This window comes from Bathymodiolus thermophilus thioautotrophic gill symbiont, assembly GCF_003711265.1.
Taxonomy (GTDB): domain Bacteria; phylum Pseudomonadota; class Gammaproteobacteria; order PS1; family Pseudothioglobaceae; genus Thiodubiliella.
The window spans coordinates 1,153,430-1,211,100 of the sequence record NZ_CP024634.1; the positions used below are offsets into that span (position 1 = coordinate 1,153,430).

The window sequence follows — 57,671 nt, forward strand, 5'->3', positions numbered from 1 at the left end:
GCTGGGTTTAAAAAATTATCAAGCGAGTGAAACGAGGATTCTTGATGATTATTTATATTTATACAAAGGTCTCATAATGTCATTTTTATACATTAACAAACAAGCGGTTATGCACTCAATACAAGAATTAGAAACACAACAAGTTAACCTCAACATACCCACTTATTTATTAAATGACATTGATGAAATCACCGAAAAATACAAAGTTGATCGCTCCGAAGTATTGATTGAAGCAGCCAAAAGTTATGTTGCTTCGATTGTCGAGCAAGATGTCCATGAGCGTCTTTACAAAGCATTTCAAGGGGTAAGACAAATGAGAGAAGGTAAAACCCCTAAAACATCCGCCAGAAGTTTGTTAGATGAACTTTAGCGTAGAAAGAACCAAGAGATTCGCCCAATCTTTTAAACAATCTCAGCAAAAAAAAGACAAACTTATTAAAATGGCATTAAACCACCAACCAACCACAAAATAAATGCACCAACTAACCAAATTCCTAACCCAAAAATCCCTCACCATCGCCGTCGCAGAATCCTGCACAGGTGGTAATCTATCCGCACTCCTCACCAGCAAAAGCGGCTCATCCACCTACTTTGACCGAGGCTACATCACCTATTCCAACCACGCAAAAATCGACATGCTCCAAGTCAACCCCACCACCCTAGACCAATTCGGTGCCGTCAGCGAGCCAACCGCTCTAGAAATGGTACAAGGTGTCATCAACAATTCCACCGCCAACATCGCTGTCTCCATCACCGGCATCGCCGGCCCCACAAGCGACGACACCAATAAACCTGTTGGTATGGTTTGCTTTGGTTTTTGTATTAATGGCGAATATACGGTTACTACACAGAATTTTGGTAATATTGGCAGGTCTAATGTGGTGAGCAAAAGTATCGTGTTTGTTGTTGATTTTTTGGTGGAAAGTTTACAGAGTGGTTAATGCGATGTTCTTAAGTGTTGCTTGAGATAAGGGTATAGTAAAAAAGTTTGAGTGAAAAGTGTTTGGATAAAGATAAAATGTGGTTGAGTGGTATGCACTCCCAAGCGGAGTTTGAGTATGAAGGTACAAACAAGGAGGTTAGGGGAAATGAAAAAAGACAATACGGAAAACGATATTTTTGCTTGGGTTGAATGGTTTAGTGAATTAGCAAAAAATATCGGTAAAAAAAATCAGGACACTTTATCTGTATCAATCAATAAAGCAATTGAAAATAAAGGACAGAGTATTATTAAATTTGAGGCATATGACCCATTTTCATTTTTTTATTATTTGGCACAGAAAAACACTATAAATCAAAGGAAATTATTTTTTCAAGAAGTTGATAGGGTATTTAATATAAATAGCCCATTACCTGATTTTAATGATGGTGATTGCTGGATGTTTCCCACCCCACTTCCTAATGCAATTGTTTTGTATCAACTGAAAGATAAATATGATCCAGACCTATTATGGAGATTTTTTCAGCAAATAATATCGATTAAAAATTTTGATGAATTGGAAACAAAAGCAAAAGATGAAGAATTTATTAATAATTTTGAGAAGGTTTTAAATTTAACAAATGTTGGCGTGCCTAAATTAACACAAACCTTATTTTTAATAAATTCAAATATTTTCCTTCCAATTGAAAAAGTGTTAAAGCCTATTGCAAATAAATTAGAAGGCTCTAATGTGAATGCTGAGAAAAACATTAAACAATTGCAAAAAAACATCGAACAAAATGGATTTTCAGAATATTTGAAAATAATGCAAAAAATTCGTGCATTGTTTCCTGATAAAAAACTTTATGAAATTAATTACCACCTTTGGAGGCGTGAAAAAGATATGGAGCAAGAGTTCAAACAATGGTTAAGAATACAAACCACACAGAAAGGAAACCTTTTTTCTGAAGATCAAGTAAAAAACCTATGTAAGGATTTAAGGGAAACTATCCCAAGTTGGGATAATGTTAGCGATGGAAACTTATTTGGAATCGTTGATACTAAAGTTATTAATAAATTATATGTTAGATGTTCAAGCGGTGGAGATTTAAAACAATTGTGTAAAGATACTGGAAATAATAGCCCTAGTAATGCACTAAAAAGGTATGAGGAATTCTTAAGTAAAAAATCATCTAATCAAGGAAAAAAGAAAATGAGTAATGAATTAAAAGAAGAGATAAAACTATTAAAATATAAAAAACAAATCATTCTGCAAGGCTCGCCAGGCACAGGAAAAACACGACTTGCCCAAGAGATTGCATATTGTTTGATTACTGGAGATACTTTAAGTGATAATGATAATGAAAGACAGGAGCAATTAAACATTTTAATGCAATCTAATCAAAAAAGCATTAACAAAACTAATGCTATATTTGAAACATATTTGAAAAAACTTTTAGTTATATCTACCATTAGTGGAAGATCGTCTTTTACAATTACAGAAATAATGCCAGAGTATATAGGTATAAAGTTAAGAAGTGGAAGTTTACGTCGTATCGTAAAAAATAAGATTTTAGATAAGCTTAATAATAAGAAGAAGGAGAAAAAATGGAAACTAAATGGTGGTGTAAGCTCTTATGAAGTGGGGATTGCTAAACATATTTTTGACGCTCAAAGCAAAGTGAACCTATCTCCAAATTCAAAAGGAACGGAAATGACGATTCTCAAAAATCTAATTACAAATTTAGAGGAAAACAAAACGGCAACCCCCGAAAACATGCCTCTAAATTTAGAGCAATACAAACTAATCCAATTCCACCCAGCATACACTTACGAGGATTTTGTACGGGGGATTGTTGCTGAAACAGATGATAACGGTAATATTAGTTACGAAGTAAAAAACAAAATTTTGGTAGAAATGGCAGAAAATGCAATCAGTGATTCTGATAGTTCTTTTGTTTTGATTATTGATGAAATCAATCGGGCGAATTTATCCAGTGTGCTGGGCGAGTTGATTTATGCTTTGGAGTATCGGGGTAAGGCGGTGGAGAGTATGTATGAATATGAAGGTAGTCGGGAGATTACTTTGCCTGAGAATTTATATATTATCGGCACGATGAACACCGCAGATAGGAGTGTAGGGCATATTGATTATGCGATTCGGCGGCGGTTTGCGTTTGTAGATGTGAATACAGATGAGAGCGTTATTCTTGGTAGAGCCAACAAGCTATTGTTTGAAAAAGTTAAAGCCTTATTTGACAATTTGTCTGATGAGTTTGATAAAAACGATGTAATGATTGGACATAGTTATTTTTTAAAGAAGGATTTAGCGTTGGCTTTAGAATATGAAATTAAGCCAATTTTGCAGGAGTATCGTAAAGATGGCGTTTTGACTTGTAGGCAAAAGGATATTGAAGATTTGGAGTGTTGATTAAACTCAAGGAGCATCAAAGCGATAGGTTTGGCTTATCTTGTTGGCTTGATGATATTCCGAATGAGGCGAATAAAAAAAAGTATCTAGGCCTGCATTACGATGTTTGGCGAGGCAAAAAACAATTAAAAACCAAATATTTCATCGGCACATGCTGGCTGGAGGAAAACCAATTGGCTTTACAGGTTGAGCCAAAAATACAAGGTCTTGATTATTTAAGTATGTTTTTAAAGTGTTTTAAACACCCTCAGGTTAGCCGGCATTTGTCTGATATTTATGCCATTGATTTTAATCAGGCGAAAATAGCGTTAGAGGGTGATGATTTTGAAATAACGCCGTTGTTGATTGTGCATTTTTTGCAGGTGGTGAAGGCGATTGTTAAAAAAGGGCTGAAGAAAAATTATTATTTTGTTGAGGAAAATCTGAATGCCAAGGTGAAAGGTAAAATTAATTTATCCCACACTTTAAAGCATCATATTTTCAAAGGGCAAAATCATAAAACGGTGTGCCGTTATCCAGTGTTTGGTTTAGATTGTTTGGAAAATCGTTTACTTAAAAAAGCCTTGCGCTTCGTGCAATCCTATCTGTCCAAATCCCCCATTGAAACAGAAGAAAAATTGGGGCAATTGTTGTCATATTGCCTAGCATCCTTTGAATTGGTGAGTGATGATGTGGATGTTAGAAGGTTCAAAAGTTTTAAAAATAACGCTTTTTTTAAAGAATATGCACAAGGGTTAAAGCTGGCAAAAATGATTTTAAAGCGTTTTTCCTACAATCTTAAAAACACGCAAAACACCCAGAAAACCCCGCCTTTTTATATTGATATGTCGTTGTTATTTGAGCAATATGTGTATGCGTTGCTGTTGGAAAACAACGAAGTCAAATATCAAGTAAAAGGCGGTTATGGTGTAGTTGATTTTTTAATAGAAGATATGATTGTTGACACCAAATACAAACCCAAATACAAAAACAAAAAAATCAATCGAGATACAATTGAAGACATTCGCCAGCTCTCAGGCTACGCTAGGGATGAAAAAATTATCGAGTGCTTGGGAACAAATGGCACCATTGCTAAATGCCTTGTTATTTATCCTAATAAAGAAGGTGACAAAGACAGTGATTTATCTGGCTTATGGGGTGATGGTGAAGAAATACAAGGCTTTGTTAATTTTAAAAAAATAGGTGTTCGGCTTCCTGTTCACAAGCCTCGTTTATAGGTGCTTTTGGCGATAAACTTTATTGTGGGGAATGGTTTGTAATTGTTTCTTTTTTGTGAGTTTTGTTCTTATGCTGTGTATATTGGGTTTGGGGTAAGGGTATAGTAAAAAAGTTTGGGTGAAATGTTGTTGTGGGTGTAGGCATGGGGATTGTGGGGGAGGGGAGAAGGAAGGGTTACAAACCCTTCCCTACTTGTGGGAGCGAGCCTTGTTTTTGTGTGAAAAAGTTCTGTTTTCATCCTTGCTTTTGGGAGGGGAGTTTCTTTTTGCTCTTGCCTTTTTTTTGGGCTTTTTTTTATCCTTGTCTTTTGGGGGTGGTTCTTTTCATCCTCTCTTTTTTGGGGGGCTTTTCATCCTCTCTTTTTTTGTGGGGGCTTTTCATCCTCGTCTTTGAGAGGAAAACCTTTTTTTACCCTCTCCTTTGGGAGGAAAACCTCGCCGTAGGGAACGGTTTGTAACCGTTCCTCTCTTGGCATAAACTTACTATGCGTGGGAGTGCGTATTTGAGTTTGGGACAAGAATATAGCAAAAATAAGTTTGGGAAAAAGGTGTTTAAATAAAGGTGAAATGTTGCTGGTGCATATAAATAGAGTTTGTGGGGGAGGGGAGAAGGAAGGGTTACAAACCCTTCCCTACTTGTGGGAGCGAGCCTTATTTTTGTGTGAAAAAGTTCTGTTTTTGCCCTTGCCTTTGGGAGGAAAACTTTTTTCACCCTTGCCTTTTTTTTGAGGGGCTTTTTTTTCATCCTCGCATTTGAGGGGAAAAACTCTTTTCATTCTCGCCTTTGAAAGGAAACCCTCTTTTCATCCTCGCTTTTGAAAGGAAACCTTCTTTTCATCCTCGCCTTCGGGAGGAAAACCTTGCCGTAGGGAACGGTTTGTAACCGTTCCTCTCTCTTGGCACAAACCTACTCATTACACGCTATGTGAGTGCGCATTAAACAAAGATAAAAAATTGCTGATGCATGTATAAATAGAGTTTGCGAGAGAAGGAAGGGTTGCAAACCCTTCCCTACTGATGGGCGTGTGTATAAAAAAAAGTCCTGTTTTACAGGACTTTTTCTTCACTAATTGGGTTGCTTAATGAGTAAATCGGCGTTTTCTTCTGATTAGGTAATAAGTGCTTAATGCTATTAATAAAATAAAACCTATGTCAAATCTAGCGGGCGCATTGGGGTTGTAAGTGCAACCACCGCCACCGCCACTACTGCCACTGCTACCACTGCTATCGTCACTGCCACCATCATTGTCATCATTAACAACTGTGGGCGTTGCTATTGAAATGGTGCTTGTAATAACGCCGTTGGCTTGGTTGTTATCGGTGTCGTTTTCGCCGCCGTCTTTGATGGTTAATTTAAGGCAGGTGGCGCCTGTGGTTAGTCCAGTTTGCCAGGGGCTGTCATCGGTGCAGGTGGTGCTGGTTTTGGATTGTATGTTGTTGTCATTAATGACAAATTTTTGCCAGCCGTGGGTGGGTGAGTATTGGCGTAATTCTGCTTCTGCGGGGATGGCGGTGGTGAGTTGAATGATCACTTGAGTGCTGTCGCCAGTGGCGTTTAGGCCTTCAATGACATAGTCATAGATGTCGCCGGTGGTTTGTGTGTCGCTGGTGTTGTCGGATAATTGGTTGTTTGCTCGGTATTGTTTCATTTGCTCGGGGGTTAGGTATCCGGAATCTGTGCCCATGGCGCCTAGTAATATTCTGGTGCCTGCGGGGCTGGTGATTTTTTTGTCTATTCCGGCGAGTAATTGATTGTTTTGATAGTCTGTTTCTTTACTATCAGGAATGCCGTTATTATTGGCATCTGTCCAATGGTCGGGATAATCGTCAACCAATTTAAGTGCCAAAACTCTGGTGATTGAATGACCGTCAAACATCGTTGTTAATTGAATGGTGTGCGTACCAAGATTTGCAGTGCTGGGGTCAAAGGAAAAAGTCGCCTTATCATTGCCATCAATAGCGGAAAAATCAGAGCCATCCCATTGATAAGTCCGTGCATTGGCAACAGCACGAATCGTAACAATGCCACTATTTTTAGTAATCAATCGGCCTTTATCAGTATTGCCCCCTTGGGTAACGGTGAATTGCTCAATCATTGGAATGCAATTTTCCCAGCATAGGAAAAGATTGCCAATATGCTCAGTTGCCTTTTTGTCAACAACATTACTTTCCCCCGCAGCATTTTTAATACGCACAGATAGTCTTATCGTAAGCGAAGTTTTGCCACTGGCATCAGCCGCATCAAGACTGGTAAACTCAATATTCGTATCTGCAAATCGAATCTGCATCTGTCTTGCATAACCATTCACTTGGTTGATATACACTGTATTCAAACTCGCTGATTTTTCCGCACTGCCCATATAATAGGTATCTCCAGAATAGAGTCTGACAGATATGAGCGTAAAAGCGAAGACAGAATCCAGTTTAACAGGTTGGTCAAAAGTCGCAATGGCCAATTTTTTCCCCACCCTTTCAATCTTGGTAATCTTTGGCACGCTCGCAAAGGCTTGCAAGGTGAATAAAAGGCATAAAGTGGTAAGAATAAAACGCTTAAGCATGTTCATGGTGGATCTCCTAATTGCTCATTAATGGTTATTTTTTAATGTTATTAATAGTTTGAGACTTTTGCATAAATATAAATAATCATCAAGAATCCACTTTTTACCCACTTAGTAACTTTTTAAACCCAGCCTTAGCCCTGCTAGAACAAGGTTTAAGAAAATCACCAATTGAGCAAAAATTGAATTTTGCTAATCATCCATATTTATGCAAAGGTCTCGGTTTGTTAGTTGTTTTTTTGTCCAATATCAAATACAATTAAAAAAATGTATTCAATCTAGAAATTATGCCATAAAGCAAACACCTATATTGTATTTTTTTATTTATTTAAGCAGGTTACCCCACACACAACATCACCCCATCAAAATCAAAAAAAAGACAAATTCTAAAGCCAATTGACAACAAAGCATTATAATGCAAACGCATTAACATCACTTACCAGAGAAAACACACACCCAAGACGAGCAAGAAATTTTGGCTACAGACGAGCATCCCATAAAAGATGAATTTATTAAAAGATTTAATTAACCTTATTACAAAACCTAAAAAAAATCCACCCACCCACCTGGCATTTTTTTTAAAAAAACCCCAACCGTAGGGAACGGTTTGTAACCGTTCCTTAAATACCATACAAACCCGAATTAGGAGAAATCATGGACACAGTTATTAAATATTTGACACAACTAAAAGACATTCAAAAAAACGGAATAGATTGTGTTTATCGTGGCCTATCTGATGAGAAGCACCCCGTTTGCAGCACTTATTATCGCCGTTTTAATTTGGGTAAAAATCCCCCAGAAAAACCCAGTGCTAAAGAGTTTCAGGCTTACCACGAGAAGTTATTGCTAGACGCTAAGAGTTACCATTACCACAAAAATAAAGAGTTATCACCAATAGAGTTATTGGCAGAATTACAACATTTTGGTGCAGCAACTGGCTTGATTGATTTTTCCAAGAACTTTTTAGTTGCCTTATGGTTTGCAAGTAATTCCAATCCAAAAAAAGACGGGAAAATATCTTTGTTAAATAAAGGTGATTGCGTTGAGTATGTTGAAAACAAAGATTTGTATCAAAATACACTAAATAACTTTTGCCTAGTTGATTTGAACTTTAAAAGTAACAATAGAATTTTCGCCCAAAATGGCGTTTTTATTTTTAGCAATAGAGTTTTTTATAAAAATGATTTATATGAAATTATCATAAGTAAAAAGGATAAAGAGCAAATCATTATAGAATTAAAAACTTTTTACAACATCACAGAAAGCACATTGTTTCAAGATATTTATGGTTTTGCAGAGGTAAACAATGCCCAACACCCTATTAGAAATAATAATTCTGATGATTTTAGTAGGCAAGCAAGGCATTATATGGGAATTGGTAATCTTGATAATTTAACTAAAGCGATTGAGTTGTATAACTTGGCACTAAAGAGTAGCATTCAAACTTACGGTGAATTACATTCAGAAGTCGCAAGAATAAGAAATGATTTAGCGAGTGCGCTTAGAACTAGAAACCAGTCTGGAGATCTAGCTAAAGCGATCAATTTATATAGTTTGGCACTAGAGGGTGATATTCAAACTTACGGTGAATCGCATCCAGAAGTTGCAACAACAAGAAACAATTTAGCGGGTGCACTTAAAACTAGAAGCCAGCCTAAGGATTTAACCAAAGCGATTGAGTTGTATAATTTAGCACTAAATAGCAACATTCAAACTTACGGTGAATCACATCCAGAAGTTGCAGCAAAAAGAAGTAACTTAGCAGATACGCTTAGAATTAGAAGCCAGCCTAAGGATTTAAGCAAAGCAATTGAGCTGTGCGATTTGGCGCTAAGTAGCAATATTCAAACTTATGGTGAATCACATCCAGAAGTTGCAACAACAAGAAACAATCTAGCAATTGTGTTTAGAATTAGAAACCAGCCTAGGGATTTAACCAAAGCGATTGAGTTGTATCATTTGGCACTAGAGAGTGACATTCAAACTTATGGTGAATCACATCCAAAAGTTGCAACAACAAGAAGCAATTTAGCAGATGTGCTTAGAGTTAGAAACCAGTCTGAAGATCTAATCAAAGCAATTGAGTTATGCAACTTGGCACTAAATAGCAATATTCAAACTTACGGTGAATCACATTCAGAGGTTGCAACAAGAAGAAACAATTTAGCAAATGCACTTTGGACTAGGAGTCAGCCTGGGGATTTAACCAAAGCGATTAAGTTGTATGACTTGGCACTAGAGAGTAGTATTCAAACTTACGATGAATCGCATCCAAGAGTTGCAGTAACAAGAAACGATTTAGCAAGTGCTCTTCAGGCTAGAAACCAGCCTGGGGATTTAACCAAAGCGATTGAATTATGGGAATTAGCTTTAAAAACTACACAGCAGGTGTTTGGCGTTGATCACCCGAATGCTAAAATTATTGCTGGCAATTTAAAACAAGCAAAAGCAAGGCAACATTCTTAGAATAAAAACACGCTACACGGGCTTATCACACCACAACAAGCCCTCACCACCACGAGCATGCCACATGCCTCTCCTAAGTTCCCCACCCCGCCCCAAAATTCAAGAAAAAACACCTGAACTACTGTGATATAATTGCCTTTTTTAATTTTATAGGTAGTAAAAAAAATGAGCAACACAGGTAGTAAAGATGTAAGCAATACGCACAAAGTAAACACAAAAAGCGATACACAATTACATTTCAAAAGCCGACCGTTATGCAATCAAAGATTATCACAAACTTACACAAGATAAAATCGTCAGATTTGCCGAAAAAGTTTATACAGAATTCAAACCATTACCGTGACCCCCATTAAAGTTATTGCCCAATAACAAAAATTTAACACAACAAAGTTTAAAGAGTCCTGAGTAATCAGGGCTTTTTTTTAAGCAAACAACCAAGGAAATTTTATGAAAAATTTAACCACAGCCCTAACCTCATTAATACTAGCAATCCTACTCGCAACCACTGCCATGGCAGACCCAGTTAGTGATTGTGATAAAAGTGCTGAGTGTGTCAATCTCGGGCTTAAGTACGAAATTGGCAAAGGCGTTAAACAAGATTATTTAAAAGCAGCAGCGTTTTATCGCAAGGGGTGTGGCTTGAATGACAGTTTGGGTTGTGCCAATCTCGGGCTTTTGTATCTAAAGGGCAAAGGTGTTAAACAAGATTATTCAAAAGCAGCAGAAGTTACCCAAAAAGGATGTGATTTGGATAATGGCTTGAGTTGCTCCATTCTTGGCAGTATGTATCAAAATGGCATAGGCGTGAAACCGGATAAACTTAAAGCCGTAGAGTCTTTACAAAAAGGTTGTTATTTGAATGATGGCAGAGGTTGTTCTGATTTTGGGTTTATGCATTTAAATGGCACAAGCATTAAACAAGATGATTTTAAAGCAGTAGAGTTTTTCCAAAAAGGCTGTAACCTAAATGACGGCTTAGGCTGCTCCAATCTTGCAGTGATGTATAACAATGGCACAGGCATTGAACGAGATGATTCTAAAGCAGCAGCATTTTTTAAAAAAGGCTGTTATTTAGACGATGATTTAGGCTGCTTTAACCTAGGACTTATGCAAGAAGAAGGCAAAGGCGTCAAACAAGACAACCTCAAAGCAGCAAAGTTTTACCAAAGAGGATGCGGCTTAGGCAACGCCCCCAGCTGTTCCAATCTTGGTTTTATGTATGAAAATGGCAAAGGCGTTAAAAAACACACCATCAAAGCCTTAAAATATTACGAAAAAGCCTGTAGCCTAAAATCTACAAAAGGCTGTCAAAATTATGACAAGTTAAAAAAAATAACGACAAAGAAAAATGCACTAAATGTTACTTCGTTCCCAAGTACCGTTTGGGAGTTTGCTTAAAAATCACTTTTGCTGTGAAATAAAGGTGGCGATTTAAAAGTATAAAAAATATAATATGAATTCCCACGCATGGCGTGGCAACTATAGGGGTTATATAATGACAATTAGATCTTTGTACCAAAGAGAAAAGGTAAATTACCGTGGCGTTGATTACGAAATTGATAGTCTAGACAACTCCGTCAATATCAATGGCAGAAAGTACAAAGTTATAAAAAATAAAGTTGATGTGAAAAAAATAACTGACCTTGAGGAGCGAGAGCAAAAATATTATTTTTTTGATATAGACATATCAATTTCAGATTTTTTTGTTACCTCTAAAGATATAAAAGCCCCAATTCAAGAGCAAGAAGACTTATCTTTTGTCTGTTCTATTTTTAATAGAAATGTTAGTTTGGGGGATAGGGTAATAGACTCTAAGTTAATACACAAATTGTCTTTTGGAAAAAGCGATTTTGCTCAAGAATTGTTATTTAATTTTAGTAATAAAGAAATTTCTGGCACACATACAAAACTAGAATTTATTGAATGTAATTTTGGTAAAAAATTAAAAGTTAGGAATTACGAGACTATTATTCCTAATTATTATGAAGACGATGTGCAGCCCTTGCCAGAAAAAAGTAGATATCCGTATCATCAGCAAAATAAAGCACAATTGAAAGAACTTAAAATTACTGATTGCACGGCTGATGAAGGTGCCTATTTGAGAATTGGTTTTTTAGATATTGGGAAATTTGAATTATCCAATCTACGGTTGCCACAAAATGCAGAATTAAATATTGGTGATTGCCATTTTCAATACTTTAAACTGACTAATTTTAGAAATATGGGTAAGTTTAAACTTTATAAAATTAATGTTCTGCCAAAAGAATATGACAAGAGAGAGGGTTATAACCCAAGATTTCAAATTGACAATACCTCTATAGGTGGGGCAGATTTTCAGAGTATCAATTTAGTTTCATTTGCTAGAGTAATTATGTTTGATAATATTTTTACTGAACTTGATTATACAAATATGCAGTGGGAGCATGAAATAAAAGTTGGGCAATTTGGTAAGGCTAATCCTCCCAAAGTATGGAACGATTCAAATTTAGCTAAATTTCTGTTTGATAGTTATGAATTTAATAGGGTAGAAATTGCTAAAAAACGAGATACTCATCGAACCTTAAAAAAAGTTATGATAAGAAACCACGATCAACAAGAGGCGCTAGTTTTTTATCAAAAAGAAATGGAAAATCATTGGCAAATAACTGAATGGAAAAAGGATTTTGGCAACAAGATAACGCTAGCGTTTAATAAGTATACCAATGAATTTGGTTTAAATTGGTGGAAGCCATTGTGTTTGTTATTTGGCGTTTCTCTATTATTTTATTTTTTATTATTATGTAATTTAGATATACCCATTCTCGAACTTGAACACTGGCGAAGTTATTTTGAATTCTTAAATCCGACACATAAAACAAGGTTTATAGCAAAAGAATACTGGGATTTTTGGAGTTATGCCATTGACTTTCTTTTTAGGTTGATTGAAGGCTTATTAATCTACCAAACCATTCAAGCATTTAGAAAATACAGTAGAAAATTATGAACAAATTAATCTTATCTCATGCATAAATTCTCAGTCGCCCCAATGATGGATTGGACGGATAGGCATTGTCGGTATTTTCATCGGTTGTTGTCGGTGGAGGTGCAGTTGTGGACGGAGATGGTAACGGCTAAGGCGATTTTGCATGGGGATAAGGGGCGGTTGTTGGATTTTGAGGCGGGGGAGCATCCGCTGGTGTTGCAGTTGGGAGGTGGGGATCCGGGGGAGATGGCGCAGGCGGCGAGGGTGGCGCAGGTGTGGGGGTATGATGAGGTGAATATTAATGTGGGGTGTCCGTCTGATAGGGTGCGTTCGGGGAATTTTGGGGCGTGTTTGATGCAGACGCCGGAGGTGGTGGCGCAGTGTGTGGATGCAATGCGGCAGGGGGTGGATATTCCAGTTACGGTAAAATCGAGGATTGGGGTGGATGCGAGGGACAGTTATGAGGAGTTGGTGGAATTTGTGGGCGTGGTGGCGCAGGCGGGGTGTGAGGATTTTGTCATTCATGCACGCAAGGCGTGGTTGCAGGGGTTGAGTCCTAAGGAGAATCGGAGTGTGCCGCCGTTGAATTATGAGTGGGTGTATCAGCTTAAGCGGGATTTTCCAGCGTTGGGGATTGGGATTAATGGGGGGATTATGACGGTGGAGAGTGCGAAGGGGCATTTGGCAAGTGTGGATGGGGTGATGTTGGGTCGGGCGGTGTATCATCAGCCGTATTTGTTGAGTGAGGTGGATGTGATGATTTATCAGAAAAAGACGGCGGTGGTGTCGCGTGAGCAGGTGTTGTTGCGGTTTATTGAATATATGAAAAATCAGCAGGGGCAAGGGGTGCCGATTCGTTCGATGACGAGGCATATTTTGGGGCTGTATCATGGGCAGCCGAATGCCAAAAAGTTTAGGCGTTTGTTGAGTGGGAAGACGGTGGAATTGGCGCATTTATATACATGGTTGGATTTTGTAACGGAGGAGAATTAGATGGCGGATGGAGATTATATTGCCAGTGTTGATATTGGTAGTAGCAAGGTTGTGGTGTTGATTGCAGACAGGCTGGATGATGGGTTGTTAGAAGTTGTTGGACATGCTAAGGGGGTTTCTAAGGGGGTGAGAAGGGGTGAGATTGTTGATGTTGATGCGCTGGTGTCGGTGATTAAGACGGTGGCGAATAAGGCGGGGAAGAGTTGTAATTCTGAATTTGACAGTGTTATTGTGAATATTTCAGATCCGAATCTTCGGGTGTTTAATCTGACACCAAATAAGCATGTGGACAGTGATTTGGTTAAAAAAAGTGATGTGGAAGCGTTGATGAGAACTGCTGAAGCGCAGAGATTTAAAGAAACTGAGCAACGCATTAGCAGCATAACGCATCATTACATATTAGACAAGGATTCGGATACTGAGCAAGGGGTGGTGGTTAAGCGTCCGATTGGTGAGCAGGCGGATATGTTGGAGGCCAGTGTGCATATTGTTGTGGCTGCTAAACAGCGGGTTAAGAATATTGAAAGAAGTCTTGGGCTGTGTGGTTTTCAAGCGCAGAAATTGGTGATTAATTCAATGGCGAGTAGTGAGCCTTATTTAACCCCCGTGCAGAAAGATGATGGTGTTTGTTTGGTTGATGTGGGTGCGGGGGTGGTGGATTTGTCCGTTTTTAAGCAGGGGAGGATCTTTTATAGCACGGCGATTCAGGTCGGGGCAGAGCAAGTTACTAAGGATATTGAGAATGCGTTTAATACCTCTTTTGCAGAAGCGGAGCGTTTAAAGTTGGAGCATGGGCAGGCGCAAGTTAAAACGCTGGAGAGGGATATGTTGATTGGCTTTCAGCAAAATGATGTGGCGGATTATTATTTATCGCATGAGTCGTTGATTGAGGTGATTGAAGAATCTTATAAGGCGTTGTTGTTGTCAATTAAGAAGAAAATACAAGAAGAAGATAAAAACTTGTATCGCTCTATCAAAGGCTTTGTGTTTGTGGGCGGTGGTGTGAAGATTGAAGGTTATGCTGATTTGGCATTTGATTGTTTGAAGAGGCGGGTGAAGGTTGGGCATGTTAATAGAGAGGTGATTCGCTTGAACCCTAACTCTGTTTCTTCGAATGAAAATTTGTTGGCACCAGAATATGCGTGTGCTTTGGGTTTGTTGTTGTTTAATGATGAGGAGTTAGGTTACAAGGAAGAGCAGTTGGTCAATAAGGGGGGGATAAAGAGTGCGTTTAAAAACCTTATAAGCAGTTTTTAACAGTGAGATTTTTACATAAATTATAAATAACCTTTATACTTACGCCAAGTTTTTTAATGGCGGAGAGCATGATCAAACAAAGGACAATCAAAAAATCTGTTAAAGCGCGTGGTGTGGGCATTCACAGCGGCAATGTGATCAATATGACACTGATTCCAGCCATTGCAGATCATGGTGTCGTTTTTAGGCGGATGGATGTGGGTGGTAAATTGGTCAGAGCGCACAATGCCTTTGTGAATGAAGTGATATTGTCAACCAGCATTGAAGAAAAAGGGGTGAAAATCTCAACGGTTGAGCATCTGATGAGTGCATTTTCAGCACTTGGTATTGACAATATATTGGTGGAATTAGATTCGTTTGAAGTGCCGATTATGGATGGTTCGTCCGCACCCTTTGTTTTCCTAGTGCAATCAGCAGGCATTGAAGAGCAAGAAGCGCCTAAGAAATTCTTTGTTATTAAAGACACAGTACGGGTGGAAAATAATGATTCTTGGGCGCAAGTATCGCCTTATGAAGGCTTTAAAGTCTCGCTTGAGATTGATTTTAATAACAAAAAAGTAAAAGAAAGTGGGCAAAAACTCAGCATTGATTTTGCACAAAAATCTTATCTTAAAGAAATTTCTAGAGCCAGAACTTTTGGCTATATGCGTGATATAAAAACCTTACAAGAAAAAAACCTAGCCTTAGGCGCCAGTATGAATAATGCCATTGCCCTGAGTGATAATGATGTGCTTAATGAAGACGGTATGCGTTATGAGAATGAATTTGTCAAGCATAAGATTTTAGACATTGTGGGCGACTTATATCTACTTGGTGGCAGTTTGATTGGGCATTATGAAGGGTATAAAACTGGGCATTTGTTGAATGACCAATTATTGTCAGCCATTCTTGAGCAAACAGAAACTTGGTCGATTGAAACTTTTGAAAAAGACGACTCGCCAATTGCCTTTTATTCAGAAGATTGGCAGAATACTTTATAACGCTACGACATAAGCACAAAATAATTTTGATAAAGTTTTAATGCATTGAGTGTAAAAAAAACTACCAACATTCTTATTTTATGTATAATCCTAGGGTTTTTTTCAACCAAATAAGCAATGAAGTTAAATGGCGCTCAAATACTGGTTAGTTGCCTTCAATCAGAAGGTATAGATCATATCTTTGGATATCCGGGGGGCGCCGTCTTGCATATTTACGATGCACTGGATGCCTGCACTACTATTGATCACATTTTAGTCCGCCATGAGCAAGGTGCTGTGCATGCAGCAGATGGTTATGCGCGTGTTAGCGGTAAGTGCGGCGTGGCACTTGTTACCTCTGGACCTGGATTGACCAATGCGGTAACGGGTATTGCCACGGCATATATAGATTCCATTCCACTGGTGGTAATTTCGGGTCAAGTGTCCTCTGCGGTGATTGGCAATGATGCCTTTCAAGAAGTGGATGCAGTGGGTATTACGCGTTCGTGTGTTAAGCATAATTTCCTGTTGACGGATGTGAATGAATTGGCAAATGTTGTTAAAAAAGCCTTTCACATTGCCACGACTGGCCGTCCTGGCCCTGTGTTGATTGACATTACCAAAGATACCACGATTGCTGAAATTGAATTTGGCGGTTATCCCGAGGCAATCAGTATGCGTTCGTATCAGCCTGAAATAAAGATTGAAGCCGGTCAAATTGCCAAGGCAGTTGACTTACTTTGTCACGCAAAAAAGCCAATTATTTATTCAGGTGGTGGCAGTGTGATTGGCAATGCTGACAAAGAACTGATTGCCTTCACCCGTCATACCAATTTCCCCATCACACAAACCTTAATGGGGCTAGGCGCATATCCTGCTACCGATAAGCAATCTTTGGGTATGTTGGGTATGCACGGCACTTACGAAGCCAATATGGCAATGCATGATTCAGATTGCATTATCGCTGTAGGCGCGCGTTTTGATGACCGTATTACAGGTAATTTAGAGCGATTTTGTCCTTATGCAAAAATCATCCACATTGACATTGACCCTTCTTCGGTAGGCAAAACAGTGGGCGTTGATGTGGCTATTATCGGGCAAGTGAACGAGGCCTTAACTGCGTTAATGAAAGCATTAGAGGGCAAAACATTAGGCAATATTGATGCTTGGTGGCAAGAAATTAAAGACTGGCGTGCGGTTGATTCTTTGGCTTATAAAACCAAAGCGGGCGTGATTAAGCCACAAAGCGTGATTGAAGCATTGTATGAAGTGACCAAAGGCGAAGCGATTGTTACCAGTGATGTTGGGCAGCACCAAATGTGGGCGGCACAATATTATCCATTTGACAAACCGCGTCGTTGGATTAACTCTGGTGGCTTAGGCACAATGGGTTTTGGTTTGCCGGCAGCAATGGGGGCAAAGTTAGCCATGCCTGAGAGAGATGTCGCTTGCGTAACGGGCGAAGGCAGTATTCAGATGATGTTGCAAGAATTATCAACCATGTTGCAATACAACACACCTGTTAAAATCATTAATTTGAACAATGGTTACCTAGGTATGGTGCGCCAGTGGCAAGAGTTTTTTTATGACAAACGCTATGCAATGTCGTATATGGATGCATTGCCAGACTTTGTTAAATTGGCAGAAAGTTATGGTCATTTAGGTATTAAAGTTGAAAAAGAGGCGGACTTAAAGCCTGCTTTAATAGAGGCATTTAAACAAAAAGACCGCACGGTATTCTTAGACATTCTGACCGACCCTACAGAAAATGTATTCCCCATGATTCCCTCAGGGGCAGGGCATCATGAAATGTTATTGGCAGGGCGTGATGAAATGGCATCTACAAATGACGAAGGATTAAATTTAGTATGAAACACATTATTTCCTTACAATTAGAAAATGAATCGGGTGCCTTATCAAGAGTCGCAGGCTTATTTTCCGCACGCGGATTTAACATTGAATCACTAACAGTAGCCCCCACGAATGATGAAACTTTATCACGAATGACCATTGTTAGCGTAGGCGACGAAGGTATTATTGAGCAAATCGTCAAACAACTGGATAAGTTGATTGATGTGGTTCAGGTAACCAATTTAACCGCTGCCGAGCATATTGAGCGAGAGTTGGTGCTGGTTAAAATTGATGTTAATTCGAGTTCTCAGGCTCAGATAGACAAGCACATTGAGGAATATGCTGGCAAAATAGTGGATGTGAGCAAGGATACTTATACGGTTGAAGTGGTAGGAAAAAGTCAAAAAGTGAGTGATTTTTTAGCGTCAATTGATGCCAATAAAATTTTGGAAGTTTCTAGAACAGGCGTTACAGGCGTTTGTCGGGAATAAGAATATTAAAATTAAAATAACAAGGAAGAGAAAATGAACAGATATTACGATAAAGACGCAGATTTAAACATTATTAAAAATATGAAAGTGGCAGTTGTGGGTTATGGCTCTCAAGGTTATGCGCATGCAAATAACTTAAAAGATTCAGGTGTAGATGTTGTGGTTGCCTTAAGAGCGGGTTCAGCCTCAGCAACAAAAGCGGCTGAAGCAGGCTTAAATGTGAAATCAGTTGAAGAAGCAACCGCATGGGCGGATTTGGTTATGGTATTAGCACCGGATGAATTTCAAGCAAAGATTTATACTGACAACATCGAACCAAACCTACAACAAGGCGCTACACTCGCATTTGCACACGGTTTAAACATTCATTTTGAAATGATTAAACCTAGAGTCGACCTGAATGTCATTATGATTGCTCCAAAAGCGCCGGGTCATACTGTGCGCAGTGAGTTTGTTAAAGGTGGTGGTATTCCTGATTTGATTGCGGTACAGCAAGATGTATCTGGCACAGCAAAAGACATTGCATTGTCTTATGCATCAGCCATTGGTGGCGGTCGCACGGGTATTTTAGAGACCAGTTTTAGAGAAGAAACAGAAACCGATTTGTTCGGTGAGCAAGCCGTATTATGTGGTGGTACAACCGCTTTAGTTCAAGCAGGTTTTGAAACTTTGGTTGAGGCTGGTTATGAGCCTGAAATGGCGTATTTTGAATGTATGCACGAACTTAAATTGATTGTTGATTTGATGTATGAAGGTGGTATTGCAAATATGCGTTATTCCATTTCCAACACGGCTGAATATGGCGATGTAACGCGTGGCCCTCGTATTATTACGGCGGAAACCAAATTGGAAATGAAAAAAATCTTGAGTGAAATTCAAGACGGTTCATTTGCCAAAGAATTTGTGGACAATGTGGGTGATTTGCCTGCGCGTCGTGAAGTGCAACGGGCTCATCAAATCGAGCAAGTTGGCGAATCATTGCGTTCAATGATGCCGTGGATTGCTAAGAATAAAATTATCGATCAAAGCAAAAATTAAAAAACAGCATTAAGCGCCCAACTTAGTTGGGCGTTTTTATTTATAGCAGGTGAATATGGTAGAGAAAAAAATAAAAAGAGGCGTTTACTTACTCCCCAATATACTGACAACATTTGGGCTGTTCGCTGGGTTCTTTTCCATTATTTTAGCCACCAAAGGGCAATATGCAGAAGCGGCTGTTGCCATTTTTGTGGCAATGGTATGGGATGGCCTAGATGGGCGTGTGGCACGATTGACGAATACTCAAAGTGCATTTGGTGAGCAATACGATTCTATGGCGGATTTGGTTTCATTTGGCGTGGCACCTGCTTTGTTGATATATTTTTGGCAATTTTCAGAAATGGGGCAGATTGGTTGGATTGGGGCGTTTATTTATACGGCTGCTGGTGCGTTGCGTTTGGCTCGTTTTAACACGCAAATTGGTGCAGAAGATAAGCGTTATTTTCAAGGCTTGCCTTCGCCAGCGGCGGCGGCACTTGTTGCGGGGTTGGTGTTGGCTAAGGATTTTATTGGCGTTACGGATTACGATCAATATTTTGCGATGGTGAGTTGGGGTATTTTGGTAGGAGCAGGCGTGCTAATGGTAAGCAATATTCGTTATCATAGTTTTAAAGAAATCAACCTTAAAGGTAGGTCGTCGTTTAAATTATTGTTGATTGTTGTTTTGGTTATTGTGGTTGTTACTTTGTCGCCACGCGTTATTCTGTTTATGTTTTTCTTGATTTATACTTTGTCTGGTTTGATCATGACAACGATTGATGTGCGTAAAAAACGCACTTTCAAGAAAAAAAGTAAAAAATCAAGCAAACTTTAATTTATAATGCTCTCCCATGAAATGTCAAATTAAAACTTCTTCATTTAAACCAAATAATACTTTCCTAGTTTTGTTACGATTATTACCGTAAGGTAATCTATCATCTTGCTCGGCTGAAAGGCCAGCACCCATACACAGTAACAAAACAAAAAAACACAACAAAATACAGGAGAGAGAAATGTCCAACAAACTAATTATTTTTGACACAACCCTAAGAGATGGTGAGCAATCACCCGGTGCATCAATGACCAAAGACGAAAAAGTACGCATTGCCAAAGTGCTAGAAAAAATGCGTGTTGATGTTATTGAGGCAGGCTTTGCCATTGCCTCACAAGGAGACTTTGAAGCCGTTCAAGCAGTTGCCAATACCATCAAAGACGCCACTATTTGTTCACTCGCAAGAGCGCTGGACAAAGATATTGACCGTGCTGGCGAAGCGCTCAAAGGTGCCAATTCATCCCGCATTCATACCTTTATTGCCACCAGCGATATTCACATGCAAATGAAGTTGAAGATGACACCTGATCAGGTGATGGAACAAGCGGTTCGTGCAGTTCAACGCGCTAGAAATTGGACGGATGATGTTGAGTTTTCACCCGAAGATGCAGGGCGTAGTGATGAAGATTTTCTTTGTCGCATTATTGAGGCAGCAATTGATGCAGGTGCGACCACTATTAATATCCCTGATACTGTGGGCTACAATATGCCACACCAATTTGGCGCAACCATTAAATCGTTGATTGAACGCATTCCAAATTCTGACAAAGCAATTTTTTCAGCCCATTGTCATAATGATTTGGGTCTGGCAGTGGCCAATTCTCTATCAGCAGTGCTAAATGGCGCTCGTCAAGTTGAATGCACCATTAACGGCTTGGGTGAGCGTGCAGGCAATAGTTCGCTTGAAGAAGTGGTTATGGCAGTGCGCACTCGTCAAGATGTTTTTGATTGTGATACCAATATTGATACCACGCAAATTCTCTCAGCTTCTCGTCTAGTTTCTAGTGTAACGGGTTTTATCGTGCAACCCAATAAAGCCATTGTTGGTGCTAATGCCTTTGCCCATGAAGCAGGTATTCATCAAGATGGTGTGCTAAAACACCGTGAGACTTACGAAATCATGCGGGCAGAAGACATTGGCTGGAATGCCAACAAACTGGTTATGGGCAAACACTCAGGTCGCAATGCTTTTAAAGTTAAAATGCAAGAACTTGGTGTTGAGTTTGAAAATGACGATATGCTGAATGCTACTTTTAAGAGTTTTAAAGAATTGGCAGATAAGAAGCATGAAATTTTTGACGAAGACCTGCAAGCATTGGTTTCGGAATCTCAAAGTGAAGAATATGAAAGCATTCAATTGGTGTCACTTAAAGTTTCCAGCGAAACAGACAAACAAAAATCAGCACACATCACACTGATTATTAACGGACAAGAAGTATCAGCCACCGCCAACACATCGGGCGCAGTAGATGCCACCTTTAGTGCCATTAATTCACTGGTAGGTGTGGCGGTGAATTTGCAACTGTATTCGGTATCGAATGTAACGCATGGCACCGATGCACTGGGTGAAGTTAATGTGCGTCTTGAGAGTGATGGGCGTATTGTCAATGGACAAGGGGCAGATACCGATATTATTATTGCCAGTGCCAAGGCCTATGTTCATGGTTTGAATAAAATTCTAGTAGCAGTCGATAAGGCGCATCCACAGGTATGAATCAATTAGAACGCATTAATTATTTAGAGGCATTTGATGTGCCAGCGTTTTTATACGCTGAGCGTGCTGATGCAATAACAGCCAGTGTGCAAAAAATTCGTGTGCAATGTTTGGTGATTGAAGTGCCAAATGCACAGTCTTTTTGTCAAGCCGGCAAGACTCAAGATTTTTTATTAAAAATGTTGGGTGCTATTGGGTTGCAAAAATCGGATATTAAATGCATTAGCGTTGAGAATAATAACTTAACCCATACGCTGGGACAGTATGACGCTAAAGTGGTGTTATCGATGAGCAAGGGTTTGGCGTTAAATGCAAATAATCATTTTACTACTCACCACCCAAGTGATATTTTAACTAATGACACACTCAAACGAGAAGCATGGGAAGTGTTAAAAAAAGTGCAAGTATGTCTCAAATAGATTACAGTTTATCAGGCTATGAACGCCCCAAATTGCAAACACCGAATGGTGAAACCAAGTTACTTATGCATTCTTGTTGCGCACCTTGTGCGGGTGAAATTATGGAGGCTTTGGCAGCGTCAGAAATTGACACCACTGTCTTTTTTTACAACCCAAATATTCATCCACAAGAAGAATATGAATTGCGTAAAGAAGAAAATATTCGCTTTGCCGAAAAACTTGGTATGCCATTTATTGATGCTGATTACAACAAAGACGATTGGTTTACAAGAATCAAAGGGCAGGAAGATGAGCCAGAGCGTGGCGCACGCTGTACCACTTGCTTTGATATGCGCTTTGAAGTTACGGCAGCGTATGCCAAAGCACATGGTTTTGATTTAATTTCTTCCACCTTAGGTATTTCTCGCTGGAAAGATATGAGCCAAATTAATGGTTGTGGTATGCGTGCTGCTGATGTATTTGACGGCATTACTTATTGGGATTTTAATTGGCGTAAGCAAGGTGGATCTGCTAGAATGCTGGAACTTTCAAAACAAGAAGAATTTTACCAACAAGAATATTGTGGTTGCGTTTATTCATTACGCGATACCAATAAATGGCGTGTCTCTCGGGGGCGAGAAAAAGTTGAAAGAGGGGTTAAGTTTTATGCCGAAGCAATGCAAAGTTTAAGCAACACCTCCAATAAATAATTATATTAAATAGAGGTTTTTCCATGGCAACAAAAAATATTTCATTAGAATCAGCATTATCTGGATTTCCCGATGCCATTCAAACAGAACTGCGTGATGCTTTATTAAAAGGGGGTGTTATTCCCTCGGAGTTAGCATTCAGTTGGCTCAATACATTAAACATTGATATTGGCGCCCTTATGATTAAATTGTTGCCTGTTGCAAAAGCATACGCTCGTGCACCCATTTCAAAATTCTATGTTGGAGCGGTGGCTCTAGGTATGCCTCCTTCTGGCTCAATTATTGGCCCAGGTAATCTTTATTTGGGATCAAATATGGAGTTTCCGAATGAATCACTGAGTCTGTGTGTTCATGGGGAACAATCAGCCGTCAATCATGCGTTGATTCAAGGTGAAACCGGTTTACAATCACTCGCTATTAATGCCGCCCCTTGTGGTTATTGTCGACAATTTCTATATGAAATAACAACTGCAAAAACGCTCAATATCTTACTCAAAAAAGACCAAGATCAAGAAAGTTGTTCATACACAGAAAAACCTTTAAGTTATTACCTCCCAGATGCTTTTGAGTTTCAGAACTCCGATCAAAAAGAAAAAGGATTAATGGAAACAGAGTCCCATCATTTATCTATAACAAGCAAAGAAGCACTTGCTCAGGCAGCATTAAGCGGTGCAAATGCGAGTTATGCCCCTTATACAAAAGATTATTGTGGTGTTGCTCTAATGGGGGAAAACAATCAAATTTATACTGGGCGTTATGCAGAGAATGTGGCGTATAATCCAAGTATGTCCCCAATGGAATCTGCATTGGCATATATGAATATGAATTTACCCGCTCAAGCAAATTTAAAAATTACCGCCGCTTCCCTTGTTGAGGTATCAAATTCTATTAGCCAAAAAGATGTTACTGAAGCAGTTTTGTCTTCGGTAGCACCCTCAGTCAATCTTGATTATATTTTGGCCAAATAGTCAATGTTTGAAAATGGTATTATTTATGGGTCTGGGCAGTATAAGAATAAGTTAACAAAAAGTATTTATACAAAGGCCTCTAGTATAAAGTTTAACTTACTCGTCTTTTTTATTCGGAGTATATGATGTTCGATGTTTTGAAATATTTGTTAGTGGTAGTCGTTTTGCTGTTGCAATCTTGTGGCAACGAGTCATCGCCAAAGACACTAGATGCACCAAAAAACCTTGTAGCCATCAAAGGCGATGCTATGGTTACCTTGACTTGGTATAAAGTTAACGAGGCAACAAAATACCGAGTGTATTACGCCAAGCAAAGTTTTAGTAGCATTGGTAACGACTTGTCTAATTATGCCACTTTAGATGGTGGCTCCTTATTGCAAAATATCACAGACAACAATAAAATCATTATCGGCTTAACCAATGGCATAACATATTATTTTGTTGTTACAGCAATAAAAGACGACATTGAAGGCCCTCCAAGTGCCATGGCGGGTGCCACCCCTGTGAGCAAGCCAGTACTTGAGAACTTGCCAGCCAAACATTTAACGCTTGGTAATGACATCGAAGCCTTTATATTTCGCAACACAGAGAGCGCTGCTAGCAGTTGTAGCAGTGTGCCCCAACTTCCAAGTGGTTTAACGATGGCACTTGTTGGTGGCAGTTGTCAAATCTCTGGCATACCAAACGCCCTTCAAGATGCCACGATTTATACTGTTAAAGCCCTAAATTTGGTAGGTAATAGCACAGCTACGGTAAGCATTGACATTGCCTTGGGTAAGCCAAGAGATTTTACGGCAACCAAAGGTGATACTTCTGTTACTTTGGCTTGGCGTGCAGTTAGTGGCGCAACAGGATATAAAATATATTATGCCCAAAATGCAATTAGCGCATCCAACCTAGGTAGTGCCTCGTTAGCGCAAGTATCTAATGTTGGTGGAATTATTGACAACTTAATCAATGACACAACATATTATTTTGCTGTTACAGCAGTAAAAGGGGGTACCGAAAGTTCTCTAAGTGCCGTGATAAGTGCCATCCCTATTTTAAGCAAACCATCAATTGCCAATTTATCAACCAAACAGTTAATTTTTAATGTCAATATTGAAGTCTTTGCGTTCACAAACACAGGTGGACTGGTTCGTAACTGCAGTAGCGAACCCAGCCTTCCAAGTGGCTTAATAATGACACTTGTTGATGGCAGTTGTCAAATCTCTGGCACACCAACCACCCTTCAAAATACCACGACTTACACTATTACAGCCACCAATGTAGTAGGCAATGACACTGCCACGATAAGCATTAGCGTTAATTTAGATACGCCAAAAAATCTCACAGCAACCAAAGGCAATGCCTCTGTTGGTTTAACTTGGGACGCAGTTAGTAGTGCAACAGAGTATCAGGTGTATTATGCTAAGCAAAGTTTTAACGGTATCAGCGATCTCTCTAACTATGCCTCTTTAGATGGTGGCTTGTTATTGGAAAATATCACCAGTAACAGTAAAACTATTACTGGTTTAGCCTATAACACAGAATATTATTTTGTTGTTACTGCTGTTAAAAACACCTTTGAAAGTGGCGGATCTAACGAAATAATAGCCACCCCTAAAGGGATGTTGCTTAACGACACAGGCATGACTTGGGGTGGGGATTATCCATTAGGTAATAATACCAACTGCACAGGTGCGGTCATATTAGAACAAGATTGTTCGCATGGACGAGATGCCAAGGCAATCGCTGGAACTTTGAGAAAATTTGGTGGTGGCAAAGCAGGATTTGATTTCACTAAACTTGGTAGCACAGGCAATGTGTTAAGCATTCAAAATGCAACATGGATAATAGGTGGCACTGGCACAGAAAGTGCTGGCACTAAATGGTCTTGTGTAGAAGACAACCACACGGGATTGATTTGGGAAGTAAAAACAGACAGTGGCAGTAAAGACAGTAATACTCTCGATCAAGTCCATACCAATATTCATCACAAAGATAATCGTTATCGCTGGGGCGGAAAAACTGCACTTGGCAGGGATTCTGATAATAAGGAAGGTGCTTATGATAATAATTGGACGGGATTGGTTGATGGTACAAATGCTGAAAATCTCTGTGGCGACAACAATTGGCGTGTGCCAACCTTAGAAGAGTTACACTCAATTGCTGATTTATCAGTTGTGTCGCCAATTATTGATAATCATTATTTTCCAAATACTGTTAGCCTTAGCTTTTGGTCGTCTCTGCCCAGTCTTTACAATTCAGGCCTTGCATGGCTACTGGATTTCTCCAGTGGCAATAGCGGTAATTATAGTCGCCGCAATAAATTTTATGTTCGTTTGGTGCGTTCCAAACGGTAATTTTTTATTTTAAAATTATGAATTATCAAAACACATTCTTTATTTATCACAATGCAATGTGTTTAGTCATTGAAACAGAAGGAGTTGTTAAAGGTTTTCCTTGTTATTACAAATATATTTTAGGCAGTGAAATGCGTATCATTGCCTACGATTTATTAAAGGTTATCGGTGAAATCAACTTAAACAAACTTCGTTTATTGTTCCACCTACAACTAAGGATATAATATGAAAAAAACAATTTTATTTTTAACAATTAACTTTATATTTTTAGCTACCCACTATTTATTGGCTCAAGTTTGCAAAGATTATGTTCCCAACGAGTGGAGAGATAACAGATACACCGATTATGGTAATGGCACGGTTATAGACAATAAAACCACTCTAATGTGGAAAAAATGTATCCAAGGCTTAAGTGGCAATAATTGTGAAGGCACAAGCATTAAGTACAATTGGGAAGAGGCGTTACAATTGGCAAACAATCACAGTTTTGCATCTCATGACGATTGGCGCTTACCAAATATAAAAGAACTGGGTTCTTTGGCTTCACATCACTGCTATGAACCTAGTATTAACGAAAGTATTTTTCCCAATACACCTAGTGACTACTTTTGGTCATCTTCACCTGACAGTTTGAGTTTGAATTCGCGGTTTAGCAATTCGAGTTTGAATTCGCAGGTTAACAATTCGAGTGTGAATTTGCAGCTTAACAATTCGAGTGTGAATTCGCAGGTTAACAATTCGAGTTTGAATTCGCAGCCTAACAATTCGAGTTTGAATTCGCAACCTAACAATTCGAGCTATTCGTGGTTACTGAGATTTTACAGTGGATCTATTAGTAGCTACGATCGCTCCAAAGACTATTATGTCCGTTTAGTGCGCTCTGGACAGTGATTTTTTTATTTTTTTCTCTTATTTTTTATTAAGATTTAGTATGTGCCAATGCTGTCCTCGTGACAAGATAAGACCTCTGCATTAGAATGGATGTTGAATAAATTTTTCCCTTTGGTTAATCTTTAATCTAATACAGAGGTCTTTAGTATAACGCAACTCAGTCGCTTTTTTTATTTGACAATAAAGTGAGACCTTTGCATAAATATAAATAATCATCAAGAATCCTCGTTTCACCCACTTGGTAATTTTTTAAACCCAGCCTTAGCCCTGCTAGGACAAGGTTTAAGAAAATCACCAAGTGGATAAAAATTGAATTTTGCTAATCATTCATATTTATGCAAAGGTCTCAAAGTGATATATTCTTTTATTATCTGGAGTGCATGGTGTTTAACTTGTTAAAGTATTTGTTGGTTATGTTGGTCTTGGTATTGCAATCTTGTGGCGGTGGTAGTGAGTCATCGCCAAAGACCTCTTCTGGTTTCTTGTCCGCTGCGCCAATTAATGATGCAAATTGTGCTATTTATAAAATCACTTCAGAAGGTGTAAAAGGTGATAAATTAACCTCTACGATTAGCAACAAGGGTACCGTTGTGTTTAGTAATGTTGGCTATTCTGGTAAGGCTTTAATTGAATGTTCTGCTGGTGGAAAATATATTGATGAAACAACAGGCAATGAAAAACTATCGCCAATATTACGAGTAACACTTAATTTTATCGAAGGTGAAAAATTTGCCATCACGCCACTAACCGAAATTGCCACACAGATTGACAGCAATCTTAATAATGTTATTAATATTCATAATGACACAGTCGCCAATGCTTTTGGCTTGTCAGGAAAAAACATCACCTCCATCCTCCCTGCAGATGTTGATAAAATGGATTTAATTAATGATGATGCTGGAAATTATGCAATGATTTTAGCAATGCTTTCAAAACTTGAAAGCCAAAACACAAGTGAGGGTAGCAACCTTAGCGAAATTATAAATTCACTCAAAGCCGATTTAATTGATGGCACACTAGATCAAACAACTGCAGGAAAATTATCAACCGCATTTAGTGCCTTAGATTCCAAATTTAAAAATACTAATTTTACCAATATTAAAGGCAGTGTTATTAGTAATGCAATCAACACCTCTTTTGTTGGTGCAAAGTTGGTTTCTGCTTCCTCGGGCTCAGTAGATAAAATATCGCTAGATTGGATGGAAGCCTCAGGTGATGACATTGAATACGAAGTACATATTTCAACCACAAAAGATTTTGAGCCTTCTGCAAGCACCCTGAAACTTACTACCAAAGAATTATCAGCATCTATTGACGCAACCCTAACGGCTGATACCTTATATTACGCAACTATAGTGGCTAAAAATACCGAATCCAGCCGACCTTCAAACCAACTATCTGTTAAAACTTCCAGAGTGGCTGCCACGCAAAAGACAGGCTTGAAAATCAGCACTGAAAAATTAGTTGCCTCTGATGATGGCATTATTACCACTCAAGCAACCGTGGTAAAAGATGAAATTATCTTTTCCACTATTGATAATAGCGCTCAACTAAAACAAGTTGTTAGCGTTACCACAAATGCAACAGGCGAAACAGTTGCCGAAACCAAAAGCATAAACTTACGAGATGTTTATCAAAATTTGTCTTTTTCCAGTTCTATTAAATTAGAAGAAGTAGCCGATACTGCCAATACAACAGTTGTGCAGTCTCAAAGTATTGGCGCTTACCAAAATCAAAGTTTTTTATCTCAAGCGTTTGGACAAACTCAAAACGCAAATATCAAAACCACTAAGCAATATAAACGCCAATGGAAATCAGGCTTAGTTATGGGTTCAACTCATTATGCTAAAGCCAATCAACTTAGTGTAAATAGTGCAGCATTGCATGCTGTTAGCACATACAGTGCATTTTCCAATAGTGCTAGTAGTGAAGTTGCTTCTGACAGTCAAGGTGATTTTAAAGGCTCAATCCCAAAGGTGCTAATTACCAAGGTGGGGGAAAGCCTTAATCAGTTAATTACATTAACAAGTTTGCAGGAAAAACAAGATTTTAACTTTCCCAATATAGACAAAACTGATGCAGATTTTGAAAGCAAACTAGAAGCACAAAAAACAGTGTGTAGAGATGCGAATGGCGCATTTGAAAAAAATAATATAAATTTTTGGGTTGATAATTATTGTAGTGATGCATCTGTGAAAATATGTCGTTTGACAACTTCCATAGAAACAACAAAACCAGAAAATGTCAACAGTAGTAATCTTCCTATTATTGAAGTGAATAACAACCAGCCTTATTTAAAATGGAGTCCAAGAATAGAAAATGTTGATCAAGAAGCGGGCGAGCCCTATTTGTTAGATATTGATATTGACACCATTCAAGGCGTTGCCTGTGGCACAGACTATGAAAAAACGAATGGCGAAGACACCATCGATTTAAACAATGTTAAACTATATGCTAACAACCCCCTACCAACTGAAAATGGGGGCGTCAAACTTGCAGATGCAGAAAAAACAATATTGTTTGAAAATAGTAATTTTTCCATTAACAACAAATTTAAAGCAAATTTCTCCCCAGAAATTAAAGTTAATTTTGATATTCAATTAGGAAGTATCAAAAAAGCCGAAGCAGGCGTTAAAGCCGTATTAGAATTTGGCAATTTATTTACCATTAAAGCCCAAGGCAGTGGCTCACATATATTCACACCAAAACCCATTAAGACCCACAGATTTTTAAAAATAGTCCAAGCTGGCGTTGTTCCAGTCGTTTTGATTGGTGATTTACGCTTTATGGCAATCGCTGAAATAGAAGCAAGTGGTAAATTAGATGCTGTGGTAGAGAGTGAAGCCAAACTAACGATGAGCATTAATATGGTTTACAACACCAGTACCAAAAAATGGGAAATCAGCAAAGACAAAGAATTCGCCTATAAGTTTAAAGCAGGCGGCAAAGCCAATGCGGAAGCAACCGTTATTGTGCGTATTATTCCAACTCTAGAAGTGAGCCTGTATGAAGCCGCTGCTTTTCACGCCTCATTGGAGCCGTATTTATATTCCACAGTTGGGGTTAACGGTGAAATTAACCTAACATTAAGCAACGAACAAAGCGTGTTGACAGACTCTGCCGTACAATTTACCAAATTAGAGGCGGGGATTGGCATGGATATACGAGTTTATGCAGGCCCCGCTTGGAACGCCACTGATCAATTTTTACTAAACAATCTTATTTACCCTGAAGGAGCCGTATATGCACCTACTAAATTAGGGTCCAAGAGGCTCAGAAGTGTTAATTTTATGAACAGCAGTTCTGAATACCACCGAAGGCTAACCAGAGCCTATTACCAAACTATTCGTGATGACTATAAAACCTTTGAAGTTCTTGCCAAAAATAAAATTTTAGGCATCCCAAGGTTAAGTTATACCATTAATACCAGTGACAAGCCACCAAGCGACATTAACTCCAGAGCCATCAAACTTATACCAAGTTGCACAGCCGTGGACAATATATTTTATACTTCACTGGGTTTGGGCAAAAAGAACTACATAAAATGCGCCAATTGGAGCATAGAAAAAATCAGCAATAATTTTGACATCACACTTGACAGAGGCGGTGAATTCTACTGGCTTACCCCTAATGATATTAGTAGCAATATTTTGCGCTTAGTCAATAACTCTTCCCTCGGCTGGGCAAGGCAATATATTCGCATCGAAAACACATATCTGGCTGTTGATGCCAATTCAATACCTGATTATTTTAAAAATCGTTATGGTTTAACCGATACCAATCAAGACCAAGACAACGATGGCTTTAGTAATTTAGCAGAGTTTAAGGCAGGCACAGATCCAAGTAACCAACTTAGTCGTCCACTTACAGCCCTAAACCAACCCACTAACTTTAATGTTATTGCTGGTAATGAATTGGTAAATCTGCGTTGGGACAGAGTACCAGGTGCTGATGGTTATACTGTTTATCGTTCGACCAGTAACATTACCAATCTATCTGGCTTGAGTAAAATAAACACCAATACTCTGGCTCAAACCATTTCAAACTTAACCAACAACACAACCTATTATTTTGTCATTACCGCAGTAAAAGAGGGCGTTGAAAGCACGCCAAGTGTTGTGGTTAGTGCCACTCCTGTTGCCACATTGAGTAAACCACTAATCGCCAATTTACCAGCCAAACATTTAATTCTTAATAATAGCATTACAGCCTTTGCATTTAATAACATGGGTGGCATTGCTGATAGTTGCAGCGTTCTTAGCCTTCCAAGTGGTTTATCAGTAACACCTACCAGTGGCAGTTGCCAAATCTCTGGCACACCAACCACACTTCAAGATGCCACGACCTACACCATTAAAGTTGCTAATACAGCAGGCGATGACACAGCCACGATCAGTATCAGTGTTGGTTTGGATATGCCAAAAAATCTTACAGCAACCAAAGGCAATGCTACCGTTGCCTTAACTTGGGATGTAGTTAGTGGGGCAATAGGGTATCAAGTGTATTATGCCAAACAAAGTTTTAGCAGTATTGGTAGTAATTTATCCAACTACGCTTCTTTGAACGGTGGTTCATTATTGCAAAACATCACAGGCAATAGCAAAACGATTGCCAACTTAACCAATGACACAAAATATTATTTTGTCATTATAGCCGTTAAAGACACCTTTGAAAGTGGCGGATCTAACGAAGCAACAACCACTCCTCAAGCGCAAGTAGGCGCAACATTAACTGAAACGCTTAATGACACAGGCATAACTTGGGGTGGATATGACCTAACAGGTAACAATGTCACTTGCACAGGTATGGTTATATCAGCACAAGACTGTTCACACGGACGAGATGCTAGGGCAGCCGCTGGGACTTTAACAAAAGTGGGTGATGGTAGAGCGGGATTTGATTTCACCAAACTCGGTAGTACAGGTAATGTGCTAACCATTCAAAACGCAACCTGGACAACAGGCGGCACTGGCACAGAAAGTGCTGGCACTAAATGGTCTTGCGTGAAAGACAATCACACGGGATTGGTTTGGGAAGTAAAAACAGACGACGGCAGTAAAGACAATAATACTACCGACAATACCCATACCAATATTCACCATAAAGACAATCGTTATCGCTGGGGTGGAAAAACGGCACTTGGTAGAATCCATACTGAGAAGGAAGGCACTTATCATAATGATTGGACGGGTTTAGTTGATGGTACAAATACTGCAAATTTCTGTGGTGGCAATAATTGGCGTGTACCAACCCTAGGAGAATTACGATCGATTGCTGATTTATCAACTATATCGCCAGCTATTGATAGTCATTATTTTCCAAACACTACTGCCAACGACTTTTGGTCGTCCTCGCCCTATACTGGCAATTCTAGCGGTGCATGGCGGCTGGATTTCGACGACGGCTATGATTACACCTACAATCGCAACTACAACTATTATGTTCGTTTGGTGCGTTCCGAACAGTGACTTTTTTATTTAAAATTATGAATTATCAAGGAAAATTCCCTATTTATCGCAATGCAACACGCTTAGTCGTTGAAACAGAAAGCGCTGTTAAAGATTTTCCTCGTTATAAAAAATATATACGCTAGGCAGTGAAATGCGTACTTTTGTCTATGATTTATTAACAGTAATGCTCTATACCATTAACAATAAAAACGATAGAAAACAATTAATTAAAAAAGCACACCAATTTAGCAAAGTGCTAAAAATTCAAATTGCCAAACAGATTAGCGATCTTAGTTTTAAAGTTTTTGAAACACTTGCTAGCCTTGTTATTAATCTCTCCAAACAATGCAAAACAAGTTGCAACACCAGCATCAGTATCAAACAATCTAACGCGCATATTTACCCCAAGTTTATTTATTTTATTTTTGAAAAATGGTGTAAGCTTGAGATTTTAAGTGTTAATCAAATAAAGCAACAACACCCTCTGCGTATGTAAGCGATTTTCAGCCTCATCCCATACTTTGGCTACCGTTAATAACACTGGCAGATGCTTCTTCTCCACGATGGGCAGTGGTCAAGTAAACTTCTTTCTGTAAATTCGCATTTATTCTATCAAGCTCATTCTTATCAACCCATTTAAAAAGTGTTTGCATTTAATTTTTCAAAAAAAAGTTTATTTGATTGCATAGTACTTTATAATGTTATATTTTCGAAATAATATTGAAAGACCATTGTGTAAAAAAAGACCATTGTGTAAAGTATGAGCAATCACTAGGACAAGGTCTAAAAAAAATTCCAATTTTTCTATTTATAGCCTCATAAAGTGGTTATTTTTTTGTTGCCTGGAGTGCATAATGTTTAACTTTCTAAAGTATTTTTTAATTGTGTTGACCTTGGTGTTACAATCTTGTGGCAGTAGTGGTGGTGGTAATAGTGGTAGCGGACTAACCCAGCCTACCAATCTTAATGCTGTTGCTGGTGATAAATTGGTAAATCTTAGTTGGAATAAAGTCTCGGGTGTTGACAGTTATAATGTTTATCATTCAACCAGTAACATCACCAGTTTATCTGATTTGAGTAAAATAAACACCAATACCTTGGCTAAAACCATTTTAAACTTAACCAACAACACAAAATATTATTTTGTCGTTACCGCAGTAAAAGGAGATACTGAAAGCGCCCCAAGTGCTGTAGTTGATGCTACTCCTATTGTTGTATTGCACAAACCACTGATTACCAATTTACCAGCCAAACATTTAATCCTTAATAGTGCCATTACAGCCTTTGCATTTAATAACACGGGCGGCACTGCTACTAGTTGTAATGCCCTTAGTAGCCTTCCAAATGGTTTATCGGTAACGCTTGCTAACGGCAGTTGTCAAATCTCTGGCACACCAACCACCCTTCGAAATACCACGACTTACACGATTGCAGCCGTCAATGCAATAGGCGATGACACTGCCACGATAAGCATCAGCGTTGATTTAGACACGCCAAAAAATCTCATAGCAACCGAAGACAATGCCTCTGTTGGTTTAACTTGGGATGCAGTTAGTGGTGCAACAGGGTATCAGGTGTATTATGCAAAGCAAAGTTTTGATGGCATTAGTAATGATAATTTATCCAGCCACGCTTCTTCAAATGGTGGTGCGTTATTGCAAAATATCACAAACAATAACAAAACCGTTACCAACTTAATCAACAACACAAAGTATTATTTTGTCGTTACCGCAGTAAAAGGAGATACTGAAGGCGCCCCAAGTGCTGTAGTTGATGCTACTCCTATTGTCGTATTGCACAAACCACTGATCGCCAATTTACCAGCCAAACATTTAATCCTTAATAGTAGCATTACAGCCTTTGCATTTAATAACACGGGCGGCACTGCTACTAGTTGTAATGCCCTTAGTAGCCTTCCAAATGGTTTATCAGTAACGCTTGCTAACGGCAGTTGTCAAATCTCTGGCACACCAACCACCCTTCAAAATACCACGACTTACACGATTACAGCCGTCAATGCAATAGGCAATGACACTGCCACGATAAGCATCAGCGTTGATTTAGACACGCCAAAAAATCTCACAGCAACCGAAGGCAATGCCTCTGTTGATTTAACTTGGGATGCAGTTAGTGGTGCAACAGGGTATCAGGTGTATTATGCAAAGCAAAGTTTTGATGGCATTAGTAATGATAATTTATCCAGCCACGCTTCTTCAAATGGTGGTTCGTTATTGCAAAATATCACAGACAACAACAAAACCGTTACCAACTTAACCAACAACACAAAGTATTATTTTGTCGTTACCGCAGTAAAAGGAGATACTGAAGGCGCCCCAAGTGCTGTAGTTGATGCTACTCCTATTGTCGTATTGCACAAACCACTGATTGCCAATTTACCAGCCAAACATTTAATCCTTAATAGTAGCATTACAGCCTTTGCATTTAATAACACGGGCGGTACTGCTACTAGTTGCAATGTCTTTGGCAGCCTTCCAAATGGTTTATCAGTAACGCTTGCTAACGGCAGTTGTCAAATCTCTGGCACACCAACCACCCTTCAAAATACCACGACTTACACGATTAAAGCCATCAATGCGGCAGGCGATGACATTGCCACGGTAAGCATCAGCGTTGATTTAGACACGCCAAAAAATCTCACAGCAACCGAAGACAATGCCTCTGTTGGTTTAACTTGGGATGCAGTTAGTGGTGCAACAGGGTATCAGGTGTATTATGCAAAGCAAAGTTTTGATGGCATTAGTAATGATAATTTATCCAGCCACGCTTCTTCAAATGGTGGTTCGTTATTGCAAAATATCACAGACAACAACAAAACCGTTACCAACTTAACCAACAACACAAGGTATTATTTTGTCGTTACCGCAGTAAAAGGAGATACTGAAGGCGCCCCAAGTGCTGTAGTTGATGCTACTCCTATTGTCGTATTGCACAAACCACTGATCGCCAATTTACCAGCCAAACATTTAATCCTTAATAGTAGCATTACAGCCTTTGCATTTAATAACACGGGCGGTACTGCTACTAGTTGCAATGTCTTTGGCAGCCTTCCAAATGGTTTATCAGTAACGCTTGCTAACGGCAGTTGTCAAATCTCTGGCACACCAACCACCCTTCGAAATACCACGACTTACACGATTGCAGCCGTCAATGCAATAGGCGATGACACTGCCACGATAAGCATCAGCGTTGATTTAGACATGCCAAAAAATCTCATAGCAACCAAAGGTAATATCTCTGTTAATTTAACTTGGGACGCAGTTAGTGGTGCAATAGGGTATCAGGTGTATTATGCTAAGCAAAGTTTTAGCGGTATTAGTGATAATTTATCCAATTACGCCTCTTTAAATGGTGGTTCGTTATTGCAAAATATCACAGACAATAACAAAACCATTGCCAACTTAACCAATGGCACAAAATATTATTTTGTCGTTACAGCCACTAAAAACACTTTTGAAAGCAGTGGATCTGACGAAGTAACAGCCACCCCTCAAATACCAATTAAAATGCTAAATGACACAGGTATAACCTTGGGCGGGGATTATCCATCGAGTAATAATTCTACCTGCACAGGTGTAGAAATATCAGCACAAGATTGCTCACACGGACGAGATGCTAGAGCAGCCGCTGGGACTTTAACAAAAGTGGGTGGTGGCAAAGCAGGATTTGATTTCACCAAACTCGGTAGCACAGGCAATGTGTTAGCCATTCAAAATGTAACCTGGGCAGCAGGTGGTGCTGGCACAGAAAGTGCCGGCACTAAATGGTCTTGCGTGAAAGACAATTACACGGGATTGGTTTGGGAAGTAAAAACAGACGACGGCAGTAAAGATGATGATACTACCGACAATACCCATACCAATATTCATCATAAAGGCAATCATTATCGCTGGGGTGGAAAAACGGCATCTGGTAGAAACCATGCTGACAAGAGAGGCACTTATTACAACGATTGGACGGGCTTAGTCGATGGCACAAACACTGAAAATCTCTGTGGTGGCAATAATTGGCGTGTACCAACCCTAGAAGAATTACACTCAATTGCTGATTTATCAACTGTCAAGCCAGCTATTGACACTCATTATTTTCCAAATTTTCTAAGCACCGCTACTTACTACTTTTGGTCGACCTCTCCTATTGTTAACAATCCTGGCTATGCGTGGCGACTGGACCACGATGGCTCTGATGACGACGGCGGTCGAGACCGCAACAATTATGTTCGTTTGGTGCGCTCTGAATAGTAACTTTTTTATTTTAAAATGATGAATTATCAAAACAAATTCCCTATTTATCGTGATGCAACACGCTTAGTCGTTGAAATAGAAAGTGCTGTCAAAGATTTTCCTCGTTATCAAAAATATACGCTAGGCAGCGAAATGCACACCCTTGCCTACGATTTATTAACGGTAATGCCTTATATCATTAACAATAAAAATGACAGAAAGCAATTAATTAAAAAAGCACATCAATTTAGCGAAGTTCTAACAATTCAAATTGCCAAACAGATTGTCAATCTTAGTTTTAAAGTTTTTGAAACACTTGTCAGCCTTACCATTAATCTTTCCAAGCAATGTAAAGCCTGGCAAAATAAGTTGCAACACCAGCGCCAGCATGAGTCGAATTATGTTGAATAAAGATAATTTTCCTCAGTGTGCATTTATCACTGTGCCTCTTACTCGCCAATTGGCAACAACGGATCTTTTAAAGCAAGCAAATTACCTAAGAATGTTCAGGATGTTTGTGCGTGCGTTAAGTAGCAAGAAAACTACCAACAATTTTTGGTTGTCCTCGCCTAACGCTAACAATTCTAGCAATGCGTGGCGGCTGAGTTTCAGTTATGGCAATGATAGCGGCCACCAATTACCCCTTATATTTTTGTTAGCGAGCAAGGTTATCGGCACAATCGACTTAAAAATCACAAACTTCGTTTATTATTTCATCTATAACTAAAGGACACAATATGAAAAAAATAATTTTATTTTTAACAATCAACCTTATATTTTTAGCCAACAACTATTTATTAGCTCAAACTTGTGAAAACTATGTTCCTAACAAGTGGCCAAATAGCAGATACACCGATCATAGTAATGGTACAGTTACTGACAATCAAACCAAATTAATGTGGAAAAAATGCGCAGAAGGTTTAAGTGGTAATGATTGTAATGAAGGTACAGGTAGCACATACAATTGGACACAGGCGTTACAATCAGTAAACAATCACAGTTTTGCATCTCATGACGATTGGCGTTTACCAAATATAAAGGAACTAAGTTCTTTGGCTGCGCGTCACTGCTATGACCCTAGTATTAATTTGAGTTTTTTCCCAAATACACCTGCCAACTACTTTTGGTCGTCCTCGCCTAGCGTTAGCGCACCCTTTAATAATTTCTCTCTTCATGAATGGGCGTGGCGGCTGAATTTCGAATTTGGATCTGCTTACTACGATGAACGCAATATCAGCAACTATTATGTTCGTTTGGTGCGTTCCGTAGAGTAATTTTTTTATTTTTTATTTTATTTTTTCAGGCGCTTGTCTTTATTCCTTACGGCACTTAGTGGAAAATATAGGGGCGAGAGTAAAAAGAGTGCAGGTGAGACCTTTGCATAATATAGGAATAATCATCAAGAATCCTCGTTTTACTCACTGGGTAATTTTTTAAACCCAGCCTTAGTTCTGCTAGGACAAAGTTTAAGAAAATTACCCAGTGGGCAAAAATTGAATTTTGCTAATCATCTATATTTATGCAAAGGCCTCAGGTGAGTTTTTTATTGCTTTTTTTAGTTGATAGAAGCGATAGAGTTTGAGATTTTTTTTGGTTTAAACCTGAAACTTTAAGGGTACCTCCAAAAACTCCAGTGCGATTTAGGGGGATTAGAAAATAGTGCATTTTTTAGCCAAAAATGAGGAGAATAGCCCGCTATTTGATGAATTTTTGGATGAAAAAAGTGCTATTTTATACTTCTCATAAATTATATTGGGGTTTTTGGAAGTGCTCTTAGGTGTTGATTAAATAAAGCAACAATGCCTTCTGCGCATGTAAACGATTTTCAGCCTCATCCCACACCAAACTTTGGCTACCATCAATAACACTGGCAGATACTTCTTCTCCACGATGGGCAGGTAGGCAGTGCATAAAGGCAACATCAGATTTTGCATGGGCAAGGAGTTTGTCATTTACTTGGAAATCTTTAAAGGCAATTTCACGCATATTTTGCTCGGATTCTTGTCCCATACTTGCCCACACATCAGTTACTACCAGGTCAACTGCCTGGCAAGCATCTTGTGCATTGGTGAATAAGTGGATGTAATGGGCATACTTTTCAACAAAAACTGGGTCTGGTTGGTAGTTTTTTGGGGTGGCAATATTAAGCTTAAAGCCAAATGCTTTTGCAGCTTGCATATAAGTGTGGCACATATTGTTGCCATCGCCAATCCATGCTACGGTTTTGCCTTGAATGTCGCCTTTATGTTCTTTGTAGGTCATCATATCTGCTAATAATTGGCAAGGATGAGATTCATCGGATAGGGCGTTGATAATGGGTGCATTGGCGTTTTGTGAAAAAGTATCGATGCTTTCGTGTGAAGACACACGCATTACAATAGCATCAACCATTGAACCAATAACAATGGCACTGTCAACGATTGGTTCACCGCGTCCAAGTTGAATATCTCTGTCCGATAAAAACAATGCGTGCCCGCCTAACTGCGCCATGCCTGCTTCAAAAGAAACTCGGGTGCGGGTGGATGATTTGTCAAAAATCATTGCCAGTGTTTTATTTTCTAGTGTGTTGTTGATTGCCCCTGATTTGTGCTGTTTTTTTAAGGCAATTGCTTGGTCAATAATTTGAGTTAAATCATTGTTTGACAGGTCGTCTAGATTGATAAAATGTTTCATGTAACTCTCCTGCGCTTATAGAGCGCTTAGTAGTTCGTTAATAGTATTGATAATAATATCTGCTTCGGCTTGACTGATGATGAGTGGCGGTAGTAGGCGAATAGAGCGTCCGGTAATATTAATGAGTAGTTTTTTTTGTAATGCAGCGTTTAGTAATTCGGTGCAATCTTGGTTAAGTTGAATGGCAATCATTAGGCCTTTTGAGCGGATTTCAGTTACTTTGTCGGTTGCTATTGATTGCAAACCAGAGACCAAGTATTTATTCATTTGTATGACATGCTCAAGAATATTGTCTTGTTCAATGGTGTCAAGCACACTGAGTGCGGTTTTGCAAACCAGTGGATTGCCACCAAAAGTAGAGCCGTGCGTACCAGGTGTAAGCAAAGTTGCTGCCTTGCCTTTGGCCAAACATGCGCCGATTGGCACGCCGTTGCCCAGACCTTTTGCTAAGGTAAGGACATCGGGGGTAATGTGGTTATACTGATGGGCGAATAATTTTCCTGTGCGACCAATGCCTGTTTGCACTTCGTCTAAAATAAGTAGCCAATTATTGGCTTGACAAATGGATTGCACTTGGTTTAAATAATCATCTTTTGGCACATGTACGCCGCTTTCGCCTTGGATGGGTTCCAGCATCACAGCAACAATGTTGTGATTGTTAGTGTGTGCTTGAATGGCGCTTACATCATTAAAGTCAATGTAAATAAACTCACTCACTAAGGGGGAAAATCCAGCTTGCACCTTGGCATTACCTGTGGCAGAAAGTGTTGCCATGGTGCGCCCATGGAAACTTTGATTGGCGGTTAAAATGACTGGATTGGCAATCTGATTGGCATGCCCATGTAGGCGGGCAATTTTAATTGCCGCTTCGTTTGCTTCGGCACCCGAGTTGGCAAAAAAGACATTGTCCATATCGGCTAATTTACAAAGTCTCTCGGCGAGCGTTTCTTGATGGGCAATGTGATACCAATTACTTGTGTGCAATAATTCTGCTGCTTGCATTTGTATGGCAGCGGTAATGTTGGGGTGGCAATGACCTAAACCTACCACACCAACACCTGACAGTGCATCTAAGTATTTCTCACCTTGCGTGTCTGTTAAGTAGCAGCCTTTACCTTTAACAAAGGTAACTTTAAGTGGCGCATAATTTGACATTAAATAAGACATTATTAATTTGCTTTAAAAAAGTAAAAAGCCCCAAAAAGGGGCTTTTTGTTAGCAATCAGAGTGTGAATTATGATTGGTACTGTAAAGGTGGCGCCATTTGGTTATTGATTTCATCTAACTCTTTCTTGTAGCCTTCGTAAAAATGACCTGCTGGTGGATTTACCCATTCTTCATAAGAAAAACCATTGGCTTCGTTAAATTCTTTAAAAGTGTTTTGTAGTGCGATTCTTTTTGCGCTTAACTCATTACTTTCTTTGCTTACTGCGTCCATATTAATCTCCTTATAGTTCTAGTAAATATATGTAAAAAGAGTCATTATAATCTAAAATTAACCTTGGTGGAAATTTTTATTTATTAAAAAATGTAATAAATACTTTATAATTTACTTGGTTTTATGGCACAATTAAACCTAATTATTCAACCTAACGAGGAGCATTTATGCAACTAAGTATTTCAGGTCATCATCTTGACATTACCGAGGCAATTAGACAGCATTCAGAAGAAAAGCTGGCTAAAATTAAAAATCATTTTGATCATTTAATTAACATTAATATGATTTTAGAAGTTGAAAAAGATGTGAAAAAAGCTGAGGCAACTATTCATATTAGTGGCGCAGATTTATTCGCAAAAGCCGAAAGTGACGATATGTATGTTTCAATTGATAAAATGGTTAACAAACTGGACGCACAAGTTAGAAAACACAAAGAGAAACTTAATAATCATAGAAAATAAGGTTAAATAGGGCAATGCCCTAAAATTATAGTAAATGTCAGAAGCTAAAAATACTTCTTTCGAGGAATGCCTGCAGAAACTAATAGTGTCTCTGGAGGCTTCTTTGTATGAGGAAGCCACTACGCAACTTGCCAATTTACATTCGGCTGAAATCGCCCGCTTATTAGAAGCCATCCCCCCTAAGGATAGAGCGCAACTGTGGCTTAATATTGACACTGGCACACAAGGCGATATTCTTAAAGATTTAAGTGAGGAAGTGCGCACACAATTGCTCAGTAAAATGGAAGTTGATTCCATTGTTGAGGCCACCGAAAGTTTAGACATGGATGATTTGGCAGATATTGTGCCTAATTTACCTGAGTCGGCATTACACAATTTACTGCTAACTTTGGATCACAAGCATCGAAATCATTTAAAGCGTGTGTTGTCTTACCCTGAAGATTCTGCTGGCGGTTTGATGAATATTGACATTATTACCGTTCGTGACGATGTTACTGTGCGCACGGTAATTCGCTATTTGCGTTTATTAAAGGAAATGCCGATTGATACCGATCAGGTATTTGTCGTTGACCGTGCTTATAAATATTTGGGGTCAATTCATATTTCTACGCTATTAACTAACGAGGCAGAGCAAAATATTGCTCCTTTAATTAACAAAAATTTTCATCCGATTGTTGCCGATATGCCTGAACACGAAGTGGCGAATTTGTTTGAACGGCGTGATTTGATTTCCGCTCCTGTGGTTGATAAAAACAATCAATTAATTGGTCGCATTACCATTGATGATGTGGTAGATGTTATTCGTGATCAGGCTGAACACTCGGTAATGTCCATGGCGGGACTGAGCGAGGAAGAGGATGTTTTTGCTCCTGTCTTGCAAAGTTCTAAACGCCGTAGTATTTGGCTAGGTGTTAATTTGGTTACTGTGTTTGTTGCTGTATTTTTCATCAGTCTTTTTGAAGCTACTTTACAAGAGAAAATCGCCCTTGCTATTCTGATGCCAGTGGTCGCTTCCATGGGGGGGATTGCTGGCACCCAAACACTTATTCTTGTTACTCGTGGCATTGCCACTGGTAGGATTACAACCTCTAATCTTAAAGTCTTAATGAACAAAGAGGTTGCCATTGGCGTTCTTAACGGTATCGTTTGGTCTTTGGTCATTAGTGCAGCAACTTACATTTGGTTTGCAGATTTAATGCTCAGTTTGGTTATTGCACTTGCTATCATCGTTAATCTAATCTTTGCTGCTTTTTCAGGTGCTTTTCTACCCTTGTTGCTGATTAGATTTAAAATAGATCCTGCGCTTGCTGGTGGTGTTATTCTTACCACTATAACCGATGTTATTGGCTTTGTTGCTTTTTTAGGGTTGGCGACTTTGGTTCTTTAAAGTCCCGATGAAATTTTTTGCTAATCATCCATATTTATGCAAAGGTCTCTATAAAGTATTTTTTAAAAGTCGGTAGCAATGTCGTTATTGGCTAGCCAAACTTTGAATTTTTCCTGAATGGCACCTAAGGTTTTTTCGTCATCCGCTTCAAAGCGCAACACGAGGCAGGGGGTGGTGTTAGAAGGGCGAACCAATCCCCAGCCGTTATCGTAATCTACACGCACGCCGTCGATGGTGGTGATATCGGCATTAGGAAAGTGGATGTTTTTGGACAATCTGTCCATGGCATCGAATTGCTGTCCTTGTTGCTCAAAGGGGATGTTGATTTCTGGTGTGTTAAAACTGTCGGGCAAATCAGCAAAGATTTGTGCGCAAGTCTGGTCAGTTTTTGATAGAATTTCCAGTAATCTGGCACCTGCGTAGAGAGCATCATCAAAGCCATACCAGCGTTCTTTGAAGAAAATGTGTCCACTCATTTCACCACCAAGTGCCGCACCTGTTTCTTTTAATTTGGCTTTGATAAAACTGTGCCCTGTGCGTGACATAATGGCTTTGCCACCATGCTCAATAATGTCTTTGGGGAGGCGTGATGAGCATTTAACATCAAAGACGATTTTGGCGCCTTGGTTGCGGTTAAGAATGTCTCTTGCGTATAAAATCATTTGCCTATCTGCCCAAATGACGGTGCCTTTATTGTCAATCAAACCCAGTCTATCGCCATCGCCATCAAAGGCAAAGCCCATATCTGCATTGGTGTTTTTAACCTCTTCAATTAGGTCTTTGAGATTGTCAAGTTTGGCAGGGTCGGGATGATGATTGGGGAAATTGCCATCAACTAGGCAGAATAATTTTGTTACTTTTACCCCCAGTTGTTCATACAGTTTTGGGGCGATATTGCCTGCAATACCGTTGCCTGCATCAACAACAATATGAAGGGGCTTGTCCAAAGTAAGGTCATGAGTGATGCGTTCAATATAGTCTTGTTCAATATCTACTTTGGTCGAAGTGCCATGACCTGTGGAAAAATCGTTGTCTTGAATGCGTTGGTAAAGCGCTTGAATGCGTTCGCCTGAGAGGGTTTCACCTGCAATCATAATCTTGAAGCCGTTGTATTGGGGTGGATTGTGCGAGCCGGTAATCATAACCCCAGAGGTGGCTGCTGTTGTGTGAGCGGCGTAATAGACTAACGGTGTTGGCACCATGCCGATATCAACCACATGACAGCCACTTTGTTTGAGCCCTGCTTTTAGGGCATCCATTAATTCAATACCACTTAGGCGACCGTCACGACCGACGACGACACCACGCTCACCTTTGGCAATGGATTCGCTACCAATGGCTAAACCGATGAGTTTAACGACTTCAGGGGTTAATTCTTGCTCAACAATGCCACGAATGTCGTAGGCTTGAAAGATTGATTTTGAGATGAACATACTGATAAAATATTAAAAAAAACAAGGCTTATTTTAATGAAAGAACAGTTTGAAGTGATTGAAATTGAAAATCAAACGATGAAACTCAAGGTGAATCGTTCGTCAGGCTGCCACAGTTGCGAAGCACGAAGTGGCTGTGGTACAGGGATATTGGCAAATTATTTTGAACAATACACACTGTTTAACAAACCCTTGCAAAGTGGGGCGACAGTCGGTGATTTCATTACTCTGGAAATTTCATCAAATGAATTGTTTTATCGGGCGTTTCAACTTTATATGTTGCCACTTTTAGCCTTGTTTGCAGGCGGAATACTGGGTAATATACTATATCCTGCGTTAGAGGGGGTGCAAATTTTGTTGGCTTTTGTGGGATTTTTTGCGTCACTTTTATTGACAAAATATTTTGTAAAGTAAACCTTTAAAGCTTCCTAAATTTGGGATAATTAGCCCATTCTTTATAAATACATTTCTTTTAAATTATGTCAACTCAAGATATCGATCCTTTAGAGACCCAAGAATGGCTAGAAGCCTTTAAATCTGTTGCCCGTGTTGAGGGTGATGACCGTGCTAAATTTTTATTAAATAAATTGATGGATATGGCACATCAAGAAGGGATGGATTTGCCAACGGGTGTTAATACCGCTTATCTTAATAGTATCGCCAAAGACAGGGAAGTGGTTACGGATATTGATGCGGATATTGAGGAGAAAATTTCAGCAATTGTTCGTTGGAATGCCATGGTGATGGTGGTAAAGGCTAACCAATTGCCGTATGATTTGGGTGGACATATTGCTTCTTTTGCCTCTAGTGCCACTTTGTATGAAGTGGGTTTTAATCATTTTTATCGAGGTCCTGATGCAGAACAGGGTGCAGATTTAATCTTTTTCCAAGGGCATATTTCACCAGGTATTTATTCTCGTGCTTTTTTAGAGGGGCGCATTACCGAGGCGCAAATGTTGTTATTCCGTCAAGAGGCGGGCAAAGACGGGTTAAGTTCGTATCCACATCCATGGTTAATGCCTGATTTTTGGCAATTTCCAACTGTTTCCATGGGGCTGGGCCCAATTATGGCGATTTATCAGGCACGGTTTATGAAATATTTGCATCACCGTGATATTCAGCCGACTGATCAACGCACAGTTTGGGCGTATTTGGGTGATGGCGAAATGGACGAGCCTGAATCGCTGGGTGCAATTTCCTTGGCAGGTCGTGAAAAATTAGACAACTTAATTTTTGTGATTAATTGTAATTTACAGCGCCTAGATGGCCCCGTGCGTGGCAATGGCAAAATTATTCAAGAATTGGAAGGCATGTTCCGAGGTGCAGGCTGGAATGTGCTTAAAGTAATTTGGGGTGGCGAGTGGGATAAATTGCTTGCTAAGGACAATACTGGGTTACTTAAAAAGCGTATGGAAGAAGTGGTGGATGGCGAGTATCAGGCTTATAAAGCCAAAGATGGTGCTTATGTGCGCAAACATTTCTTTGGTAAGTATCCAGAATTATTGGCAATGGTTGAAGACCTTAGTGATGACGATATTTATGCACTTAATCGTGGTGGACACGACCCTTTTAAAGTCTTTCAAGCCTATCATGCTGCCAAAGCCTGTAGTGACAAACCAACGGTTATTTTAGCCAAAACGGTTAAAGGTTACGGCATGGGTGAAGCGGGCGAAGGTCAGAATACCACGCATTCGCAGAAAAAACTTGGACTTGAACAAGTTGAAAAATTTGCCAAACGCTTTGACATACCTGTTACCGAAGAAGATGCCAAGCAGCTAAATTTTTACAAACCAGTCGATGACAGCGAAGAAATGACTTATATGAATGCCCAACGCCAAAAGTTAGGTGGCTCATTGCCCGCTCGCTCGTTTGAATTGGAAACATTGCCCACGCCAGAATTGAGTGTTTTTGAGGCGTTGTTAAAATCCAGCGGTGATCGTGAACTTTCAACCACAATGGCACTTAATCGCATTATGGCACTGCTGGTTCGTGATAAACAACTGGGTGCTAAAATTGTGCCTATTATTCCTGATGAAGCACGCACTTTTGGCATGGAAGGATTGTTCAGACAGCTTGGCATTTATTCCGCCTCAGGGCAGCTTTATCAACCTGAAGACTCTGATAAAGTAATGTGGTATAAGGAAGACAAAAAAGGCCAAGTGTTACAAGAAGGCATTAACGAAGCCGGTGCAGTTTCCGATTGGATTGCCGCTGCTACAGCCTATGCCACACACAATACTACCATGATTCCGTTTTATATTTATTATTCTAAATTTGGCTTCCAACGCGTAGGTGATTTGATTTGGGCAGCAGGTGATATGCAAGCCAAAGGTTTCCTAATTGGTGGCACAGCAGGGCGCACAACGCTAAATGGCGAAGGACTACAGCACGAAGATGGAGATTCACACATTGTTGCTAACACCATCCCAAATTGCGTGTCATACGACCCAACTTATGGCTATGAATTGGCAGTCATTGTTCGTAGCGGATTATATCGAATGTATGAAAAACACGACAATATTTTTTACTATATTACCGTTATGAATGAACTTTATACCCATCCAGAAATGCCAGCAGGCGCAGAAGATGGGATCATTAAAGGCATTTACCAATTGCATAGCGATGCTGATGCACAAGTGCAATTACTTGGCAGCGGCACCATTCTCAGAGAAGTCGAAAAAGCCGCACAAATGCTAGCAGACGATTGGGGTATAAAATCTAATATTTGGTCAGTAACCAGTTTCAATGAATTAACCCGTGAAGCACAGGCGATTGACCGAGAAAACAGATTTAGCGCCGACACCCCCAAAGTGCCTTATATCACCCAATGTTTAGCAGATGCAAAAGGCCCTGTAATTGCCACCACCGACTATATGCGCAATTACGCCGAGCAAGTGCGCAAATACATTCCTAATCGTTATGAAGTCCTTGGCACAGATGGTTTTGGTCGCTCAGATTCACGGGCTGCTCTTAGAGATTTCTTTGAAGTTGATGCTAATTATGTGACAATTGCCACCCTTAAAGCCTTAGTTGACGAAGGGAAAATGGACGCATCTAGCGTTGCCGCTGCAATTAAAAAATACGGTGTTGATATAGAAAAACCAAATCCAATGACGGTATAAAAAGGGTAAGAAAATGACACAAGAAGCGTATTTAAAAGAACTTAGGTCAGGCGTAAAAATGCAATTTAAAGATTTAATGGCATTGGTTGATGATAATTTTAACCACACTCCTGCATCATTTACCAATGGTACTCTTGACAATTCTGAGGATGAAAACCAAGGGAGTGCAAAATTATTTGGCTTTGCTGCCATTCATCAATTAACCCCATTAGAAACGCTGCACTGTTTTGGTGAACACTACCAAGATGTTTTAAACGACCCTCAAGGCATTGCACATCAAAATATCCGCAATTTTATTATTTATGGCTGGGAAGGGGTGAAATTCAATTCGCCCGTATTAATACCATTTTCAAAATGAGGTTTTTGCAAAAAAAAAGCCTTATTTTATTTGCTCTTTTCCCCATATTCATAATACCCCAAACCTGCTAATACAAGAACAGTGCCACCAATTTGCATCAGCGTTAGGGTTTCGTTGTTAAATAACGACCCCAGTAACAAAGCAAAAACAGGGGTCATTAGTGGCACAATACTCACCACCCTTACACTCGCATGCTTGATTAAATGATAATAAGAGATAAAGCCAAGAACTGAGCCGAATGTAGATAAATAAGCTATGGACAGCGCCCCTTTAAGGGTAATTTCAGGGATTGTTCCTTCGCTAAAAAACCACACAACAATAAACAAAGGAGCGCTAAACAACAAGGCACCTGTGGTGGTTTCTAATGCTGAAATCTGGGCGTTGATTTGTTTGAGTTTGACCGATATAAACGCTTGAAAAACCACACCAAAGGCAATTGCCAAAAGCCCATGAACAAGGTCTCTTGATTCCGTTAAAGAATGAGAAAAAATAACAAGCAACCCGCTTAATCCCAGCAGCAAGCCAACCATTTTATTAAAACCAAAAAACTTATCCTTTAATAATATCAGCGCAAACACGCCAGTTATAATGGGCGTCAAACCAAATACTATAGAGATAACGCCAGAGGCTAGATTTTGTGAAGCATAATAAATCAAACCCAAGGTGACAAACACCCCCAAGCCAGCATACCAATAGTTCAGTAAACTTGAGGGTGTTAAAGTGAGTTTCTGCTTTTTTATTAGCAATAGCAACAAACAAATACTCAATCCAAGCGTCATTCTGACAGCAACGCCAAAATGATGACTGGTACCAAGGGTTGACCAAACAATCGCAAGCGGGGTGGTTGACCAAATGACAACCACAGATAAAAAAACCAGTGTTATTGGCATCGCTATATTAAAAAGATTAGATTTTGCTCAAACAGTTGTTTGGCAAGTTCTAGGCAATGTAATGATTCAACACGCCGTTTGTTGCAAAAATCCACCAAATCTCCCGCATCAATCCCCTTAAACTCAACTTCTTCCCCATTCGCAAACACCCGAACAATATTGTTTTCTCGCAAATAAGCAATCTTACACACAGAATAAAGCTGGTAACGACCACACACATCAAAGCCTTCATCTTGATTTTCATACTCAAACAATTGCAAAGTCTGCACATCCATCACATCCAACTTTGTGACAAATTGAGCAAACTGCACACCGCTAATATCCAGCAAAATTTGCGCCTGTTGAACGGCGCTATCAGAAATTAATGCAGGTTGTCCAATATCACACCACTGCGGATCCTGATAATAAGTACCTTTCATCCCATCAGGACAGGGCTTATCCATAAACTCATACAACTCCTGCGCTCCATAAGCCCGATACCCAAAAGACAGTGTTGTGCATTCCTCATCCAAACTCACCCCATGATGTGCGACTTTTGGTGGCACATAAAGCACATCCCCCGGCTCAACAACAAACACTTGCTCCGCTTCAAATTTATCCATAATCCTCAACGGCACATCCTCTAAATAATTTTCCATTTCACAATTTTTTGTACTCAAATGCCAACGCCTCTTCCCCGTTCCTTGTAATAAAAATACATCGTAATAATCAAAATGTGGCCCCACACTTCCACCCGTGGCAGCATAAGAAATCATCACATCATCAAAACGCCACCGAGGAATAAAATCAAATTTCGACACCAAATCACCCACTTCATCAACATACCTATCCACCCCTTGAACCAATAGCGTCCAATCTTGCGCTGGCATATCCAAAAAATCCTGCTCCGTAAAAACCCCATTACGCAACGACCACGACGCCCCCACACGACCCGTAATCAATCGAGATTCAAACACATCTTCAAGCGCTAATCCAGCCAATTCATCAGGCACAATTGGTGAAATAAAATCAGGTACAGCCTGCTTAATCAGCAACGGCTTCTTCTGCCAATACACTTGTAAGAATTGCTCCAAAGATATTTTTCCAAAATGTATCATTTAGCAATAAGCAAAAAAAAGCAGATTTTAACACAGACATATTGAGGCCTTTGCATAAATATGAATGATTAGAAAAATTCAATTTTTGCCCACTTGGTAATTTCTTAAACCTTGTCCTAACAGGGATAAGGCTGGGTTTAAAAAATTACCAAGTGGGTGAAAGGCAGATTCTTGATGATTGTTTATATTTATGCAAAGGTCTCATTTTAAGTAAAAAAACCAATAAACCCAATAAAAACCCACAAACATTACAATAGTAATTTTTTTTAAAATAGGATTTAAAGAAAGTATTACATGGCAACTCTCTAGGAAGGAAAAAATTGAATTTTCCAATTTTTTATTTATACAAAATTCCTGCTTTATAATATTGTAGATTACAACATGGTTAACATATTAAATGACATCCTTGGAGTCTTACCATCAAGCCTATACCTACGACACAGGCAACAACCTGACCCATCTATCACACCAAGCACAAAGCAACACTTGGCAACAAACCGTCACCCTGCACCCAAACAGCAACCGTGGCACTGAAAACAACAACCCAAACAACTTTGATGCCAACGGCAATTTATCAAACCTAGACAATATCGGCAATCTAAATTGGCACTACAACAACACCCTAAGTAAACTTACCAAACAAAATAAAACCACAGAATACTATGTGTATGACCATCAAGGCAACCGAGTCCGCACCGTTATTGAAGCCAATAACCAAATACAAAGCCAAAGAAACTACCTTCCTTCACTAGATATTTCAACCAACCAAACCAATACCCTGCATATCGGCACCCACATCCTCAGCGAGCAAACCAAAGACAGCACACAAACCCGCTACCAACTCTCTAACCACCTACAAACCAATACTTTAGAACTTAACGACCAAGCCCAAATCATCAGTTACGAACATTGCTACCCCTATGGCGGCACCGCCATCATCGCTGGCAAAGACAAAACCCAAGTCCAACAAAAACGCTACCGCTACACAGGCAAAGAAAGAGACGACAGCAGTGGTCTATACTATTATGGCGCCAGATACCTAGCCCCTTGGTTGGCAAGGTGGATAAGTCCAGATTCAGCAGGCAGTGTTGATGGCTTGAATTTGTATGTTTATGTTGGCAACAACCCACTTAAATATATTGACCCAACAGGGCATATTTTCACCATATCTTGGGATCATTTTATCCCAGTGATTAACACACATATGCAGACTAACTTGTTAAATCTTTGGGTTGGAGAAAATCATGAAGAACTCAAAGGAAAGCAATTGTTTTTTGATTTAAATCACGCCATTATTCATGAAAGAGATATGGTATTTGAAGACACCTCTCCAGGAATCAAGAAGGTTCCCTCTTGGAGAGAAGGAGTCCCTGGGGTTTTTGAAGAGCACATTGGGCTTAGTGACATCCAAACCCAAAAATTAAAAAAAGTGTGGGATTCTGTGTATAGACTAACAGAACATCGTGCTTGTTATACGATTGGCGAAAGAGATTGGAAAGATGTGGCTAGTGATGAAAAAATATTGAAACAAGGGGGTCTAAAAAGTGGTGCAGATTTTTTAGTAGGTGCCGCTCATTTGCTGGATCATGGGTTAGACGACTTTGCAAAATCCCAAGGATATTGTACAAAGTCCCATCCTGTTTACTGGCATTTTGAACCTGATATTAGCATTGCTTTAATTCCAAAAGAAGTTATCGACCTGGATTCTGAGGATCGTTCCAGAAACACCAGAACAGCAGATGAATATGGTTTGTGGGTTAAAGGTATCGATGGTTCAGTAGAAGGCGCCTTTTTGGTTCTTGGTCAAAAGCATGTTATGAAAAATATCTTTGGTAATTTGGCAAAAAAAATCCCGGAAAATTTAAACACCTTAAGCCCCTCCGAATAAAAGGCATGTCAATCTATCTAATGAGTCCTTAAAGTCCATCATTAAGCGCAAGTAATATTTACACCCCTTAAACACACAAAAATTAAATTTTGTCCATTCTTTTTATTTCTATACAAAGGTCTCATTTATAATGCCATAAAAGTAAATTATCAATGTATTAAATGACATCTTTAGAACGCTATCATCAAACTTACACCTACGACATAGGCAACAACCTGACCCATCTATCACACCAAGCACAAAGCAACACTTGGCAACAAACCGTCACCCTGCACCCAAACAGCAACCGTGGCACTGAAAACAACAACCCAAACAACTTTGATGCCAACGGCAATTTATCAAACCTAGACAATATCGGTAGTCTAAATTGGCACTACAACAACACCCTAAGTAAACTTACCAAACAAAATAAAACCACAGAATACTATGTGTATGACCACCAAGGCAATCGAGTCCGAACCGTTATTGAAACCAATGACCAAATACAAAGCCAAAGAAACTACCTTCCTTCGCTAGATATTTCAACTAACCAAGTCAACACCCTGCACATTGGCACCCACATCCTCGTCGAACAAACCAAAGACAATACCCAAACCCACTACCAACTCTCCAACCACCTACAAACCAACACCTTGGAACTCAACGACCAAGCCCAAGTTATTAGTTACGAACACTACTACCCCTATGGTGGCACCGCCATCATCGCCGGCAAAGACAAAACCCAAGTCCAACAAAAACGCTACCGCTACACAGGCAAAGAAAGAGACGACAGCAACGGTCTATACTATTACGGCGCCAGATACCTAGCCCCTTGGTTGGCAAGGTGGATAAGCCCAGATTCAGCAGGCAGTGTTGATGGCTTGAATTTGTATGTTTATGTTGACAACAACCCACTTAAATATATTGACCCAACAGGGCATATTTTCACCATATCTTGGGATGATTTTTCGCTTATAATCAACATACGCTTGGACGCTAAACGATTAAATATTTGGGTTGGAGAAGAACATGAAAGACCAGAAGGAAAGCAATTGTTTTTTGATTTAAATCACGCCATTATTAATAAAAGAGATATGGTATTTGAGGACGCCTCTCCAGGAATCAAGAAGGTTTCCCCTTGGAGAGAAGGAAGCCCTGGAGTTTTTAATGTACACAGGAGGCTTAGTGGCGTCCAAGCCCAAAAATTAAAAGAAGCGGGGGATTCTGTGTATAAACTAACAAAATATCGTGCTTGTTATACGATTGGCGAAAGATCCTGGAAAAATGTGGCTAGTGATGAAAAAATATTAAAACAACAGGGTCTAAAAAGCGGTGCAGATTTTTTAGTAGGTGCCGCTCATTTGCTGGGTCATGAGTTAGGCGACTTGACAAAACTCCTAGGGTGTTGTGCAGAATCCTATCCTGTTTACTGGAATTTTGAACCTGATATTAGCATTGCTTTGATTCCAAAAAAAGTTGTTGATCTGCCTTCGATAAATTACCCCAGAGAGACTAGAACAGCAGATGAATATGGCTTGTGGGTTAAAGGCGCTGATAACTCAATAGAAAACGCCTTTTTAGTTTTGGGTCAAAAACATGTAATGAAAGACCTTTTTAGCGATTTAGCAACAAAAATACCAAAGGATTTACATCTCTTAGCTGCCCCTTCAAGTTTAACAGCCAACTTATCAAGGAGATCAAGACGCTGTGTTATTTTATGATACCATTTTCAAAAAATCAAATTTTTCCAATCATCCATATTTATACAAAGGTCTCATTTATAATGTCATAAATGTAAAACTATTAAAACTATTAAATGGTATCTTTAGAACTTTATCATCAAACTTATACTTACGACACAGGCAACAACCTGACCCGTCTATCACACCAAGCACAAAGTAACACTTGGCAACAAACCATCACCCTGCACCCAAACAGCAACCGTGGCACTGAAAACAACAACCCAAACAACTTTGATGCCAACGGCAATTTATCAAACCTAGACAATATCGGCAGTCTAAATTGGCACTACAACAACACCCTAAGTAAACTTACCAAACAAAATAAAACCACAGAATACTATGTGTATGACCATCAAGGCAACCGAGTCCGCACCGTTATTGAAACCAATAACCAAATACAAAGCCAAAGAAACTACCTTCCTTCACTAGATATTTCAACCAACCAAACCAACACTCTACATATTGGCACCCACATCCTCAGCGAACAAACCAAAGACAGCGCTCAAACCCGCTACCAACTCTCCAGCCACCTACAAACCAATGCCTTGGAACTCAACGACCAAGCTCAAGTCATTAGTTACGAACACTATTACCCCTATGGCGGCACCGCCATCATCGCCAGCAAAGACAAAACCCAAGCCCAACAAAAACGCTACCGCTACACAGGCAAAGAAAGAGACGACAGCAGTGGTCTATACTATTACGGCGCCAGATACCTGGCCCCTTGGCTAACAAGGTGGATAAGCCCAGATTCAGCAGGCAGTGTTGATGGCTTGAATTTGTATGTTTATGTTGGCAACAACCCACTTAAATATATTGACCCAACAGGGCATATTTTCACCATATCTTGGGATGATTTTGTGTTTATACTTAACAAACACTTGTCCACTAAAAAATTGAATCTTTGGGTTGGGGAAAATCATGATGAAGTAGAAGGGGGTAAAATAATTCTTGATTTAAATGGCAGTTTTTGGGAGGATAGAAACCTGATATTCGAAGAAACTGATCACACCAAAGCTGAGCCACTCTCCTCTTGGAGTAGTGGCGCACCTTATTTACGATTCACAACATTAAACTCTCAAAAATTAAGAGAAATGGTAAGATCTGTGCACGAGCTATCAAAGCGTCGAAAAAGTTACGCCTTTGCTGCAAATGATTGGAAAGATCTCGCTCTTGATTATGTAGAATTAAAAAGACAAGGTCTAACGGGAGAGTCAGATTTCTTACTAGGTGCGGCTCATTTATTATTTCACAAATTACACACTTATGCAAAACAGTCTGGAATGGATGAAAAATCTTTTCCTGCTTATTGGAATTTTGAACCCGATACCAGCATTGCCTTAATTTCAAAACAAACGCTTGATAATTTTCCTATGAGTCTTTCTAAAGATTTAAGGGGAAAAGAGGAATATGGCTTGTGGGTTCACAACAAGGATGGCTTAGTAAAAAATTCCATTTTAATTCTTGGTCAGAAGCATGTCATAAAAGGCATCTTTGGCGATTTAGCAACAAAAATACCAAGAGATTTGCACCTCTTAACTCCCCCCTCAAGATCAACAGCCAGCTTACCAGTGAGAACAAAACGCTGTGTTATTTTATGATACCATTGTCAAAAATCAAATTTTTCCAACCCTCCCATTTATACAAAGTTCTCATTTATAATGCCACAAAAGTAAAATTATTAATGCATTGAATGATATCCTTGGAACTTTATCAACAAACTTACACCTACGACACAGGTAGCAATCTGACTCGCCTATCACACCAAGCACAAAGCAACACTTGGCAACAAGCCATCACCCTGCACCCAAACAGCAACCGTGGTACTGAAAATAACAACCCAAACAACTTTGATGCCAACGGCAATTTATCAAACCTAGACAATATCGGCAGTCTAAATTGGCACTACAACAACACCCTAAGTAAATTTACCAAACAAAATAAAACCACAGAATACCATGTATATGACCACCAAGGCAACCGAGTCCGCACCGTTATTGAAGCCAATAACCAAATACAAAGCCAAAGAAACTACCTTCCTTCACTAGATATTTCAACTAACCAAGCCAACATCCTACATATTGGCACCCACATCTTTGCCGAACAAACCAAAGGCAACATCCAAACCCACTACCAACTCTCCAACCACCTACAAACCAACACCTTGGAACTCAATGACCAAGCCCAAGTTATTAGTTACGAACACTACTACCCCTATGGCGGCACCGCCATCATCGCTGGCAAAGACAAAGCCCAAGTCCAACAAAAACGCTACCGCTACACAGGCAAAGAAAGAGACGACAGCAGTGGACTATATTATTACGGTGCCAGATACTTAGCCCCTTGGCTAATAAGGTGGATAAGTCCAGATTCAGCAGGCAGTGTTAATGGTTTGAATTTGTATGTTTATGTTGACAACAACCCGCTTAAATATATTGACCCAACAGGGCATATTTTCACCATATCTTGGGATGATTTTTCGTCCATAATTAACAAACACTTGGAAACTAAACGATTAAATATTTGGGTTGGAGAAAATCATGCGAAACCAGAAGGAAAGCAATTGTTTTTTGATTTAAATCACGCCATTATTCATAAAAGAGATATGGTGCTTGAAGACGCCTCTCCAGGAATCAGGAGGCTTCCTCCTTGGAGAGGAGGAAGCCCTGAATATTTTGATGTGTATAGAAGGTTTAGTGGCGTCCAAGCCCAAAAATTAAAAGAAGCGGGGGATTCTGTGCATAAACTAACAGAACATCGTGCCTGTTATACGATTGGCGAAATATCCTGGAAAGATGTGGCTAGTGATGAAAAAATATTAAAACAACTGGGTCTAAAAAGCGGTGCAGATTTTTTAGTAGGTTCCTCTCATTTGCTGAATCATGGGTTGAGCAACTCTGCAATATTCCTAGGACATTGTACAAACTCCTATCCTGTTTACTGGCATTTTGAACCTGATATTAGCATTGCTTTGATTCCAAAAGAAGCTACCAACCTGAATTTTTCGGAGTATTCCAGAAACACCGGAACAGCGGATGAATATGGCTTGTGGGTTAAAGGCGCTGATAACTCAATAGAAAACGCCTTTTTAGTTTTGGGTCAACAACATGTGATGAAAGACCTTTTTGGCGATTTAGCAACAAAAATACCAAAGGATTTACATCTCCTAGCTGCCCCTTCAAGCTTAACAGTCAACTTATCAGGGAGATCAAGACGCTGTGTTATTTTATGATATCATTTTCAAAAAATCAAATTTTTCCAATCATCCATATTTATACAAAGGTCTCATTTATAATGTCATAAATGTAAAACTATTAAAACTTTAAATGGTATCTTTAGAGCTCTATCATCAAACTTATACCTACGACACAGGCAACAACCTGACCCGTCTATCACACCAAGCACAAAGCAACACTTGGCAACAAACCATCACCCTGCACCCAAACAGCAACCGTGGCACTGAAAACAACAACCCAAACAACTTTGATGCCAACGGCAATCTATCAAACCTAGACAATATCGGTAGTCTAAATTGGCACTACAACAACACCCTAAGTAAACTTACCAAACAAAATAAAACCACAGAATACTATGTGTATGACCACCAAGGCAACCGAGTCCGCACCGTTATTGAGGTCAATAACCAAATACAAAGCCAAAGAAACTACCTTCCTTCACTAGATATTTCAACCAACCAAACCAACACTCTACATATTGGCACCCACATCCTCGTCGAACAAACCAAAGACAATACCCAAACCCACTACCAACTCTCCAACCACCTGCAAACCAACACCTTGGAACTCAACGACCAAGCCCAAGTTATTAGTTACGAACACTACTATCCCTATGGCGGCACCGCCATCATCGCTGGCAAAGACAAAACCCAAGTCCAACAAAAGCGTTACCGCTACACAGGCAAAGAAAGAGACGACAGCAGTGGCCTATACTATTATGGCGCCAGATACTTAGCCCCTTGGCTAGCAAGATGGATAAGTCCAGATTCAGCAGGCAGTATTGATGGTTTGAATTTGTATGTTTATGTTGACAACAACCCGCTTAAATATATTGACCCAACAGGGCATATTTTCACCATATCTTGGGATGATTTTTCGTCCATAATTAACAAACACTTGGAAACCAAACGATTAAATATTTGGGTTGGAGAAAGTCATACCGAACTAGAAGGAAAGGTATTGATGCTTAATTTGGACAGTGATATTCTGCAAAAAAGAAACATAATATTCGAAGCATGTAACAAAAGAGCCGGTACAGTTATCCCTTGGAGCAAGGATTCGCCACACCTTTCTTTAGGGTATATATTGAGTGATGCAGCCAAATCCCAAAAATTAAAAGATACATCAAGCTCTGTATATAAACTAACGCAACACCGAAAAGGCTACAGCATTGCTTCAGATGATTGGAGCAATGTTGTTTCTGACAAAGCAGAATTAAAAAGACAAGGGCTAACAGGAGGGTCGGATTTTTTAGTAGGTGCTGCTCATTTGATGTTTCACGCAGTAGATGGCCATG

44 protein-coding genes and 1 pseudogene (1 of these 45 cut by a window edge) are annotated in these 57,671 nt (G+C 39.5%); 37 read left to right on the plus strand and 8 right to left on the minus strand.

Annotation, left to right across the window (positions count from 1 at the left end; translation table 11 throughout):
- Positions 1 to 76 precede the first annotated feature (76 nt).
- From MS2017_RS04330 to MS2017_RS04345, 4 genes are all read left to right on the plus strand, one after another.
- Positions 77 to 370 (plus strand): hypothetical protein, encoded by a 294-nt coding sequence (locus MS2017_RS04330; protein ID WP_122951381.1) that lies wholly within the window; start codon positions 77 to 79, stop codon positions 368 to 370.
- A gap of 103 nt (positions 371 to 473) precedes the next feature.
- The gene (locus MS2017_RS04335; RefSeq protein WP_122951382.1) at positions 474 to 941 is read left to right on the plus strand and encodes a CinA family protein; all 468 of its coding nucleotides are present in this window, start codon (positions 474 to 476) and stop codon (positions 939 to 941) included.
- Between the two features lie 117 nt (positions 942 to 1,058).
- Positions 1,059 to 3,350 (plus strand): AAA family ATPase, encoded by a 2,292-nt coding sequence (locus MS2017_RS11670; protein WP_241156961.1) that lies wholly within the window; start codon positions 1,059 to 1,061, stop codon positions 3,348 to 3,350.
- Positions 3,347 to 4,567 (plus strand): McrC family protein, encoded by a 1,221-nt coding sequence (locus tag MS2017_RS04345; RefSeq protein ID WP_164707604.1) that lies wholly within the window; start codon positions 3,347 to 3,349, stop codon positions 4,565 to 4,567. The genes MS2017_RS11670 and MS2017_RS04345 overlap by 4 nt, the downstream gene beginning before the upstream one ends.
- A gap of 1,079 nt (positions 4,568 to 5,646) precedes the next feature.
- Here MS2017_RS04345 and MS2017_RS04350 read toward each other — a convergent pair.
- Positions 5,647 to 7,131, minus strand: a complete 1,485-nt coding sequence (locus MS2017_RS04350) for a JDVT-CTERM domain-containing protein (RefSeq protein WP_122951384.1) — start codon at positions 7,129 to 7,131, stop codon at positions 5,647 to 5,649.
- A 648-nt stretch (positions 7,132 to 7,779) separates the two neighbouring features.
- Between MS2017_RS04350 and MS2017_RS04355 the strand changes: the two genes are divergently transcribed.
- From MS2017_RS04355 to MS2017_RS04445, 19 genes are all read left to right on the plus strand, one after another.
- Positions 7,780 to 9,591: a tetratricopeptide repeat protein gene (locus MS2017_RS04355; RefSeq protein ID WP_122951385.1), complete on the plus strand. Its 1,812-nt coding sequence runs from the start codon at positions 7,780 to 7,782 to the stop codon at positions 9,589 to 9,591.
- 447 nt (positions 9,592 to 10,038) lie between these two features.
- Positions 10,039 to 10,989 (plus strand): tetratricopeptide repeat protein, encoded by a 951-nt coding sequence (locus MS2017_RS04360; RefSeq protein WP_122951386.1) that lies wholly within the window; start codon positions 10,039 to 10,041, stop codon positions 10,987 to 10,989.
- Positions 10,990 to 11,086: 97 nt separating this feature from the next.
- Positions 11,087 to 12,574, plus strand: a complete 1,488-nt coding sequence (locus tag MS2017_RS04365) for a hypothetical protein (RefSeq protein WP_122951387.1) — start codon at positions 11,087 to 11,089, stop codon at positions 12,572 to 12,574.
- Between the two features lie 18 nt (positions 12,575 to 12,592).
- Positions 12,593 to 13,546, plus strand: a complete 954-nt coding sequence (gene dusA, locus MS2017_RS04370; protein WP_122951388.1) for a tRNA dihydrouridine(20/20a) synthase DusA — start codon at positions 12,593 to 12,595, stop codon at positions 13,544 to 13,546.
- The gene (gene ftsA, locus MS2017_RS04375) at positions 13,547 to 14,803 is read left to right on the plus strand and encodes a cell division protein FtsA (RefSeq protein WP_122951389.1); all 1,257 of its coding nucleotides are present in this window, start codon (positions 13,547 to 13,549) and stop codon (positions 14,801 to 14,803) included.
- 68 nt (positions 14,804 to 14,871) lie between these two features.
- On the plus strand, positions 14,872 to 15,783 hold the full coding sequence (lpxC, locus tag MS2017_RS04380; protein WP_071564997.1) for a UDP-3-O-acyl-N-acetylglucosamine deacetylase: 912 nt from the start codon (positions 14,872 to 14,874) through the stop codon (positions 15,781 to 15,783).
- A 117-nt stretch (positions 15,784 to 15,900) separates the two neighbouring features.
- Positions 15,901 to 17,634, plus strand: a complete 1,734-nt coding sequence (ilvB, locus tag MS2017_RS04385; RefSeq protein ID WP_122951390.1) for a biosynthetic-type acetolactate synthase large subunit — start codon at positions 15,901 to 15,903, stop codon at positions 17,632 to 17,634.
- The gene (ilvN, locus tag MS2017_RS04390) at positions 17,631 to 18,104 is read left to right on the plus strand and encodes an acetolactate synthase small subunit (RefSeq protein WP_071564995.1); all 474 of its coding nucleotides are present in this window, start codon (positions 17,631 to 17,633) and stop codon (positions 18,102 to 18,104) included. The genes ilvB and ilvN overlap by 4 nt, the downstream gene beginning before the upstream one ends.
- Positions 18,105 to 18,137: 33 nt before the next feature.
- Complete coding sequence (gene ilvC, locus MS2017_RS04395) at positions 18,138 to 19,142, plus strand: ketol-acid reductoisomerase (RefSeq protein WP_122951391.1); 1,005 nt, start codon at positions 18,138 to 18,140, stop codon at positions 19,140 to 19,142.
- Positions 19,143 to 19,197: 55 nt separating this feature from the next.
- Positions 19,198 to 19,956 carry a CDP-diacylglycerol--serine O-phosphatidyltransferase gene (gene pssA, locus MS2017_RS04400; protein WP_122951392.1) on the plus strand — a complete coding sequence of 253 codons (759 nt, stop codon included), beginning with the start codon at positions 19,198 to 19,200 and terminating at the stop codon, positions 19,954 to 19,956.
- A gap of 178 nt (positions 19,957 to 20,134) precedes the next feature.
- Entirely contained in the window at positions 20,135 to 21,667 is a 1,533-nt protein-coding gene (locus tag MS2017_RS04405; RefSeq protein ID WP_122951393.1) for a 2-isopropylmalate synthase, read from the plus strand.
- A complete protein-coding gene (locus MS2017_RS04410; protein ID WP_122951394.1) occupies positions 21,664 to 22,086 on the plus strand; it encodes a uracil-DNA glycosylase family protein in 423 nt (140 codons plus the stop codon). Before MS2017_RS04405 ends, MS2017_RS04410 begins: the two co-directional genes overlap by 4 nt.
- Positions 22,074 to 22,775 carry an epoxyqueuosine reductase QueH gene (locus MS2017_RS04415; RefSeq protein WP_122952223.1) on the plus strand — a complete coding sequence of 234 codons (702 nt, stop codon included), beginning with the start codon at positions 22,074 to 22,076 and terminating at the stop codon, positions 22,773 to 22,775. The genes MS2017_RS04410 and MS2017_RS04415 overlap by 13 nt, the downstream gene beginning before the upstream one ends.
- Positions 22,776 to 22,798: 23 nt before the next feature.
- Positions 22,799 to 23,743 carry a cytidine deaminase gene (gene cdd, locus MS2017_RS04420; protein ID WP_122951395.1) on the plus strand — a complete coding sequence of 315 codons (945 nt, stop codon included), beginning with the start codon at positions 22,799 to 22,801 and terminating at the stop codon, positions 23,741 to 23,743.
- A gap of 122 nt (positions 23,744 to 23,865) precedes the next feature.
- Positions 23,866 to 26,088 (plus strand): Lcl domain-containing protein, encoded by a 2,223-nt coding sequence (locus tag MS2017_RS04425; protein ID WP_122951396.1) that lies wholly within the window; start codon positions 23,866 to 23,868, stop codon positions 26,086 to 26,088.
- A 17-nt stretch (positions 26,089 to 26,105) separates the two neighbouring features.
- Positions 26,106 to 26,312 (plus strand): four helix bundle protein, encoded by a 207-nt coding sequence (locus tag MS2017_RS04430; RefSeq protein WP_122951397.1) that lies wholly within the window; start codon positions 26,106 to 26,108, stop codon positions 26,310 to 26,312.
- A 1-nt stretch (position 26,313) separates the two neighbouring features.
- Positions 26,314 to 26,979 (plus strand): Lcl C-terminal domain-containing protein, encoded by a 666-nt coding sequence (locus tag MS2017_RS04435; protein WP_122951398.1) that lies wholly within the window; start codon positions 26,314 to 26,316, stop codon positions 26,977 to 26,979.
- 380 nt (positions 26,980 to 27,359) lie between these two features.
- A complete protein-coding gene (locus MS2017_RS04440) occupies positions 27,360 to 32,447 on the plus strand; it encodes an Lcl domain-containing protein (protein ID WP_164707605.1) in 5,088 nt (1,695 codons plus the stop codon).
- A 133-nt stretch (positions 32,448 to 32,580) separates the two neighbouring features.
- Positions 32,581 to 32,925 carry a hypothetical protein gene (locus MS2017_RS04445; RefSeq protein WP_122951400.1) on the plus strand — a complete coding sequence of 115 codons (345 nt, stop codon included), beginning with the start codon at positions 32,581 to 32,583 and terminating at the stop codon, positions 32,923 to 32,925.
- Here the strand turns inward: MS2017_RS04445 and MS2017_RS04450 are convergent.
- A pseudogene (locus MS2017_RS04450) lies at positions 32,881 to 32,998 on the minus strand (ornithine carbamoyltransferase); the annotation flags it as partial. The gene MS2017_RS04445 and the pseudogene MS2017_RS04450 overlap by 45 nt on opposite strands.
- Positions 32,999 to 33,283: 285 nt before the next feature.
- Here MS2017_RS04450 and MS2017_RS04455 point away from each other — a divergent pair.
- Genes MS2017_RS04455 through MS2017_RS04470 form a run of 4 tightly spaced genes read left to right on the plus strand, consistent with a single transcriptional unit; the run spans position 33,284 to position 37,944 of the window.
- The gene (locus MS2017_RS04455) at positions 33,284 to 36,688 is read left to right on the plus strand and encodes a fibronectin type III domain-containing protein (protein WP_122951401.1); all 3,405 of its coding nucleotides are present in this window, start codon (positions 33,284 to 33,286) and stop codon (positions 36,686 to 36,688) included.
- 18 nt (positions 36,689 to 36,706) lie between these two features.
- The gene (locus MS2017_RS04460) at positions 36,707 to 37,081 is read left to right on the plus strand and encodes a four helix bundle protein (RefSeq protein ID WP_139458856.1); all 375 of its coding nucleotides are present in this window, start codon (positions 36,707 to 36,709) and stop codon (positions 37,079 to 37,081) included.
- The gene (locus MS2017_RS04465; RefSeq protein ID WP_122951402.1) at positions 37,071 to 37,397 is read left to right on the plus strand and encodes a hypothetical protein; all 327 of its coding nucleotides are present in this window, start codon (positions 37,071 to 37,073) and stop codon (positions 37,395 to 37,397) included. Before MS2017_RS04460 ends, MS2017_RS04465 begins: the two co-directional genes overlap by 11 nt.
- Before the next feature lie 10 nt (positions 37,398 to 37,407).
- Positions 37,408 to 37,944, plus strand: coding sequence for an Lcl C-terminal domain-containing protein (locus MS2017_RS04470; RefSeq protein ID WP_071564262.1), 537 nt, complete (start codon positions 37,408 to 37,410; stop codon positions 37,942 to 37,944).
- A gap of 499 nt (positions 37,945 to 38,443) precedes the next feature.
- Here MS2017_RS04470 and argF read toward each other — a convergent pair whose 3' ends face one another.
- The 3 genes from argF to MS2017_RS04485 all read right to left on the minus strand — a co-directional run bounded on the left by argF (position 38,444) and on the right by MS2017_RS04485 (position 40,781).
- Positions 38,444 to 39,343 carry an ornithine carbamoyltransferase gene (gene argF, locus MS2017_RS04475; RefSeq protein WP_071564260.1) on the minus strand — a complete coding sequence of 300 codons (900 nt, stop codon included), beginning with the start codon at positions 39,341 to 39,343 and terminating at the stop codon, positions 38,444 to 38,446.
- A gap of 15 nt (positions 39,344 to 39,358) precedes the next feature.
- Entirely contained in the window at positions 39,359 to 40,510 is a 1,152-nt protein-coding gene (locus tag MS2017_RS04480) for an aspartate aminotransferase family protein (protein ID WP_122951403.1), read from the minus strand.
- A 67-nt stretch (positions 40,511 to 40,577) separates the two neighbouring features.
- Entirely contained in the window at positions 40,578 to 40,781 is a 204-nt protein-coding gene (locus MS2017_RS04485; protein ID WP_071564256.1) for a hypothetical protein, read from the minus strand.
- Between the two features lie 167 nt (positions 40,782 to 40,948).
- On the opposite strand from MS2017_RS04485, the gene hpf reads away from it, so the two are divergent.
- Both hpf and mgtE read left to right on the plus strand, forming a co-directional pair.
- Positions 40,949 to 41,242: a ribosome hibernation-promoting factor, HPF/YfiA family gene (gene hpf, locus MS2017_RS04490; protein WP_071564254.1), complete on the plus strand. Its 294-nt coding sequence runs from the start codon at positions 40,949 to 40,951 to the stop codon at positions 41,240 to 41,242.
- Positions 41,243 to 41,276: 34 nt separating this feature from the next.
- Positions 41,277 to 42,629, plus strand: coding sequence for a magnesium transporter (gene mgtE, locus MS2017_RS04495; protein WP_071564252.1), 1,353 nt, complete (start codon positions 41,277 to 41,279; stop codon positions 42,627 to 42,629).
- A gap of 62 nt (positions 42,630 to 42,691) precedes the next feature.
- Here the strand turns inward: mgtE and MS2017_RS04500 are convergent, their stop codons facing one another.
- The gene (locus MS2017_RS04500; protein ID WP_122951404.1) at positions 42,692 to 44,062 is read right to left on the minus strand and encodes a phosphomannomutase/phosphoglucomutase; all 1,371 of its coding nucleotides are present in this window, start codon (positions 44,060 to 44,062) and stop codon (positions 42,692 to 42,694) included.
- Positions 44,063 to 44,098: 36 nt separating this feature from the next.
- On the opposite strand from MS2017_RS04500, the gene MS2017_RS04505 reads away from it, so the two are divergent.
- The 3 genes from MS2017_RS04505 (at position 44,099) to MS2017_RS04515 (ending at position 47,542) form a co-directional block, all read left to right on the plus strand.
- Complete coding sequence (locus MS2017_RS04505; RefSeq protein WP_122951405.1) at positions 44,099 to 44,476, plus strand: SoxR reducing system RseC family protein; 378 nt, start codon at positions 44,099 to 44,101, stop codon at positions 44,474 to 44,476.
- Between the two features lie 65 nt (positions 44,477 to 44,541).
- Positions 44,542 to 47,184, plus strand: a complete 2,643-nt coding sequence (aceE, locus tag MS2017_RS04510) for a pyruvate dehydrogenase (acetyl-transferring), homodimeric type (protein WP_122951406.1) — start codon at positions 44,542 to 44,544, stop codon at positions 47,182 to 47,184.
- Between the two features lie 13 nt (positions 47,185 to 47,197).
- The gene (locus MS2017_RS04515) at positions 47,198 to 47,542 is read left to right on the plus strand and encodes a HopJ type III effector protein (RefSeq protein WP_122951407.1); all 345 of its coding nucleotides are present in this window, start codon (positions 47,198 to 47,200) and stop codon (positions 47,540 to 47,542) included.
- Positions 47,543 to 47,568: 26 nt separating this feature from the next.
- Here MS2017_RS04515 and MS2017_RS04520 read toward each other — a convergent pair whose 3' ends face one another.
- Positions 47,569 to 48,432 carry a DMT family transporter gene (locus MS2017_RS04520; RefSeq protein ID WP_071564242.1) on the minus strand — a complete coding sequence of 288 codons (864 nt, stop codon included), beginning with the start codon at positions 48,430 to 48,432 and terminating at the stop codon, positions 47,569 to 47,571.
- A gap of 2 nt (positions 48,433 to 48,434) precedes the next feature.
- Entirely contained in the window at positions 48,435 to 49,505 is a 1,071-nt protein-coding gene (locus MS2017_RS04525; protein ID WP_164707606.1) for a cupin domain-containing protein, read from the minus strand.
- Positions 49,506 to 49,926: 421 nt separating this feature from the next.
- Here MS2017_RS04525 and MS2017_RS04530 point away from each other — a divergent pair, with 421 nt between their 5' ends.
- The 5 genes from MS2017_RS04530 to MS2017_RS04550 all read left to right on the plus strand — a co-directional run.
- On the plus strand, positions 49,927 to 51,417 hold the full coding sequence (locus MS2017_RS04530; RefSeq protein WP_122951409.1) for an RHS repeat domain-containing protein: 1,491 nt from the start codon (positions 49,927 to 49,929) through the stop codon (positions 51,415 to 51,417).
- Positions 51,418 to 51,578: 161 nt separating this feature from the next.
- Positions 51,579 to 53,117: an RHS repeat domain-containing protein gene (locus MS2017_RS04535; protein ID WP_122951410.1), complete on the plus strand. Its 1,539-nt coding sequence runs from the start codon at positions 51,579 to 51,581 to the stop codon at positions 53,115 to 53,117.
- A gap of 95 nt (positions 53,118 to 53,212) precedes the next feature.
- Positions 53,213 to 54,739, plus strand: coding sequence for an RHS repeat domain-containing protein (locus tag MS2017_RS04540; RefSeq protein WP_122951411.1), 1,527 nt, complete (start codon positions 53,213 to 53,215; stop codon positions 54,737 to 54,739).
- A 92-nt stretch (positions 54,740 to 54,831) separates the two neighbouring features.
- Positions 54,832 to 56,370 carry an RHS repeat domain-containing protein gene (locus MS2017_RS04545; RefSeq protein ID WP_122951412.1) on the plus strand — a complete coding sequence of 513 codons (1,539 nt, stop codon included), beginning with the start codon at positions 54,832 to 54,834 and terminating at the stop codon, positions 56,368 to 56,370.
- A 94-nt stretch (positions 56,371 to 56,464) separates the two neighbouring features.
- Positions 56,465 to 57,671 carry the 5' portion of an RHS repeat domain-containing protein gene (locus tag MS2017_RS04550; RefSeq protein WP_122951413.1) on the plus strand. The gene runs 332 nt beyond the window's last position, so only the first 1,207 of its 1,539 coding nucleotides appear in the window; its start codon is at positions 56,465 to 56,467; its stop codon lies off the right edge, out of view.

Excerpts from the sequence above, each read along its gene's own strand:
- MS2017_RS04330 (WP_122951381.1), top strand. The coding sequence starts at position 77 with ATGTCATTTTTATACATTAACAAACAAGCGGTTATGCACTCAATACAA.
- MS2017_RS04335 (WP_122951382.1), top strand. The coding sequence starts at position 474 with ATGCACCAACTAACCAAATTCCTAACCCAAAAATCCCTCACCATCGCC.
- MS2017_RS11670 (WP_241156961.1), top strand. The coding sequence starts at position 1,059 with ATGAAGGTACAAACAAGGAGGTTAGGGGAAATGAAAAAAGACAATACG.
- MS2017_RS04350 (WP_122951384.1), bottom strand. The coding sequence starts at position 7,131 with ATGAACATGCTTAAGCGTTTTATTCTTACCACTTTATGCCTTTTATTC.
- MS2017_RS04355 (WP_122951385.1), top strand. The coding sequence starts at position 7,780 with ATGGACACAGTTATTAAATATTTGACACAACTAAAAGACATTCAAAAA.
- MS2017_RS04360 (WP_122951386.1), top strand. The coding sequence starts at position 10,039 with ATGAAAAATTTAACCACAGCCCTAACCTCATTAATACTAGCAATCCTA.
- MS2017_RS04365 (WP_122951387.1), top strand. The coding sequence starts at position 11,087 with ATGACAATTAGATCTTTGTACCAAAGAGAAAAGGTAAATTACCGTGGC.
- dusA (WP_122951388.1), top strand. The coding sequence starts at position 12,593 with ATGCATAAATTCTCAGTCGCCCCAATGATGGATTGGACGGATAGGCAT.
- ftsA (WP_122951389.1), top strand. The coding sequence starts at position 13,547 with ATGGCGGATGGAGATTATATTGCCAGTGTTGATATTGGTAGTAGCAAG.
- lpxC (WP_071564997.1), top strand. The coding sequence starts at position 14,872 with ATGATCAAACAAAGGACAATCAAAAAATCTGTTAAAGCGCGTGGTGTG.
- ilvB (WP_122951390.1), top strand. The coding sequence starts at position 15,901 with ATGAAGTTAAATGGCGCTCAAATACTGGTTAGTTGCCTTCAATCAGAA.
- ilvN (WP_071564995.1), top strand. The coding sequence starts at position 17,631 with ATGAAACACATTATTTCCTTACAATTAGAAAATGAATCGGGTGCCTTA.
- ilvC (WP_122951391.1), top strand. The coding sequence starts at position 18,138 with ATGAACAGATATTACGATAAAGACGCAGATTTAAACATTATTAAAAAT.
- pssA (WP_122951392.1), top strand. The coding sequence starts at position 19,198 with ATGGTAGAGAAAAAAATAAAAAGAGGCGTTTACTTACTCCCCAATATA.
- MS2017_RS04405 (WP_122951393.1), top strand. The coding sequence starts at position 20,135 with ATGTCCAACAAACTAATTATTTTTGACACAACCCTAAGAGATGGTGAG.
- MS2017_RS04410 (WP_122951394.1), top strand. The coding sequence starts at position 21,664 with ATGAATCAATTAGAACGCATTAATTATTTAGAGGCATTTGATGTGCCA.
- MS2017_RS04415 (WP_122952223.1), top strand. The coding sequence starts at position 22,074 with ATGTCTCAAATAGATTACAGTTTATCAGGCTATGAACGCCCCAAATTG.
- cdd (WP_122951395.1), top strand. The coding sequence starts at position 22,799 with ATGGCAACAAAAAATATTTCATTAGAATCAGCATTATCTGGATTTCCC.
- MS2017_RS04425 (WP_122951396.1), top strand. The coding sequence starts at position 23,866 with ATGATGTTCGATGTTTTGAAATATTTGTTAGTGGTAGTCGTTTTGCTG.
- MS2017_RS04430 (WP_122951397.1), top strand. The coding sequence starts at position 26,106 with ATGAATTATCAAAACACATTCTTTATTTATCACAATGCAATGTGTTTA.
- MS2017_RS04435 (WP_122951398.1), top strand. The coding sequence starts at position 26,314 with ATGAAAAAAACAATTTTATTTTTAACAATTAACTTTATATTTTTAGCT.
- MS2017_RS04440 (WP_164707605.1), top strand. The coding sequence starts at position 27,360 with ATGGTGTTTAACTTGTTAAAGTATTTGTTGGTTATGTTGGTCTTGGTA.
- MS2017_RS04445 (WP_122951400.1), top strand. The coding sequence starts at position 32,581 with ATGCGTACTTTTGTCTATGATTTATTAACAGTAATGCTCTATACCATT.
- MS2017_RS04455 (WP_122951401.1), top strand. The coding sequence starts at position 33,284 with ATGTTTAACTTTCTAAAGTATTTTTTAATTGTGTTGACCTTGGTGTTA.
- MS2017_RS04460 (WP_139458856.1), top strand. The coding sequence starts at position 36,707 with ATGATGAATTATCAAAACAAATTCCCTATTTATCGTGATGCAACACGC.
- MS2017_RS04465 (WP_122951402.1), top strand. The coding sequence starts at position 37,071 with ATGTTGAATAAAGATAATTTTCCTCAGTGTGCATTTATCACTGTGCCT.
- MS2017_RS04470 (WP_071564262.1), top strand. The coding sequence starts at position 37,408 with ATGAAAAAAATAATTTTATTTTTAACAATCAACCTTATATTTTTAGCC.
- argF (WP_071564260.1), bottom strand. The coding sequence starts at position 39,343 with ATGAAACATTTTATCAATCTAGACGACCTGTCAAACAATGATTTAACT.
- MS2017_RS04480 (WP_122951403.1), bottom strand. The coding sequence starts at position 40,510 with ATGTCTTATTTAATGTCAAATTATGCGCCACTTAAAGTTACCTTTGTT.
- MS2017_RS04485 (WP_071564256.1), bottom strand. The coding sequence starts at position 40,781 with ATGGACGCAGTAAGCAAAGAAAGTAATGAGTTAAGCGCAAAAAGAATC.
- hpf (WP_071564254.1), top strand. The coding sequence starts at position 40,949 with ATGCAACTAAGTATTTCAGGTCATCATCTTGACATTACCGAGGCAATT.
- mgtE (WP_071564252.1), top strand. The coding sequence starts at position 41,277 with ATGTCAGAAGCTAAAAATACTTCTTTCGAGGAATGCCTGCAGAAACTA.
- MS2017_RS04500 (WP_122951404.1), bottom strand. The coding sequence starts at position 44,062 with ATGTTCATCTCAAAATCAATCTTTCAAGCCTACGACATTCGTGGCATT.
- MS2017_RS04505 (WP_122951405.1), top strand. The coding sequence starts at position 44,099 with ATGAAAGAACAGTTTGAAGTGATTGAAATTGAAAATCAAACGATGAAA.
- aceE (WP_122951406.1), top strand. The coding sequence starts at position 44,542 with ATGTCAACTCAAGATATCGATCCTTTAGAGACCCAAGAATGGCTAGAA.
- MS2017_RS04515 (WP_122951407.1), top strand. The coding sequence starts at position 47,198 with ATGACACAAGAAGCGTATTTAAAAGAACTTAGGTCAGGCGTAAAAATG.
- MS2017_RS04520 (WP_071564242.1), bottom strand. The coding sequence starts at position 48,432 with ATGCCAATAACACTGGTTTTTTTATCTGTGGTTGTCATTTGGTCAACC.
- MS2017_RS04530 (WP_122951409.1), top strand. The coding sequence starts at position 49,927 with ATGACATCCTTGGAGTCTTACCATCAAGCCTATACCTACGACACAGGC.
- MS2017_RS04535 (WP_122951410.1), top strand. The coding sequence starts at position 51,579 with ATGACATCTTTAGAACGCTATCATCAAACTTACACCTACGACATAGGC.
- MS2017_RS04540 (WP_122951411.1), top strand. The coding sequence starts at position 53,213 with ATGGTATCTTTAGAACTTTATCATCAAACTTATACTTACGACACAGGC.
- MS2017_RS04545 (WP_122951412.1), top strand. The coding sequence starts at position 54,832 with ATGATATCCTTGGAACTTTATCAACAAACTTACACCTACGACACAGGT.